This is a genomic window from Corynebacterium sp. (assembly GCF_030538285.1).
Lineage (GTDB): Bacteria > Actinomycetota > Actinomycetes > Mycobacteriales > Mycobacteriaceae > Corynebacterium.
Genome location: NZ_JAUNUG010000025.1, coordinates 1 through 40,710, shown reverse-complemented (window position 1 = coordinate 40,710; position 40,710 = coordinate 1). Strand labels below are relative to the sequence as shown.

Here is a 40,710-nt window from a genome sequence, read left to right as displayed (position 1 = left end):
CGTTTGGCAGACGCTGGGGTCGGTCTGCGCAACGTCAGACGGGCCGGCGCCCTTAGACCCAGAATCCTGGCCCTAAGCGTGGGTGACCGTCTGACGTTCGGCAGACCCGTGGACGAAGGAAGCCCCGCTGCGGGGGCAGCGGGGCGTCGAGAAGCAGGGAGCTAGCCGAGGAACGCCTTGTCGGAGAGCGTGGCGCCCTTGATGTTCGCGAACTCCTGCAGGAGATCACGGACGGTGAGCTTCGCCTTCGTCTCCGCATCGGCTTCGTAGACGATGCGCCCCTCGTGCATCATGATGAGGCGGTTGCCGAGGCGGATGGCCTGCTCCATGTTGTGGGTGACCATGAGAGTGGTCAGCCCACCATCGGCGACGATGCGCTCGGTCAACCCGGTGACCAACTCAGCGCGCTGGGGGTCGAGGGCGGCGGTGTGCTCGTCGAGAAGCATGATCCGGGGGTTGGTGAAACCGGCCATCAGCAGAGACAACGCCTGGCGCTGGCCGCCGGAGAGCAATCCCACCTTCGCGGAGAGGCGGTTCTCCAGGCCCAGTTCCAGGGACTGGAGCTTCTCCACGAACTCCTCGCGCCGCTTCTTAGTCAGACCGCGACCCAGGCCGCGGCCCTTGCCGCGCAGCAACGCCAGCGAGAGGTTCTCCTCGATGGTGAGGTTCGGGGCAGTGCCCGCCAGCGGGTCCTGGAACACGCGGCCGACGAAGCGGGCGCGCTTGTGCTCGGGAAGCTTGTTGACTTTCTTGCCGTCGATGAGCACGGTGCCCGAGTCGACGAACAAACGGCCCGCCACAGCGTTGAGTAGCGTCGACTTGCCGGCACCGTTGGAACCGATGACGGTGATGAAATCGCCTTCGTCGAGTGTGAGGTCGACGCCGTCCAAGGCGACGCGCTCGTTGACGGTCCCGGAGAAGAAGGTCTTGGAGATGTTGTCGATAGTGAGCATCACGCAGCCACCTTCGCCCCGGTCGCAGCCGCCGGTTTCCTGTTGAAACGGGACGTCAGGCCCTTCCAACGTGGCACCAGCAGCGCCACGATGACGAGCAGAGCAGTGATCAGCTTCATGTCGTTGGGGTCGAGGCCGACCTGCAGCGCCAGGAAGATGATGAAGCGGTAGAGCACGGCACCGATGATGACGGCGATGACCGCCAGCCACAGGAAGCGTTGTCCGAAGATCGCCTGGCCCATGATCACGGATGCCAGGCCGACGAGGATGAGACCGATACCCATCGAGATGTCGGCGAAGCCCTGGTATTGGCCGACGAGCGCGCCGCACATGCCGACGAAACCGTTGGACAGTGCCAGGGTGAGGGTCTTGGTGAAGTCGGTGGACACGCCGAAGGAGGTGATCATAGGTCCGTTGTCGCCGGTTGCCCGGATCGACAGGCCCAGGTCGGTGGTGAGGAACCACACGACGACCAAGCCGAGCAGCAGGACAACCGCGAGCAGGATGCCCGCACCGGCCCAGGTTCCCAGGATGCCGGCCTCACGCAGCGGCGTGAACACGGTTTCCTGGCGCAGCATGGGAATGTTCGCGCCACCCATGATGCGCAGGTTGATCGACCACAGGCCGATCATGGTGAGAATACCCGCGAGGAGGCCGTCGATACGGCCCTTCGTGTGGAGCAGTCCGGTAATGACGCCGGCAAGAAAGCCGGTGACAAATCCGGCGAGCGTGGCCAGCAGCGGGGGCCATCCGTTGAGGATGCCCACCGCGGCAGTCGCCGCACCCGTGGTGAAGCTGCCGTCGACCGTCAGATCGGGGAAGTTGAGGACACGGAACGTCAAGAAGACGCCCAGTGCCATCACCCCGTAAATGAGGCCGAGCTCGACGGACCCGATCATACGGTCTCGGCCTCGTCGAGGATCTCCTGCGGGATGGTGACGCCGAGACGCTCCGCGGCGTCCTCGTTGATGACGTAGGTGAACTCGGTGGCCTTCTCCACGGACATGGTGGCCGGATCCTCACCGTCGCGCAGGATGCGCACGGCCATCTCGCCGGTCTGGCGACCGAGCTCGGTGTAGTCGATGCCCAGGGTGGCTACGGCGCCGCCTTCGACGGTGCCGGCTTCGGCGGCGATGACCGGGATCTGCTTCTGCTCGGCGACCTGGACCAGGGAGGCGATGCCGGCGACGACCATGTTGTCGGTCGGGACGTAAATGGCGTCGACGTCGCCGAGGGCCTCGACGGCCTGCTGGATGTCGTTGGCGGTGGTGACGGTCTGGGTGACGATCTCCAGGTCACGCGGGCCCGCGGCCTCCTTCGCCAGGTCGACCTGCACCTGGGAGTTGACCTCACCGGAGGCGTAGACGATGCCCACCTTCTCTGCATCCGGGACGAGCTCCTTGAGCAGGTCCAGCTGGTCCTCGATCGGGGCGACATCGGAGGTGCCGGTGACGTTGGCGCCCGGGGCTTCCTCGGAGTCGACCAGCTCGGCGGAAACCGGGTCGGTGACGGCGGTGAACAGGACCGGGATGTCGGTGATGTTCTGGGCGGTGGCCTGCGCGGCCGGAGTGGCCACGGACAGCACCAGGTCGAGGTCCTTGCCGGCGAACTGCTGGGCGATGGTCAGGGCGGTGGCCTGCTCGCCGTTGGCGTTCTGCTCGTCATAAGAGACCTCGACGCCAGCCTCTTCCAGGGCCTCCTTAAAGCCTGCGGTGGCGGCGTCGAGGGCGGGGTGCTGGACGAGCTGGTTGATGCCGATGGAGTAGGCATCATCACCGGCGGCTGCGGTGGTGCCCGAGTCGGTGGACTCGGTCTCGCTCGTGCAGGCGGTGAGGAAAAGTGCGGCGGCCGCGAAGCCAGCCACTACCTTGGTGCGTGAGAACATGGGGGTTCCTTCCAGGGGCCAAGTGTGACGTGTTACGTGGATAAACTTACTTGTTCACGCCATCACTCGGGCAATTACCCTCCGATCACCCCCGCGCTATCCTCCGAAAGCTTGGGTTCCCGGGCGCGGCTCGCCCGGTTCGGCCGTTGGCGGGGGCACTGGCTCACGCACGACGAGGCAGCCCGGCTCAATGGTGATGGTGAAGGCAGTGACCTTTCCTACTTCGTCGCCGTCGACCTCGAAGGTCTCGGGTGTGGGCACAGAGACCTCGAGGCGGCGGGCGGTGGCGTATTGCAGCTGCTCGATATCGTCGGAGCCACCGGTGATCTGCTCGTCGCGGCGACGCAGTCGGTTGAGCACTTTCCGACCCATCTGGGAGGCCAGGCGACCGACGATGAGTCCCCAGCCGGCCAGGCCCTTGGGACGCATGGCGACGAGGTCGAAGTGGCCGTCGTTGGCCACGGCGTCGGGAAGCAATGGGACGCTGGCGACCAGATCACCGCAGTTGCCCACGATCAGTGAGTGGACGCGGGTGCGGCGGGTGGGCCCGTCGTCGAGGCGCCAGGTCAGATGCAGCCGGCGGCCCCCGGTAAGTGATTTGGCGATGGCCACCCCATAGGCCAGGAAGCCGATCTTCTTCTTCAGGTCGTCGTCGGTATTGACGATCATCTGGGCGTCGAGCCCCACGCCCGCCATGACGACGAAGTCGATCTCCTCGGATTCGCCGTCCGGCCGGGTGAGCAGGGCGGTGCACACGTCGATGTCGGTGTCACGGCCGGCGAAGGCGGTTTCGATCGCCTCCGGGACATCCAGCGGCAGCTTGAGGTTGCGGGCCAGCAGGTTGCCGGTGCCCATGGGGATGATCGCCAGAGTCGAGTCGGTGCCGCGCAGGGCGGCGGCCACGGAACGGACGGTGCCGTCCCCGCCGGCGGCGAAGACCATGTCGTAGCCTTGTTCGGCGGCCTGCTGGGCGGGGGCGAAACCGGGGTCCTCGACGGTGGTTTCCCAGAAGGTCGGCTCCTGCCAGCCGTGACGGTCGGCTGCGTCGATGACCTGCTGCTTCATCTCCTCCGGTTCACCCTTGACGGGGTTGAACACTACCGCGACTCGCCGCGATCCATTGCCACTCATGAATACAACGCTACACGCCGAAGAATGCCCGCACCTCCGCAGTCGCTTCCTCCGGCCAGACGTGTGCGCCGCCGCCGACACGCATGTGTACCAGCGGAAGTTCACATCCCTGCCAGTGTTGGACAATGACGTCCTGGTTGCGGCGGGTCATTGTTGAGCCGTGGCAACCATTGGTTTCCGCGATACGGTCCAACACCGCGGGCACAGATTCATAGCGGGTGCCGTGGCGGGTGCCGCCGTAATAGCTGATGGTCCGGTCATTCGTGCCGTGGACGTCGAGCCGCGCGACCGGTTCTGCAGCGCAGTCAGCGTGGATCTTCTCGTAGTAGGCAGCGCCTACCGGGGCCACCGCCCGAAAAGTCTCCGGCATCCGGCAGCCGAGGTAGGCGGCGAATCCCCCGCCGTTGGAGAAGCCCGTGGCGAAAAGGCGGGTGCGGTCGACGGGGTAGTCATCGTCGATGCGCTCGATGAGCGCGGTAATAAAGGCCAGGTCCTCCTCCGAGCTGGTGGTGGCATAGGGGGCGGGTGCCCAGGCCTGCTCCACCCCGTCGGGGTAGACCACGATGGTCTGCGCCTGGTTGAGCCCGCTGATCTGTTCCATCCGCTCGGCGGATTCGCGCCAGCCGTGGAACGCGAACACCACCGGCCACGGCTTCCCGCGGTGGAACCCGTCCGGGGTGGACACGCGGTAGCTCCGTCCGTTGAGTTCCCCTGTCACCGTTTCCTGATCCGAGCCGATGCTTATCGACGTCCCCGTCACCTCCTCCGGCACCGTACATCCGGCCAGCAGCAGAGTCAGTGCGATGACAAGCGCTCTCATGCGCGCCCCCGCGACCAGGCGGCCCACAGGTCGGTGTAGCGCCCGCCGTGTTCGACGAGTTCCTCGTGGCTACCGCATTCGATGACCCGGCCTTCCTCCATGACCAGCACCTGGTCAGCTCGGGCCGCCTGGTCGAGTCGATGGGCAACGACGAGCGCGGCACGGTCTCGGGTGACCACCTCGGCGGCGGCCTCGAGGTCCCCGGCTCCGGCGGAACCGGATTCGGCGGTGGCCTCATCCATGACCACGACCTTCGGGTCAAGCAGGAGGATCCGCGCCAGAGCCAGTTGCTGCGCCTCCACTGGGTCGAGCTGGTGTCCGCGGGAACCGATCTCGGTGTCCAGGCCATCGGCCAGCTGGTGGAACCAGTCGGCATGGACCTGGTCGAGGGCGTCGAGAAGCTCGGCGTCGCTCGCCTCCGGGCGTGCCAGGGTGAGGTCCTCGCGCAACGTGCCGGAAAAAACATGGACATCCTGGGACACCATCGCCAGCCGGGCCACACGCTCGGCGTCGGAGAGGGAGGAGACCTCGGTGTCGTCGACAAGCACGGAACCCTCGTCGGGGACGCGCAAACCGGCCAATAGCGCGGCGACCGTGGTCTTTCCGGCGCCGGATGCGCCGACGAGCGCCACGGTCTCACCGGGGCGGATCGAAAGGGAGACGTCGCGGACGGCCCAATCGCCGCCGTAGGAGAAGCTGACGTTGCGCATCTCGACGACGCCTTCCGGGGCCCGTGCGCCGGAGTCGGCGACCGGGGCGGGCGGATCGATGACCACACCGACGATGCGGGTGAGCGAGGCATAGGCGGACTGCACGGTGTCCAGCACGCGCATGAACATCATGAGCGGACCGCGCAGACGGATGAGCATGAGCATCGCTGCGGTGACCGCGCCGATGCTCAAATCCCCGTTGTTCACGGCCCACCAGCCGACGATGAGGCCGCCAGCGAGGATGATGAACTCGCCGACCGACATCCAGACCTGCAGCACGATCATCGTCAGGCGGGCGGAGAACCCGTGGTCTACCACCGCCTGGGAGGTGACCCGGATGCGTTCGTGCATCTCGGACTCCATCCGGTACGCCCGGACGGTGGCCTGCCCGTGGATCGCCTCCAGTAACTTGCGGGCGCGATCGGCCATGGAGGAACGCTCCGCCGCATAACGCCCCGGCGCCACCGCCAGGTAACGGCGCGAGGCCACCCAGTACAGCGGCGCCACGAGCACCAGGATGAGCAGGAAGCGCCAGTTCAGCGTGACCAGGGCTACCGCGGTGGCGACAATGGTGAACAAAGAACTCGACAGGATGGGCACCGTCTCCGTCACCGCTGAGGACAGCACGGCGACATCATCGGTGGAACGCGAGACCAGATCACCCGTGCCGGCATCCTCCACCCGGTGCACGGGCAGACCCAGCGCCGTACCCACCATCTCCTCACGCAGGTGCGCGATGACACGCTCCGTCAGGCGTGAGACGTAGAAGAATCCGGCGGCACTGAGCCCTGCCCCGGACACGGCCGCGGCCACGAGCCAGGCGACTGCCGTCCAGAGGGAACCACCCTCGATGACGATGTCCACGATCCGGCCCAGCTGCCACGGCACCGCGACCGTCGCCGCGGCACCCAGGCTGAGAAGCACCAACGCCAGCAGGCCCTGGGCCGGCGCGCCGGGCACACGCGCGATCTGACGGCCCACTTCACGGCGCACCTGGCCGAGATCGGCGAGCGGGAACCTCATACGATCACCTCATCGGCGACGGCCTTCCACGCCGGTGCGTCGGTGTAGACCACCGTGGTCCGGCCCTGTCGGGCGCGCGCCACGCGCTGACTGATACGGACCTCAGTCACCGAGTCGACTGCCGTCGTCGGGTCCTGCAGGATGAGGATCTCCGGGTCGGCGGCGATCGCCCGCGCCAGGGCCACGCGCTGGCGCTGACCGCCGGAGAGGTTGCGTCCGTTCTCCCCCACCTCCCGGTCGGGTCCACCGGGAATGTCCTCCACTGCGGCGACCTCCAGGGCGCGTCGCGCGAGCTCGGTGTCCGGGTGGACGTTGTCCAGGACGGAGCCGTCGAAAAGATCTGCCGCATGTGGGGCGACAACCACCCTATCCCGCGGGGCAAGGATGAGGTCGTCTGGCGCAGCTCCGGCGATCACGGTGAGCCCGGCAGGATAGTCGGGGGCCTGGAGGCGTTCCTCGCCGAGCAGGGGTGGTGCGCTGAGCACCTCGCGGATCCGCCGCCCGGAGGCCTGTGCTGCCGCCCAGCGCGAGGCGATGTTTTTGCCCAGCATGGTCATCGGCATGATGACGAACTGCGTCAATCCGATGGCGGTGATGAGCTCGCCGATACTCATCTGGCCCTCGAGTGCTAACCACGCCGCGGCGATGGCCACGGCGATGACATAGAGCGCCCCTGTAGCTTCGGTGACGGCGTTGAGGCGCGCCTGTGCGAGGTTGGCGTCGACGGTGCGCTCATAAGCCTCATCGGAAACACGCAGGTAGCGGCCACGCACGGTGTTCACCGCGCCGAGACCTTTGAGGATGCGCAGCCCCTGCACCACATCCGTGGCGGTTGCCGCCGCTCGGGCCAGCGCCGCCTGCCGCTTGCCCGAACGGCGCCGCAACGGGCCCGCCGCCAGCAACGCAATCCACACCAGCAACGGCCCGCCGATGAGGACTGCAATGCCCAGCGGCACGTTGATGTAGAGCATCATGATGCCCACATACAGCACCGAAGCGATCTCGGCGATGGGAAACACCGCCATAAAAACTGCGTCGGCCACACGCTGGGTGTCCGAGGAGGCAATGGACAACAGCTCTCCCGGGGTGCGGCGCCTTCCACCGACACCGCGGGAATCCTGGATGCGGTCGGTGACCTCCATACGCAGGTCATGTCCGATGACCAGGATCGAGCGGTTGAGCAGCCGCCTTCCGAACCAACTGGCGACCATGCCCACGGCGAAGACACCGGCCAGCACCCCGATCCACCAGAAGACACGATCCAGATCATCAATCGCCCGGCCGATGATCACCGGCGACAGCCCATTCGACAGGAAACTGATCGCCATGAAGATGCCCGCCGGTACCGTCCAGCGCCAGCGCGAGAGAACGGTTTTCGGAAGCCACCTAGGATCATCGGCGGCGGGAAGTCGGGACATGATCGGCTATCTTACTTGGCGTGAGTGACTCCCCCGCTTTCCGCCAGGCTTCCACCAAGGACACCCCGGAATTCACCGACGCCGCGCACCGCCGCGAGTCCGCGTGGGCGTTTCGCCAGGGCGCCGACACCTACGACGAGGTGCGCCCCGGCTACCCGCCCGAGGTTGTCTCGCTTCTCGACGACCACCGCATCGTCGCCGATCTCGGCGCCGGCACCGGCAAACTCACTTCCTTGCTTGTCGACGCCGGGCACGACGTCGTGGCCAGCGATCCCTCACCAGACATGGTGCGGGTGCTGCGTTCGCTTTTCGACGTCCCCGTCTGGCGCGCCACCGCCGAAGCCACCGCGCTACGGGCCGGGTCCGTGGATGCCGTGACCTGCGCGCAGACGTGGCACTGGGTCGACGCCGCGGAGGCGTGTGCCGAGCTGGATCGCGTCGTCCGCCCCGGTGGGCGCGTGGTCCTGGTGTGGAACAACCTCGATGTCTCCCACCCGTGGATCCTGCGCCTGGCGCGCATCATGCACTCCGGGGATGTGCAGCGCCCTGGCTTTGTGCCGGAGGTGCACGCACCGTGGCGGGTGTCGCGAGAGCTGCGCACCCGCTGGGTGCAGCACCTGCGGGTGGAGCAGCTTTTCGATCTCATGGCCTCCCGCTCCTACTGGCTGAAATCTTCTACTGCCGTGAGAGAGCGGATGACGGAGAACCTGCGCTGGTATCTTATCGAGCGCCTCGAGTACCAGCCCGGCCAGCTGCTGGCTATCCCCTACCGCACAGACGCGTTCGTGCTGGAGCGTTAAGCCTGCCCCTTCCCCCGCCCCTTCCCCAATGGTCGAGAGACGTTTACCGAGACCCCATTCCTCTCGAACATTGGAAACACCCGATGGACGGACCCTGTCCATCGCCTCTCGAACGTTTCACTCCACACCGAAACCGTCGATGCCGACCCAGAATGTCTCGCCCTCTGGGGTGGTGAACGTCGCCCGCTGACCGTCGTGCGCGAGCGAAAGATCGCCGTAGTGGTAGTTGCCCGGCTCAATTCTTTGGGCAAGGGACGTGGCCAGACCGATGTCCCCGGAACCGGTCCGCTCGACGGCAGGAGTGGGGCCTTCCAGATCGAACGAGACAATGTTGTCGTCGTCGGGGAAGTTGAGGTCGATGGCGTTGCCACAGGTCAGGGAGCCGGTGCAATAGATGGAGCCACCGTTGTCAAAACTCATGTGGAAGTACTCACCGATGATTGCACCCCCTAAGACCTGCTGGTGATCAGCCTGGTCAAAGAGGAGGACCTCGTCACCGCGGATGTCGAAACCCTCGCCCGAGTACATGTCCATACACCCGATGGCATCGGCCGCCGAGGAGAAACAATGGATAGTGCCCATAGGTACTACTCCACCGACCTCCAGCGCCTTACCCGCGGCCATGTGGCCGGGATAGCCGGAATCCCGCTGCTCCAGGAGGAAATGGTCGCGCACGTTGGACAACCAGACGAGCCCCTCGACCCCACCGCCCACGCACCCCCCGGACATGGGCCCGACCCTGCCGTAGGAATGCTGATGATTGAACTGGCATTCCACGGAACCGTCCGGAGACGTCATGTTGAATTGGCCGTCGCCGAATTCCGCGGCGTCGACCCGCGTGTAGTCGACGGCAGGCTCGGAGGCCTGCTCCGTCATCCATGTCGGTTCCTCGATACCCGGCGAACAGGCCGCCAGGGCGAGCGGAACTACGGCGGCAGTGCTCAGGAGTACTCTTCTCATACTTGCAGCCTAGGGGCTGACTGCGGGGCAGTGGTGCACCCCGCCGGAAGAGCCGCTCCCCTACTTCCGGGCGCGGCGCTCGCGGATACGCACCGCGATGCGCACCGGGGCGCCGTGGAAACCGAAGCGCTCGCGGAACTTGCGCTCCAGGTAGCGGCGGTAACCGGCGTCGAGGAAGCCGGTGGTGAACAGCACGATCACCGGCGGGCGGGTCGACGCCTGGGTGGCAAACAGCACGCGCGGCAGACGGCCGGCCTTCATCGGCGGCGGGTTGGCGGCGATGGCCTCGCGCAGCCAGTTGTTGAGCTGACCGGTGGACACACGCTTGTCCCAGCTCTCCAGGGCCTCGATCATGGCGGGTTCGAGGCGCTGGAGGGCGCGACCGGTCTGGGCGGAGATGTTGATGCGCGTCACCCACGGCAGGTGGGTGAGCTGCTGGTCGATCTCACGGTCGAGCAGGTCACGGCGGTCCTCGTCCATGAGGTCCCACTTGTTGAACGCGATGACCAGGGCCTTGCCCGATTCCAGGACCATGGACAGGACGCGCTGGTCCTGCTCGGAGATGGGCTCGGAGGCGTCGATAAGCATGACGCACACCTCGGCGGCGTCGATCGCGGCGCGGGTGCGCAGGGAGGCATAGTACTCGTGGCCCTGCGCGGTATGGACCTTCTTGCGCAAGCCCGCGGTGTCGACGAACTTCCACAATTTCTGTTCCAGCTGCACAAGCGAGTCGACCGGGTCGACGGTGGTGCCAGGCACATTATCGACGACCGAGCGCTCCTCCTTCGACACCTTGTTCAGCAGGGAGGACTTGCCCACATTGGGCTTACCGACGAGCGCAACACGCCGCGGACCCTCCGTGATCGAGGCGGCGCGCGGCTTCTCGGGGAACAGGCGCAGCACCTCGTCGAGGACATCCGCACCACCACGCCCGTGCAGCGCGGAAACCGGCCACGGGTCGCCGAGACCGAGGGCGTAGAACTCCGCCATGTCCGCATAGAGCGAGTCGGAATCGAACTTGTTGGCCACCAGGAGGACCGGGACGTCGGCCTTCTGCAGCATCTTCGCCATGACGGCATCGGTTTCGGTGATGCCGACCTTGGTGTCCACGACCATGACGATGACATCCGCGGTCTGCATCGCCACCTCCGCCTGGCGGGCGATGGCGCCGTGGATGCCCTTGACGTTGGGGTCCCAGCCGCCCGTGTCCTGCACGAAGTAGCGGCGTCCGCCCCACTCGGCGATGTAGGAGATACGGTCGCGGGTGACGCCGGGGAAGTCCTCGACGACTGCTTCTCGACGCCCCAGGAAGCGGTTGACCAGCGTCGATTTACCCACGTTGGGGCGGCCGACGATGGCGACGGTGCACAGCTCCTCCTCGAGGTGTTCGTTGTGCTCGACGCCGAGCTTCTCCTCGAGGGCGGCCCATTCCTCCTCGGTCATGTCCTCGAAGTCGAACTCCTCGAGGTCGGGGCCGTCGTATTCGACCTCCTCGATCTCGTCCTCGCCGGGGAAGACGAACTCCGTCTCCATCTCTTCGTATGAGTTGTCGTCGTTCATCGCTGCGACTCCTTCACAAGGTCGATGAGGGTCTCGAGCACCTGGTTGAGGGTCAACTCGGAGGTGTCGATGAGGTGGGCGTCCTCTGCGGGACGCAGGGGCGAAGTGGTGCGCGAGGAGTCCAGCTCATCGCGGCGGATGACATCGGCTAGCACGGTGGCGAAGTCCGCCTCCCGGCCGGCGGAGCGGTCCTGGTTGTAGCGGCGGCGGGCACGGATTTCCGGGGAGGCGGTGAGGTAGGCCTTGACGGGGGCGTCGGCAAGCACGACGGTGCCGATGTCACGGCCCTCGACGATCGCGCGGTGCGCCTCGGCGGCCAGGCGGCGCTGCAGGGCGACCAGGTTCTCGCGGACCTCCGGCACCGCGGAGACAGCGGAGACGTTCTGGGTGACCTCGCGGCCGCGGATCTCGGCGGCGACGTTCTCGCCGGCGAGAAGCACCTCAGTGGAATCCGGGTCATCGTTGACGGCCAGAGGCAGATCGCGGGTGGCCTCGATGACGGCGGCGGTGTCGGCGGGATCAACACCCGCGCGCAGCACCGCGAGGGTGGCCACACGATACATCGCACCGGTATCGACATACTTGGCGTCCAGACGCTTGGCCAGTGCGCGACACGTGGTGGATTTACCCGTTCCGGAGGGCCCGTCAACGGCGAGAATGAGACCGCCGTCAGGCATGTTGGAGAAGGTCACAGTTGCACCGCCTTGAACAGCGAGGTCAGTTCAGAGGTGTTGAGCGCACGCAGGGTGCCGGGCTTCTGCTCGCCGAGCTGGACGGTGTGGATCTTGGTGCGCACCAGGCGCTGCACCGGGAAACCGGCTGCCTTGAGCATGCGACGCACGATGTGCTTACGCCCCTCATGCAGCTCGATCTTCAGCAGCGACTGGCCCTCATGCGTATCGACGATCTGGACGTAGTCAGCCTTCGCCGGGCCGTCCTCAAGCTCGATGCCCTTCTTCAGGGTGGTGATCAAGCGGCGATCCGCTTCACCCAGCACCGTGGCCAGGTACGTCTTGGACACCTCATACTTTGGGTGCATGAGGCGGTTCGCCAGCTCACCGTCATTGGTGAGCAGGAGCAGACCCTCGGTGTCAGCATCGAGGCGGCCGACGTGGAAGAGACGCTGCCCGGAGACGATCTTCTCCGCGACGAGGTCACCGACGCACAGGCGCCCCTCATCGTCCGACATGGTGGAGAGCATGCCGCGCGGCTTGTTGAGGATGAAATAGTCCAGATCCTCGTTGACGTGGATTCGCACCCCGTCCACGCGGATGACATCCAGGTTCGGGTTGACGCGCACACCTTGCTTAGTGACGATCTTGCCATTGACCTCGACGCGGCCCTTCTCAATGAGGACCTCAGCGTGGCGGCGGGACGCGACACCGGCCTGGGCGAGCACCTTCTGCAGGCGCACCCCCTCCTCAGCGGCGTCATCGTAGAGCCAGTCAGCGCCCAGGCTCTCAGCGACGGAACGGGCGGAAACATTCTGGCGGCGGGCGGGGCGGGCGTTGGACAGCGGAATTTCGGAAGCCTTCAGCTTCTTGGGCTGTTGGTCCTTGTCCGGTGTGCCGTCACGGCGAGCGGGTGGAGTCACGTAGATCGTGTCCTATCTTGGGGTATGCAATTGGTTCCGCTCCACCCTACCGGAGGGCAACCATCAGAGCGGAAATCCACGGGCCCGGGTCCGGTAGAGCCTATGATGGCTCCGACTCCTGCAGAGTGGACAGACTCGGCAGCGCGGAATCCCTGAGAAAGGTCTCATTATGAGAGAGATTGACCGAACCTCATCCACACCGATCTGGTACCAGGTACTTCAAGACCTCAAGCAGCAAATAAACACGGGAAAACTTCCGCCCGGGACGAAGCTGCCCAGCGAGAAAGACCTCGCGGATCGCTACGACATCAGCCGGGTGACCCTGAGACATTCTCTGGGCGCACTGGCAGAAGACGGATTCATCAAACGGGTACACGGAGACGGAACATACGTCACTCAGAAACACCTTCCAGTTCAGCAGGAACTGGCCTTAACCGTTCCCTGGCGGACCAGGCTGGAGGAGGAAGGACGTCGGGTAGACGCAATCGTCACCAGAAATGACTCAACTCCCGCGATCCCCTCGGAAGTTGCCGCCATGTGCACTCAGACAGTTCACGAAACTGAGCTGGCCGGACCATTCATCATCGTTGAGCGGGTTCAACTTATCGACGGCTACCCGGTGGGGATCTCTCAGTCGTGGATACCGGGAAAACGCGTACCGGGTCTAACTTCCGACCACCCACTCATTGAGGGCTCGCTGTCTCGCAAACTCCGCGAGAACTTCCAGCTGGCTTCCCACACGATCGATAATCTGCTTTCAATCCAGTTGACAACTGTATACGAGACAGAACTGCTCCAATGTGACCCGGATGAACCTCTGTTCACCGTCGTTGCGGTGACGAGAGACAAGGACGATAAATTGATCCAACTTTCGCGGACCGTCTGGCTCAGCAGCCGTGTCAGGTTCCGCCAGGTACGCAAGAGCAGCAATGACAACCTCCTTCTCGGACCGTGAAAACACCCCAATACAGGGCAAACCTTCTCATTGCGAGCAAGTGAATTGAAGCTGAATTCAGTCAGCGGCAAGGCACATCCACGTGAACTGCAGGCTAACCGGGATGTCTTAGCAACACCGTCTCTTTGTCTCAAAATGCCACCACAAGGTTCAATTTTCGAGGTATCAACCGGCCACCACTAAGCCATCAAGTTTTCTGCATAACCTCTGGCCAAAGCCCTTTTACGGTTGAGGGGCACTACTTCCACTGCGATACTGATCGGGACTCTTTCACGACAACCCTGAAAGAGTTTGGCCCAGGCTTCGCTCGTCCTTCGAAACATCGGAAGCACGATCGAACCTTTCGCTATCCAGTGCCCGCGATCCGGTTGAGGATCGGGAGGTGCACTGCTCGACTACCTGAGGAGGGATCGGTTGGAGGCTCCACTTGTGGAAGTAAAGATGCCGGCTCGCTCTGGCCCGAGACGGAAACAGCCGCCGCAATTGTGGCCTGTTCTGTTCGTGCTTCCGGTCATCATTGTCTTTCTACTGTTCCAGTATTATCCACTACTTCGGACACTCATTATGTCCATGCAGGGGACGAATATCTTCGGTCAACCAACGGGCTTCGTGGGTTTCGAGAACTTCAGACTGATGTTCACTGACCCGCGTTTCCTCAGAGAGCTGTTCATTACGCTTGTGTACACCGTGGGATCCGTCGTCGGGAAGATTGTAGTTGGTCTGGCAATCGCCATCCCCCTTTCGGCTCGGCTGAAAGGAACTGTTTTTCTACGAAGCTTCGTGCTCATTCCCATGGCAATGTCTGTCGCCGCAACCGCTGTCGCTTTTAGGTCCATTCTGCAGCCGGTCAGTGGTCCTCTCGATCGGTTCCTGGCTTTTGTGGGAATCGATCAGCCGCCACGATGGCTAACTGATGAGACATGGGCACTGTTCAGCGTCACCACCGTCGAAGTGTGGTTCAGTATCGGATACGTCACGCTACTTCTGTTGGCCGCCTTGGACGGTGTCCCTGACGATGTGATGGAGGCCGGCTCAATGGATGGGGCCTCTGAGCTCAGGAAAATGTGGTCGATACAGCTACCGCTGATTTCACCCACTATCTTCTTCCTGATCATCACGTTGACGATCTTTGCTCTCCGTCAGTTCGCCATCATCAGCGTCCTGACCGGTGGTGGCCCGGGTGGAGCGACCACCACTCTGGTCATCGGAATCTACAACTCGGCCTTCGGAACAGGAACAGCAGATTACGGAGCATCTGCAGCTCGCGGCGTCATCCTCATGCTCATCGTCCTCGTGATCACCGCCATTCAGTTCCGTTTCATTGAGAGGCGGGTGCATTACTCGTGACCACCACCGTGAAATCCAGCCGTCGTAGTCCACAGAAGCGGGCCTTTCAGACCGGCCTCGTCGTCTACCTGTGGTTGATGACCTTCGTCATTTTGTTCCCGGTTCTCTTCGGCCTGTTGGGAGCATTCCAAACCCCAGCGGCATTGTCTCAGGGTGTCGTGGGATTCTTGACAAATCCCCCTACCTTCGACAACTTCGCCAGGGCCTTCCGAGCCGCGCCTCTGTTCGACCAGCTCATCAACACCGTGATCGTGACGATTGCGGAAACGGTCCTCGTTCTGGTGACGTCCATCTTGTTCGCTTACGCACTCGTGTTCAGCAAGATGCGGGGGAAGACGTGGTTGTTCATTTTTGTGATGATCACCCTCATGATTCCCGCCGAGGGAATCATCGTGGCAAATTACCTAACGATCACTCAGATGGGACTGTTCGACACGATCGTCGCGATCTTCCTACCCATGATCGCGTCGGGAACCGCAATCTTTCTCTTCCGGCAGGCGTTTCTGACCTTTCCCCGGCAGATCCATGAATCCGCCACCCTCGACGGAGTTGGGCCACTTCGGTTCATGTGGTCCTTCCTCATCCCTCTCAACCTCCCGACGGTCTTTGCCGTGACCGTCACCACTGCAATCGGCGCATGGAACAACTACATGTGGCCGCTGCTCATCACCAAATCCCCTGAAAACCGGACAGTCCAAGTAGGCCTGACCCAGCTGGCAGACGAGTCTGCCACTGATACCGGCGCCGTACTGGCCGGGCTGTTTGTAGTCACCATTCCCATGATTCTGCTCGTTCTGAGCAGCCGGAAGTTCCTTGCCAAGGGACTCACACAAGGATCGGAGAAATAGTCATGATCAAGTTTCACAAGAATTCAACCGCAGTCGCCGGTTTCTCGCTCGCCACGGCGCTGTTCCTTACCGCCTGTTCAGACAGCGGTGACACCGACGCCAACAACACCGACGCTTCGAATGGTGCACCGGCCGAAGCCGTGACCATCGAATTCTGGCATTCCGCCTCGGGCGCCTCGGCCGACATCATCCGCCAGCTCGTGGAGGAATTCAACGCTGAGAACGACGTCAACGCCACGGTCAACGAGATCTACCAGGGTTCATACCAGGACGCCATCGCCAGCCTGACCAACGCCGTCGGCACCGTGGACCTGCCCGATGTCATGCAGGTCACCGACACAAGCACCGGGTTCATGTACGACTCAGGCCTGGTCACCCCAATCGCCGATCTGGCTGAGGGTGAGATGGCCGATAACATCGAGGACCTGGTTCCGATCATCGACCAGTACTACACCTACGATGACAAGCTTCAGGCGATGCCTTTCCAGGTGTCCATGCCGGTCATCTACGCCAACGATTCCCTACTCGAGGAAGCCGGGCTGAGCACCGACAACGGCCCTGAAACCGTAGAAGAGCTCACCGAGTGGGCACAGACCATCAAGGATTCGACAGGTACCGCTGGCCTCACGCTGGGACTGAACTCCTACTGGCTTGAGGTCATGACCTCCTCGGCCGGAGAGCTGTATTGCACGCCTGACAACGGGTTGGGTGGAGAGCCGGCCGATGCAGTCAACTACTCCTCTGATGCTCAGATCTCGCAGTGGACGAACATGCAGGAGATCATTGAGTCTGAGGCCCTTCTCAATGTCGGTCAGCAGGGCTCAGAGGCGCAGAACGCCTTCGGCAGCGAAACCGCAGGCATGCTTATGGCTTCCTCCGGAAACCTCGGAAACGTCTCGTCCATGCTGCCCGACGGATTCACCGTGTACCCCTGCCCGATTGATCATGGGGACGGTGGTCTGGCCCCGAGCGGTAACGCCCTGTGGGTCATCGGACAGGACAAGGATGATACCCAGCAGTCGGCAGCGGCCGCTTTCGTCCAGTTCATGGGCAGCCCTGAGTCCCAGGCCAAGATCTTTGCAGCAACCGGCTACCTGCCGAACAGCACCGCTGCCATCGAACTCGCTCGCCCCGAGGCTTCTCCGCAGGCAACCGTGATCCTCGACCAGCTTGAGTCGGCAGAAGGGTCGTTCATCACCGGAGGTTGCCACAGCGGTGCCATGGCATCTCTGCGATCTGACGCTGCTCAGCCGGCCATTGACGCTATCGCAGCCGGAAACGATGTGAAGGCCACTCTCGAGAGCGCTGAAGCCGAAGGTTCCGAGGTCATCGCCCGCTACAACGAACGCGCGGGTCTTTAAACCTCATGGTCAGCTCTGAATGGAGAATCGCGCAGTTCACCGATCTCCACCTCTCAAATTTCGACCAGCCGGATGGTGATTTCGCCATCCTGCGCGAGGGGTTCCGGGTCGCCGTAGAGAAATGGGGTGTGCAAGCCATTCTCGTCACCGGTGATCTGGTTCAACGTGGATCAAACCATGGATACTCGATGTTGAGGGCGCTTTTCGCCGCTTGCCCGGTGCCGGTGATCCCGGCCCTGGGCAACCACGACGACCGGCAGGCCTTCATGCAGAGCATTCAGCCCCTTCCACAGCAGCCACCAGAAGAGGGTGGAGTGCAGCCGTTCGCGGGGGTAGTCAGCTCCTACGACCTCGACATCATCGTGTTGGATTCCAACGTCAACGACGACGGCAATGGTCGGCTGTCCGATTCGCAACTGAGCTGGCTCAGTGACCGGCTTGTTCATTCGACTTCCTCCGTCAGTGTTCTTGTCGTGCATCATCCGATCTTCACTTCTCCGTTGCAGAGCCTGCACAGACCTCTCATGGAGGGAGCCGAGCGGCTTTCGGAGGTCATCAGCAATTCGAAAGTTCGCTGTGTGCTCTCCGGCCACTATCACCACGCTGGCGCAGTGGTGTCGGGGCACACATTGGGCTGGTCGTCCCCTGCCTTCTGTTGGGAGACCGATCTGTCCAGCGACGCTGCTCCGGTGCGGCTGAATCATCGCCACTGGAGTCTGGTCCGGATCAGCCACGATCACGTTTCCTGCGTACCGATTCGAATCTAGGAGTTCTGCATGACCAAATTGATCGTCTGCGATTTGGACGGCACACTGATCGGTAGAGACGAAATTCTCTCCGAGTCAGCGCTCAAGGTGGCTACTGTCGCACGAGACAAGGGGGTGGCTTTCACTATCGCCACGGGCCGGACCAACGAACTCGCTTCTACCTTTGCAGAGCACCTCGACATCTCCGTTCCCTACATCGTGAGCAACGGTGCCAAGGTCATCGAGAACGGGCGTGTCCTATGGCAGAGAATGATTCCCTTACGGGGGCTGCGGGAACTCCTGGGCGTCGCCGATCACATGGGGCTGTCGATCATCTATACGATTGATAGCACCGAGTACGTGCACCGGGAAACGACGTGGATCCTACGACAACGCGAGCAGTTCGACCGCTACCACAAAGTCAGGCCGATTGATGGATCAGACTGGCACATTCTCTATGTTGAGAAAGTCACGGTGATGGACGACATTCGAGACGGCAGAATCGACCGAATCGAAGATTGGTGCAGCCAGCTCGGAGATGGCTACGGGTACACCAAGTACACCGACAAGGCTGTCGAACTGGTCCATGAGGAGGCGACAAAGGCTAACGCACTCCAGTGGATCCTCAGGTATCTGAACATCTCGACTGCTGAGGTGGTCGCGTTCGGGGATCATCAGAATGACATCGACATGCTCACTCTGGCGGGTACGGGCGTCGCCGTTTCCAATGCCATCGATGACGCGAAGCTGGCGGCTGATGTCGTCACAGAGGCTCCCGAAGCCGAAGGCGTACTCGCCTTCGTTCGGGAGATTTTGAAGGACTGAGTCGATGGCTAAGGGCGGTGGTTGCAACTGTGCAGCCACCGCCCTTCGTCACGGCCGCTGTCGACAGCACCTCATCCGTAGTGAAGGCGTTGACGAGCCCGCATCGCATCGGAGCCCGCTATTGTGAACTCACACAGTGCCTGAGCCCCATCGGTTCCCAATGAGGGCAGCTAAAGCCCCCGGGGGAGTATCTTGCTCGCAGTGGCGAGCCAGGATGACATGAGTATTCTTCCGACATCGATGTGCCTTGGACATCTCCGCGGAAGTGAACGTGTCCTCAGCGACACGACTACCAAAGTAGTTGGTCGCCAAGATCTCAGTAGCTGATGGTGATGTGAGAAGCATCCATGTTTACCGCCCCTCCCCTGAACGGCGGACGTCCCCACATGGTCGACGCTTCGTCGACCACCAGGGCACCAATCACTGCCACGACGATTTCCCTCAGTAGGTCATCGACGTCACTTTCTCCTGGGACCGCTGAGTTGGCATCAAATCTCACTCGGGTCATGCCATTTCTTCCTAGCGCACGCCCCAGATCCTCGAATCTATCCTGACCGCGTCGGCCCAGAATCTCGACAACCAAGTGGGGCTGGGGCCCTATGAAGTAGTCGACATGCCCCGATTCCTCAAGGGGCACGTCACGGGCTGCGATGCCGCACCCCTCGATAAGCTTCAGTGTCCAGAAATTGGCACCTGACCGGGTATCCGGCAGGGAAAGCACAGTGGCGGCATGAGGCAACGTCGCCGGCAGTTGCCTCATAACCTCATCAACCATTGCCCGGCCGTCACTCTCCAGAATCCTTGCCAACCGCGACGGAGCGCCTTCTGTATCGATCCCACATGCAGCCGCGACGCCCAGAGCGAGCATGACGTGTCCGGCAACGGGCACGCGCTCCTGCACATCCAGCCTCGGAACAAGTTGCTGAAACTCTGCCGCCTGCCCCAAAGGCGTAGTGGCCGAGGAGGTGATTGCCACAGTCTTCCATCCAGCTTTACGTGCTCTCTGCAGTGCCCGTATAGGGGCTCCGGATGTACCGGAAAGTGAGATACCGGCAATGGTCCCTGCGTAGCGGGGAAGCTCCCCCATCCATTCGATATCTCCCGCTGATAGTGACCGGTAGCCTCGCCTTTCCGCGACGAGCGCCGAGGCAAGTGAATCCCCGCACCCGGTGAACACCGCGGCAGACATGTCTTTCAGTGGGAAAGGATCAATGTCCGGTGCTGACTTCAGGGCCGCTGTTAGCTGGCCCAATGTATCATCTGGCATTTCGAACTCCCGCTTCAATATTCACTGTGTCAATAGCGCTAGAAACTTGCTTCTGCAACCATGACCGTGCGCTTTCGGGGACCATCGAGTTCTAGAAGGTAAACGCCTTGGCTCTCACTGATGGCAAGCTTTCCGCTTCGCACTGGAAGAGTTAGCGAGTTCACTCCGAAAAGCGATCGTACATGTGCAGCGGCATCCTGCGGTCCGTCATGGAGGTGAACGAAGGGCCCGCTGGTGGGAACCTGGTTTTCGATGAAGCACCGAATGTCGTGCAAAGTCGTCCCATCAAACCCTGAGTTCATGATCAACGTGCATGTTGTGTGTGGTACGAAAACGTGCAGGAGACCATCGTTCCTTCCTTCGACAGAAGCCTGCAAATTTCTGGTTATGTCGAAGAAATAGACCGGGTTGGCAAACCCCTCTTCTGGCTTGGTTTCGACTTCAAATTCGTGCCATTCTCCGGTCACGGAGACCACTTCCTTTTCATCACTCGTGTACGGCAAAGCGGGTAACAATCATTTCGAGAAATCTCTTATAGTCGACCTGGGTAGCCACTTGGATGAGGGGCAAGTCATCCCACACATGGTGCTGCCTGGCGTCCAGAACCGTCATTCCGCGGGTGAGAGGATCCTCTGTCGAAATACCAACGCGACCAGGTGAATAGTCAATCAGATCCGGTGAGACGATTGCAGCAACAGCTAAGGCATCGATCACAGCGCAATAGGAACCGTAACCACGACTTCTGACGAAGTCGATCGCTTGCGCGAGAAATGCAGCAGCCCCTCCCCGGGCGTTGTCGAGCGCCTCTAGCTGCTCCTCGGAAAAATCAATACTGAAGTTCGTGGCTACATCAAGCCCGATGGCTTTGATGTCAAGAGGAGACTCGTACACGATTTTCGCTGCTTCGGGGTCGACATACACATTCCATTCAGATACGGGATTGTCCCCGGTAGCACTCTTCCAGGCGTCGACCGTGACCCCGAAAAGTCCTGAAATGGCGGTAACTCCCCGGATCCCCCGGATGAGCTCAGGTCTGTCATTAACGAGCGTTGCAATATTCCCCATGGGACCGAGGCAGATTATCTCTACCTCGCCCCAGTTCTTCTCGATCAGATCAGCCATCAAGGTCACCGCGTTGACTGGCTCGGCTGTCTTCTGCGGAGTAGGAAGATGGTTCTCTGCCTGCCCGTCTGCACCATGGCTGAAAGGATCAACTGGGCGTCCTCCGCGAAGCGCTTCCTCCGCCCCTTGTGCCACCGGCACGTCAGCGCGCTGTGCTAGATCGATGATTTTGAGAGCGTTTGTTGTAGCGAGACTGACCTCTACGTTGCCATGAGTCGTGGTGATGCCGAGCACATCCAGCTCAGGTGAAGCTAGTGCAAGGAGCAAAGCGACTGAATCGTCCATCCCTGGATCACAGTCGATGACTACTTTTCGTGTCGTATTCAACTACAGGGTCACCACCCCAGATATTCTTTGCTTCGTCTGTTTGTCGAATACATGGACCTTGGTGGGATCCACGGTGAGCACGACAATGTCGCCCGCAGCCGGAATTTGCCGGGTCTGAACCCGAGCGGTGATTGAAGATTCCGCACTGGAAGGCTGCTCAGATGTATGGAGTTCGCCGTAGAAATAGGAGTCCGCACCAGTTTGTTCGACGACATTGATGCGCGTCGCAATCCCGTCCTCGCCGTCGGCAAGGTCAAATGCCTCGGGTCGGATTCCGATGACCACGGTAGCGCCGGTCGCCCGATCGAGAACTTCGCGCGCAACCGGAATATGATGACCTGCTACTGTCACTCCTCCATCGACTATCTCAGCGTCGAATAGGCTCATTGAAGGTGACCCGATGAAGTTCGCCACGAACAAGTTGGCGGGTGCATCATAAAGCGCAAGAGGTGAGTCTACCTGCTGGAGTACCCCTCGGTTCATGACGGCGACCCGATCCCCCATTGTCATGGCCTCGACCTGGTCGTGGGTGACATATACGGTGGAAACCCCGAGCCTGTTCTGGAGCGCAGCGATTTGGGTCCTAGTCTGGACACGCAGCTTGGCATCGAGGTTGGACAGCGGCTCATCCATCAGAAATACCGACGGATTTCGCACGATTGCACGCCCCATCGCGACTCGCTGCCGCTGTCCCCCGGACAAGTTCTTTGGCTTGCGGTCCAAGAAGTCTTCGAGGCCGAGCATTTTCGCGGCTTCCTGAATCCGCTTACTGCGGTCCTCTTTACCTACGCCACTGATCTTCAATGCGAATGACATATTGTCAGCGACGGTCATATGCGGATAGAGCGCATAGTTCTGGAAGACCATCGCAATATCGCGATCTTTTGCCGGTACGTGAGTTACTTCCCTGTCCCCAATCCAGACCTCACCACTGTTGACTTCCTCGAGCCCTGCCAGCATTCGGAGCGAGGTCGATTTTCCACAGCCAGATGGTCCGACGAACACCATAAACTCGCCGTCCCCGATTTCTAGGTTGAGGGAGTCAACGGCAGGTACTGTGCTGCCCTCATAAACCCGAGTGGCCTCTCGAAAACTGACTGTAGCCATTCCGCAGTTCCTTTCCATGAGCAGACGGATGCTCTCCGACTGGAAGTAATCAACCGTTGAACCTTCAGCGTCGTTTCCGAGGATCCCACATTTGCATGCACAGCCGCAGAATGGCGAACTTCGGTCCCACCCCCTAATACCTGTGCCGAGAAACCGGGATCACCGGAGAAGGTTTCAGACAGCAGCGGGGATGTGGCAGGCGCAACTTTGCGTTAACTTTGGACACATTTACCCCATACCCCCTACCCAGACCCCGTTTCGTGCACTCGACGTTCCTGACCCTAGAACTCCTCGTCGATGGAGTCGACCTCCGGTAGTAGAGGTGCCAGGTCCGGCAGCCGCTCGAGAGAGTCGATGCCCAGCAACTCGAGGAAGAGCTCGGTGGTCTCATAGCGGTGAGCACCCGTGGTGGGTTCCACTTCGACCTCACGGATCAGTCCGCGCAGCTGCAGGGTACGCATGACACCGTCGACGTTGACGCCGCGCACCGCCGAGATCTGCGAACGCGTCGCCGGCTGACGGTAGGCAACGACGGCGAGCGTCTCCAGAGCGGCACGGGACAGTCTGGTTTGTGAACCGTCGAGCAGAAACTGCTCCACCACCGGGGCATTCTCCTGGCGAGTGTACAGGCGCCAGCCCTCCTGGGTCTCCCGGAGATCAAAACCGGAGCCACGTTCATCGAACTCAGCGGCCGTGGCGCGTAGCAGGCTCTCCACTGTCGCTTCCTCCGCGTCCAATACCCGGGCCAGAGTAGCCACCGATGCCGGGGTATCGATCACCAGGAGCACCGACTCCAGCTGGGATCGCAGCTGGCTGATCATTCCCGGCATCATTGCGCCCCCCATTCAGACCACGACCCTTCGTAGACGGCGAGGTCCTCATATCCGGCGACGGTGGCGGCAAGGGCGTTAACGCAGGCGGTGACGCCTGATCCGCAGGAGAAGGTGAGATCACGGCGTACGCCGGCCACCTCGGCGAACAAGACTTGCAGTTCCTCGGGTGTGCGCAGGTAACCGTTGTCATAAACCCGTGTGTACGGCAGGTTGACGGAGCCCGGGATGTGTCCGGGTCGTAGGCCCGGGCGGGGCTCGGGTTCGGTCCCCGCGAAGCGACCCGCAGAGCGTGCGTCGACGACGAGTCGACCGTCGGTGGCGACCTGCTCCCGGTTGCGTAGAAGTTCGGGGCGCACGGTTGAGCTCAGTCGACCGCCGCCGGGCGGAGGGCTGAGCTCACAGACCTCTCCCCCGGCATCCCGCCAGGCTCTCAGGCCCCCGTCGAGAACACGAGCGTTGATACCGGCGACCTTCGCCAACCACCACACGCGGGGTGCCGTGGCGCCCTCCGCGTCGTCGTAGACCACCACGGGAGTTCCGTCAGAGACTCCATACGTCTCGAAGAGTCCCTGTACGTCAGCAGGTGCGGTATGAGGCAGAGGGTTGTCCGGGTCGGAGAAGTCGCCTTCCAGATCGGCCAGATGGGAACCCGGTATGCCGTGAGTCGGGGGGTTGGGACCCATCGAGGCGCACAGCACGACCGCGTCGCCCAGATCTGCCAGTTCTTCAGCGGTGATCATCATGTGCTCAGTGTAGTCCGGAGAAATCTTCGCCACATTCACATAAAGTTCGCCAAATCACTGCGAATGTTGTTTGTGATGTGTGTAACATTTCCCCATGGCTACCATCACAAGAACAGAACGACTCATCCTCATGCCGCTCAGCGCGAAGCACGATGAGGAGGCCTACAAGGTCTACAGCGACAAACGCATCTGGGAGCACCGCCCGCAGGCCCGCCACGAGTCCGTCAAGGAGACCCACCAGATCATCGGCCGCACCCAGGCTTCCTGGGCCGCGAAAGACCTCGGCCCCTGGGGTGTCTACCTGCGCGATCAGCCGAGCGAGTTCATCGGCGTCGGCGGCATCGAGCTTGTCGACGGCCGCGTCTGGGACCTCAAGTACCGTTTCCGTCCGGAAAAGTGGGGCAACGGTTTTGCCACCGAGGTCTCTGAGGCCGCCCTCAAGGCCGCCAAGCGTCTCGACCCGGATACCCCGATCACCGCGCGCATCACCACCAACCACCCGGCCTCGGCCCGCGTCCTGGCGAAGGTCGGCTTGACCCCGGTGTGGGAGGGCCGCCGTGTCGGCACCGGCGATGACCCGTCCGAGCCGGACGTGCGTATCTACGCCGACCGTGAGCTGCCGGATACTCTCCTCGAGTTCCTCAAGGCCCGCCCTTAATCCCAGTTGGTCGCTGCGACCACGGCTGGATCCACGTCCAGCCCGGTCCAGCTGACGGACAGCTCTCCCAGTGGCTCCTCCTGGGAGGTCTCCACGGCCTGCGCCTTGTACAGTTCCAGCAGCGCGAGGAAACGGCCGACAACCTCCATGGACACCGTGCAGTCACGGGTGAGTGCCTGGAAGGTGAGCCAGTGTCCGGAGCCCATGAGCTTGAGTGTGTCCAGGATCCGTCCGGCTTGCTGCGGCACCGACACCGCCACCTGGTGAATGTGCCCGATGCCCACTTCCTCCGGTGGACGCGGCCGGAAGACACCGGCCGCCATCTCCGCGAACTGCGCGGGATTGAGTCCGAGTGTCACCGGGGGCAGAAGATCCGCGAACTGCGCTTCCATTGACACTGCTCGCGGATAGCGGCGCTGCGCCTTCTTCTGCCACTCCGCGAACAGGTCCGCGACCTGCTTGTAGGCGCGGTACTGGAGGAGTCGGGCGAAAAGCAGATCGCGCATCTCCAGCAGGGCGAGGTCCTCCAGGTCATCGATCTCCCCGCGAGGCAGGAGCCGCGCAGCCTTGAGATCGAGAAGAGTGGCCGCCACGACGAGGAATTCGGTCGTCTCATCCAGGTCCGCCGTCTCCCCGAGAGCACGGGTATAGGCGATGAACTCATCCGTCACCTCTGAGAGCGCCACCTCTGTGACGTCGAGTTTCTTTGCGCCGATGAGCTGCAGGAGCAGGTCAAAGGGTCCCTCGAAATTCGCCAGCGCCACCCGGAAGCCCGGGATCTCGAGCTGCTCCCCGATCACCGCTTGGCGGTCCGCTCCAGCACCTCGAGCGCGAGGTTGCGGTACTGCTCAGCGCCCTGGGAGGACGGCGCCCAGCTGATGATCGGCTCACCGGCCACCGAGGTCTCCGGGAATCGCACCGTGCGGGTGATCACGGAATCGAAGACCTTGTCACCGAAGACCTCAACCACCCGCGACATGACTTCGCGGGCGTGGGAGGTGCGTCGGTCAAACATGGTGACCAGGATGCCCAGGATCTCCAGGTCGAAGTTAAGGCGATCACCGACCTTCTCGACCGTGTCGGTCAGCAGCGCGAGACCGCGCAAGGAGAAGTACTCGCACTCCATGGGGATGATCACGCCGTGCGAGCACGCCAGGGCGTTGACGGTGAGCAGTCCCAGCGAGGGCTGACAGTCGAGGATGATGAAGTCATATTCCTTCATCACCGGTCGCAGCGCCCGGGCTAGGGTCTGCTCACGGCCGACCTCGTTAACCAGCTGGATTTCGGCGGCGGAAAGGTCGATGTTCGCAGGGACCAGATCCATGCCGTTGACTGTGGTCTGGTGGATGGCCGAGTGGATGGACGTCCGATTGTCGAGTAGCAGGTCGTAGACGGTGATGTCGAGCTCATCGTGTGCCACCCCGAGCCCAGCCGACAGCGCACCCTGCGGATCGAGGTCGACGAGCAGGACCTTGCGACCGAGTTCCGCGAGGCAGGCACCCAGGTTGATGGTCGAGGTCGTCTTACCTACGCCGCCCTTCTGGTTACACATCGAGATGATCGTGGCAGGTCCGTGGTGGTCCAGGGGTGCCGGCTGCGGGAGCTCACGGACCGGCCGACCCGTCAGACCGAGCTCGACGCCGGGATCGTCGAACAGTCCCTCTCGGCTCACAGTCATACCCTCTTCCTTGACCAAGCTGCTTACATCGTTGTTGTTTTACAGGGTACATCGTCACCGGCACCGGCTGTGGCGACACGTCGCCCCGAAGTAGGGTCTACCCTCTAGCCTTGACATTGCGAATCGTTCCCGCCTTAACCTAGGCTCATGCCTATGCATCTGTACTTCCTGTAGGAACATTCCCCGCACGCCCGCCGGTTCATTGACCGTGCCGTAGGCGTGCTTTCGCATGTTCCCCATACATTTTCAGTACAGAAAGCACTCTCATGACTACCCGTCGTGCCCAACTTGTGGCCGAGGACCTGTCTGTGGTCCGCGGCACCCGCACTATATTCCGCGGTCTTAACCTCGCCTTGTCCGCCGGCAACCGAGTGTTCGTGGTCGGTGACAACGGTCGCGGAAAGACCACTCTCCTCAACACGCTCATCGGTGACATCCTCCCCGATGCTGGGCGCCTTCACGTCCACGGTTCCGTGGCCCTCGCTGCGCAGCAGATGAGCGCGCTCGGCACCGTCGGAGAGGCCGTCCGCGACACGATTCGCCCCGCCGAGCAGGCGCTGGCGCGTCTCGATACAGCGCTCCACACCATTGAGTCCGACCCCGACAAGTATGCCCTGGCACTCGCCGAGGCCGAGCGCCTCGACGCCTGGGACGCCCACCGCCGGGTCCGCACCGCGCTGGCCGCTCTCGACGCCGTGTTCCCCGACGACATGGAACTCAACTCGCTGTCGGTCGGACAGCGTTATCGTGTCCGCTTGGCTTGTCTGCTCGCTGGTCACCATGACCATTTGCTACTCGACGAGCCCACCAACCACCTCGACCACACCGGTCTCGGATTCCTCACCGAGCAGCTTCGCCAGCGGCAAGGGTCCGTGCTGGTCGTCTCCCATGACCGGGCTCTACTGGCCGACCTGGCCACCACCATCCTCGATCTTGATCCCACACCCGATGGCCTGCCCCGCGTGTGGGGTACCGGCCACGAAGGTTATCGAGCGGGGCGTAGTGCCCTGGAGCAGGCGTGGGCAGATGAATATGCTGCTCAAACGGCCCGCCAAGCACAGTTGCAGTCCGATCTTCAGCAGGCGCAGTCGCGTCTGAGCACCGGCTGGCGGCCCCCGAAAGGCACGGGCAAGCACGCCCGCCAATCCCGGGCACCAGGTGTGGTGCAGGCGGTCAAGCGTCGGCAGGAAGCTATCGACGCCGCGAAGGTCACCGTGCCCCCGCCACCACCGGTTCTGACGTTTCCGCGTCTCCACGCGAAAACCACCCGCACCTATCTTCGCGCGGAGGAGGTTTCCCTGGGTGCTCGCCTCGCCGGCCCCGTCAGTTTGACGATCCGGGGCGGCGACCGACTCGTTATCACCGGGCCCAACGGCGCCGGCAAGTCGACACTCCTAGATATGCTCGCCGGGCGGCTGGCACCTGCTACCGGCACGGTGACGGTCCCCGATCCCGCGGCGATCGGTTACCTGCGCCAAGAATCCGCAGATGCGGACGACCCGCTATCGATGGGCCAGTTACGTCGGCGTGACATCGCTCGTCTCTTGCGCGAAGACCCCTCTGTCCTGCTTCTCGACGAACCGACCAACCACCTCTCTATCCCCGCCGTCACCCAACTGACCCAGGCTTTAGAGGAGACTCAAGCGGCCGTCATCCTGGTCACCCACGACCGTCAGATGCTCGCGGACACGGTGCATTGGCCGCGGCTCGAGATCACGCCCGTGTAGCGCCCAGCCAGAACTAGGGTGGAAAGTAGTTGTAAGGCACGGTGAGAAAGGACAATACCCTGACTTCCTCTGCTTCCCGCCGGTGGGCGGTCCACGGGCTCACCACCATCAACGCCATCCTGGCCGAAGAAGAATGCTGCGGGATTTATGTCCTCGAGTTCGACAACGGTGAGTTCTACGTCGGTCAGGCACGCGATGTTCGCAAACGCTTCGCTAATCACTGTTGGGACACCTCGCACCACCCTGCGTGGACCGACATCACTCACGTCTCGTTCACGCCCTATCCTCGAGACGAACTTCACGTGAAAGAGGCTGCACTCATCCGTCAGTTTCAAAGAGACGATAAGAAGCTCCGAAACAGGAGCCTCAATCTTTACCATGACCAACCGTCACCATTGGATGCGTTCATCCCGCCGCAGGATCAGTTCCATTGGGCGGACTCCGAGTTCCTCGATCGGGAAACCACGCTAGTATCTGCCGACGAGCTCGACCGCACCATCGCAAAGCTACCTCCTGGGTCGTCGAGAATGACCCAGCTCCCGGCCTACGAACCCTGCCTGCGCGACATAGCTACTTTCGTTGATCTGGTGATTCCCGATCCGCTGAGCACCGTCGAGAAATATTGGACAATCTCCGATACACCCTCCACTAATGGCGGCCGCTACTACACGATCAATGTGGGAGTGCTGGAAATGCTGCGCTGCCTGCAAGATGTCGAGGTATGCAGTGTGCTCAACACATTTCCCTGGCCGGAATTGGAGAACTCTGAATCCGGCGATGTCTATGAATGGGCCTACGACGGCCCAGATAGCTTGACCGTCCACACCTGGAACTTCACGTACCCCAAAGCCGAGGTGACTTTCGTGGAGTACGAGACTGGCCGTCTCCGCGACGTCCTGGAAACCGATCCTCAGGTGCTCCAATCGGCCCGCGCCCTTGCGGTGGCACTTATGCGCACGGGCACCGCGGGCATATTCCGTCGCTGGCACTCCCAGGAGCTTACTCGCGAGGCCCTCACCAAGCTGTGGGAGGAACGCACAGCAAAAGAATGATCACGCCCGTGGGTGCGCCTCCCGCCACACCTGACGCAGGTTCTCGGCGGTGACGTGGGTGTAGATCTGGGTGGTGGTCACCGAGGAGTGTCCAAGGAGTTCCTGGACGACGCGGACGTCGGCGCCGCCTTCGAGCAGGTGGGTGGCGTAGGAGTGGCGAAGTGTGTGCGGGGAGATGTCTTTGTCCAGGCCCGCGCGGGCCGCGGAGTTCTTGAGGATGCCCCAAGCGCTTTGCCGCGACAGCGCTCCCCCTCGGGTGTTGAGCAGCAGGGCGTGGGACTTTCCGCGCGCGAGTGCGGGGCGCCCGCGGACGAGGTAAGCGTCGACCGCCTCCAGGGCTTTCGATCCGACAGGCACGATGCGCTGTTTGTTGCCTTTGCCGGTGATGCGGAGGATGCCCTCGCAGTCGCTGAGATCGTCAACGGCCAGCGACAGTACCTCGCTGATACGGGCCCCGGTGCCGTAAAGCATTTCGAGCAGCGCTTTATCGCGCAGGTCAAGGGGATCGGTGGTGGGGATGGCGTCGAGAAGCTGGGTGACCTCGTCGATGCTCAAGGTGTCGGGTAGGTGCCGGCCGGTGGATGGCGGGGAGACATCGGCCGCGACGTCCACTCCCACCGCCCCCTCCTGGACGGCGAATTTGTGCAGGCCGCGGGCGACGACGAGGGCGCGTCCCGCGGAGCTGGCCGCCAGGCCGGAGCGTCGCAGATCGGCGACGTAGGCCTCCACGTCGGCGGTGGCCACCTCTCCCAGTGAACTCCGTCCGGCATCCTCCAGCCAGTCGAGGTAGCGGTCCAGGTCGCGTCGATAGTTGCTCAATGTGTTGGCGGACAGGCCACGTTCCACTGCCAGGTGGTCGAGCCAGGTCTGGGCGAAATCCCTCACGTCATCTTCTTCAGATCCGGGCCCTCACGGCGCGTGGCGAGTGACGTCGGTCGCCACGGGAAGGGAGCGTCGACGCTGCGGGGTTCCGCCCGCCCGGCGAGCACCTCGGAGGCAGACAACAACCCGGAGATGGCGATGGAGTTGATGATCTCACCTCGCAGGATCATCGCGCGCGCCTCCTCAAGCGGGAACCACGACAGGGTCATGTCGGCCTCTTCGTGTTCGACTTCCCCCCGGTCGACGTCGGAAAGCTCGCGGGCTAAGAACACGCGGACGGTTTCCTCGCAGAAGCCGGGTGAGGTGACCAGGTCGCAGAGCACCTCCCACCGCTTCGCCGCCAGCCCCGCCTCCTCGGCGAGTTCGCGCTGGGCGGTGGTGATCTCGGCTTCCCCGGCGGCGTCGAGAAGCCCGGCCGGCAGCTCCCACAACCTGGCTTTCACGCTGTGCCGGTACTGGCGCACGAGCGCGACCTGGCCCTCGCGGACGGCGACGACAGCGACGGCGCCGAAGTGCTCGACGATCTCCCGGCGACCGGTCCCACCGCCGGGCATGGCCAGGGTGTCGCGGCGCACGGCGATAATCGGTGACTCGAGCAACAGCTCGGAGTGGAGGATGTCGAATTCGTGGATTCCAGGCTCGCTCATGTCCCCTAATCTAGCGCCGCAGCCACCAATCCGATGAACAGTGGGTGGGCGCGCGTGGGCCGGGAGGCGTACTCGGGGTGCGCCTGGGTGGCCACGAGAAAACGGTGCTCCGGATACTCGACGAATTCGACCAGTTGCCCATCCGGCGAGGTCCCGGAAAAGACCAGGCCGGAACCCACGGTGATGGCATCGCGGTAGGCGTTGTTAACTTCGTAACGGTGGCGGTGGCGTTCGCTGATGTCAGTCGTTCCATAGAGCTTCTCGACGACCGACCCCGCCGCCAGCCGCGCCGGATACGCGCCGAGGCGCATCGTGCCGCCCAGCTCGGCGATGTCCTTTTGATCTTCCATGACGGCGATGACCGGGGTGTCGGTGTCCGGGTCTACTTCCGTCGAGTTGGCTCCCGTCAACCCGGCGGTACGGGCGGCCTCAATGACCACGGCCTGCAAGCCCAGGCAGATGCCCAGCAGCGGGATATCGTTTTCCCGGCAGTGGCGGACGGTGTCGATCTTGCCCTCGACACCGCGGGACCCGAAGCCGCCGGGGATGATGACGGCGTCGATGCCCTCCAGGTCCGGGTTCTCGGCAGAGATCCACTTGATGCGTGTGGCTACTCGATGATGGAATCCTGCGGCATGCACAGCCTCGACGACAGAGAGGTAGGCGTCCGGCAGGTCGGTGTACTTGCCGACGATGCCCACCGTGACCTCGCCTTCCGGGTTGCGCACGCGTGTGAGCAGGTCATCCCAGGTGCGGGAATCAGGTTCGGCTGCGGGCAGGCCGAGGAGGTCGATGAGGAAAGAATCCAGGCCCTGCTCGTGCAGGACACCCGGGATGTCGTAGATGCTGGGTGCGTCTGCGCAGGAAATCACGCCCTGCTTCTCGACGTCGCACATCAGGGCAATCTTCCCCTTCAGCCCGGCCGGGACCTCCCGGTCACAGCGCAAGACGATGGAGTCCGGCTGGATGCCGATGGAGCGCAGCGTGGCCACCGAATGCTGGGTGGGCTTGGTCTTCAGCTCACCCGAAGGTGCCAGCCAGGGCACCAGCGAGACGTGGATGAAGGCGATGTTGCGACGGCCGACGACGTGCCGCAGCTGGCGGGCGGCCTCGAGGAAAGGCAGGGACTCGATATCACCGACGGTGCCGCCGATCTCGGTGATGACCACGTCGATGTCGTCCCCGCCGGCATCCACGATCCGGTCGCGGATCTCATCGGTGATGTGCGGAATGACCTGGACCGTTTTGCCCAGGTAGCCGCCCTGTCGTTCGCGGGCGATGACCTCGGAGTACACCGCGCCAGTGGTGACATTCGCCATGCGGCTAAGGTTCCGGTCCAGGAAACGTTCGTAGTGGCCGAGGTCGAGGTCCGTCTCGGCTCCGTCCTCGGTGACGAAGACCTCGCCATGCTCAAAGGGGTTCATGGTGCCGGGGTCGACGTTGAGGTAGGGGTCGAGCTTCTGCATGGTGACCCGCAACCCCCGGTCCGTGAGCAGGCGTCCCAGGCTGGCGGCGGTCAGCCCCTTACCGAGAGAGGAGACGACTCCTCCGGTGACAATGATGTGTTGGCTCATGGACCACCAGAATATCCTATCTATCGACAGATAGGAATCAACTGGCCCGCCACAGGCATATCACCCAATGGATAGGTCGAGTAGACCCCGCCCCGGACAGGCGGCCTACTCGACCTATCTATGAGGAGATATAGCTTAGGGCGCCGGGCTGGCTGCCTCTGCGGACTCGGCGGAGCCGTAGGCCCCCACCTCGCCCTCAAGCTGCTCGCGGACTGCCAGGACCGTCGCCATGCGGCCTACGGCCCGGTCGACGGAATCGACGGTGGACACACCCGTCTCCCCCGCGCGCAGCAGACCGACCGCGCCGGTGTCGGCGGCGGTGTGGATGCGCCCGGCGAGGACCGTGCCGTTGCCGCGGCCATCGAGGGCCTCGACGAAATCAGCCAGGGTGCGCGAGGACAAGCCTTCGGAAGCGTCGCCGGTGACCACCACGATGACCTGGGCGGGGAGGATCGTGCCGTCCTCGTAGTCGAGAAGCTCGGCCTCCCGCAGCGCACGCAGCAGCAGACCGCGCTCCTCGGAGGTGGCCTGCTCCTCGCCGCTCTCCGCATTCAGCAGCAGCACGGAGCCGAGCGCCTCCCCGGCGTGGACACCGGGATCGAGGCGGTCCTCGGAGAGCTGCGCGCCGGCGGGCAGGGTGTTCGCCACGATGGATTTGAGCTGGTCGGCGCCCTCGGCACCCAGGAAGGACTCGTGCAAGGTGATGGTGCCAGCGTCGATGGCGGCGGCGTCGGCAAGCAGGGACTGCACGCCTGCCACGTCTTCCTCAACGGCGTCCGCGGTGCGGATCACCAGGACGGGGCGATCTGCGAGGGTGTCAGCAACGGCAGAGCTCGACAGCTCCGCGATGACACTGTCAGCGGATGCCGCCTGCGCCTCCGCGATCTCGGCGCGTTCATTGGTTTCGGGCTCCGCCGGAGCGGAATCCGGGCCATCAGGCATGTTCGGGGCGATGACGAGCGTGCCTAGGGCCACACCCGCGGCCACGCCAAAGCCGAGGCCGCCGATGAGCCAGCCGGCCCGTCCGGAAGAGTTACGTCGTGCCATGTGTGTCACTCCCCTACTGGAACCAGCCCTGGAAGGTCAGCGCGATGCTGTTCCAGGTGTTGATGAGGTTATCGGTGAAGCTGCCGCCGCCGGTCAACCCGACGATGAGGACGATGGCGGCGATCGCCACCAGGATGCCGAGGATCGCCCACAGCCACGCCAGGCCCTTCCCGGAGCTCACGGTGTAGAGATCGGTGATGGCTCCGGCGTCGACGAGGCGACGGCCGAGCTTGGCCCGCGTGAGCATCGCGGTCGGGGTGGCCTCGGGTTCGTTGGAGAACACGCCATCCAGGTCGAAATGGCTGCCAGCGCTGACGATGATCTGCGCGCCGTGGAAGTCGGCGAGCAGCAGCGCCAGGTCGGTGGCCGAATCCGTGGCAGACGGGAAAGTCATCGCGCCGACGCCGAGGTCCTGGATGCGCTCCAGGCCGGCGGCGTGGCCGTCGGGATCGGCGGGCAGGACGACGCGCGCGCCGCTGCGCAGGGTGTCCGCCCCGATGCCGGCCGGGTTGCCGACGATGAGATCCGGCTTATAGCCCAACTCCAGGAGTGTGTCGGCGGCGGCGTCGACACCGATGATGACCGGGTCGTATTCGCGGATGAAGTTGCGCAACAGCTTCACCTCATTGCGGTGGTCTGGCCCGGGGCTGACGACGAGCGCCTTACGCCCCGCGATCTCGGCGCCGGTGTCGGGGATCCCGAGGCCGTCGATAAGCAGCGGCCCCTCGGAGTGGATGAACTGGATGGTATTGCCGAAGAACGCCTCCATGTGGTCGACCAGCGACTGCTGCGCATCAGCGAAGGTGGCCTCCACGTCAGCAGCGCTAACCACCTGCCCCGCACCGATCTTGCGTTCCCCGAGGTGGATGACACCGTCGTCGGTAATACGGGCCTTCTTGCCGTCCTTGAGGGCGGCGCCGAGTTCGGGGCCGGTGTCCTCGATGAGCAGGACCTCGGATTCCAGCAGCATGTGCGGGCCGAAGTTCGGGACCGCGCCGGTGGAGAAGCGGGACATGTTGATGACGGCGGCGGGGCGGGCGTCGATAAGCGCCTGTGCTTCGCGACGCGAAATGTCGGCAGTATCAATCACGGCGATGTCACCGGCGCGCAGGCGACGTGCGCCTTTGCCCCCGGCAGTGCAGTCGCGGAGGGCGCCCTGCAGACCGGGCAGGTCGGCGGTGCGGGAGAACAGACTCATGTGGCCATTGTGACGGCCGGGGCCCGTCAGGTGGTGAAGGCGCGCCGTTCCTGCGCGGCCCGTTCCAGCAGCTCGGCCGCATGCGCCCGACCGGTGTCCGTGTCGTCCAGTCCGGCGAGCATCCGCGCCAGCTCCTCGACGCGTTCCTGCGGGCTCAAGGTGAGCACGCCCGAGGTCACCGTGTCGTCGCCGACATTCTTCGCGACGTGCAGGTGTGTGTCAGCGTAGGCCGCCACCTGCGGCAGATGCGTCACGACGATGACCTGGTTGTCCAGAGCCAATCGAGCCAGGCGCCGCCCGATCTCCACGGCAGCGCGCCCGCCCACCCCGGCGTCGACTTCATCGAAGACCAGCGTCGCACCCTGCGTCCCAGCGGAGAGAATGACCTCCAGCGCCAGCATGACGCGAGAGAGCTCACCACCGGAAGCGCTGGAAGCCAGGGGGCGTGGTTCGGTACCCGAGTTGGGGGCGAGCATGAGTTCCACCTCATCGGCACCTTCCCGCCCCGGCTCAATGCTGCGGACATCGACTGCCAACCGGGCTTTGGCCATGGCCAGACCCTGCAGCTCGGCGGTGACCTGCTCGGCCAGGGTCGCGGCCGCAGTGCGGCGGGCGGCGCTGAGCTTCTTCGCAGCAGCCTTCATTTTCTTTTCGGCCGCGGCGACCTGCTTCTTCAGCTCGTCGAGGGCCTCGGAGGAGATGTCGATCCGCGCGAGGCGCTTGCGGGCCTTGTCGCGCCAGGCCAGCACACCGTCGATGTCCGGGGCATATTTGCGGGTGAGCATTTTGAGCTGTTGCTGGCGCTGTAGCGACTCCTCCAGCAGAGAGGGATCGGCGGGCAGATCGGAGAGGAAACCGCCCAACTCCGCGGCGATGTCACCGAGCTGGCTGGTGATGGCGGCCAGTCGCTCCCCCAGCTCGCGCAGGTCGGTGTCCTCGGAAGCGCTGAGGGCGGCTTCAGCGCGGCCCAGCAACGTAGAGGCCGGGTCCTCCTCCGCGTAGCCACCCAGGGCCTCCGGGCCGTCGATGGCGGCCAGCGCGGTGGTGGCCTCTTCGCGGAGTGTGTCCACGTCCTGAAGGCGACGGATCGAGGTGAGTAGCTCCGCATCCTCGCCGGGTTCTGGTTCGACCGCGTCGATCTCATCGAGGGCGAACTGCAGGCGGTCGATCTCCTGGGCGAGTTCGCGGCGGGACTCGGTACGCGCGCGCAGGTCCTTGGCCAGATCGCGCCAGGCCCGCCACGCCTGCCGGTAGGTGTCCAACAGCGGCGCGATGGCCGGGTCAAAGCGGTCTAGTGCCGCCAGCTGCTGCTCGGGCGCGAGCAGGCGCAGCTGATCGTTTTGGCCGTGAATCGTCAGCAGGGGTGCCGTGAATTCCGCGAGCGTTGCCGCCGGGACGGAGCGTCCCCCCAGATGCGCGCGGGAACGCCCAGCCGCGGAGACCGTACGGGAGGCGATAAACTCGCCGTTCTCATCGGGAGTGCCGCCGGCGGCGTCGACAAGCTCGGCGACCTGGGAGGCCGTATCAGTGGGCAGCGCGGAGGTCACAAAACGTCCCTCGACGACGGCCTGCTGCGCCCCGGAGCGCACCCGGGAGGCGTCGGCGCGCCCGCCGGCCAGCAGACGCAGGCCGGTGACCACCATGGTCTTTCCGGCACCGGTCTCACCGGTGAGCACGGTCAACCCCTCAGACAGTTCCGCGGAGGCCGAGGGGATGACACCGAGGTTCTCGATGGCGATATCAGCGAGCATGAAACCTATTTCTGCTGGGTACGCGGGCCGCGCCACCCGGAGACCGGCAGGCGCAGCTTGGTCACCAGGCGGTCGGTGAAGGTGGAGTCATCCAGACGCACCCAGCGCACCGGGCGGGCACCGCGGACCACCTCGACCCGCGAACCGGGAGGCATGGGGATGGGGCGGAACCCATCCATGACGGCCATCGCCGGGGAGGCATCGGGGTTGGATTCCACCGCGACCGTCGAATGCGGTGACACCACCAGCGGCTTGGTAAACAGGGCATGAGCGTTATTCGGCACCACCAGGATGGCATCGAGCTCCGGCCACAGCACCGGCCCGCCCGCTGAGAAAGCGTAGGCGGTGGACCCGGTCGGAGTGGAGATGAGTACGCCGTCGCATCCGAAGGAGGAGACGGGCCGACCGTCGACCTCGAGGATGGCATCCAGCACGCCGCGGCGGTTGAGGTTCTCTACGCTGACCTCGTTGAGCGCCCAGCCGCGGCCGATGACCTCCAGGTCATTGTCCAACACCGTGACGTCGACGGTCATGCGGTCCTCGACGCGGTAGGTGCGGTCGATGACGCGCTGGATCGCGGCGTCGAGGGACTCGGCCTCCCACTCGGCGAGGAAGCCGACGTGGCCCAGGTTGATGCCGAGCACCGGCACGTCGACGGCATGTGCCAGATCGGCGGCACGCAGGAAAGTACCATCGCCACCGAGGACGAGCACCAGCTCACAGCCCTCCGCGGCGTCGGCAGTATGGGTGACGCGCTGCAGCGGCGAGAGGATCGCGCTGCCCTCCAGCGGGCGGCCATCCTGGTGGACGAGGACGCGGACGGTGATGCCCGCGGCGTCGAGAAGCTCGGCGGTCCGCTCGGCGGCCGAAAGATTCTTACTGCGCCCGGTGTGCGGGACCAGCAGCACCTCACGTTGCTCAGTCACTGCGGACCCTCCTGCACTGCCTCGACGATCATGTTCTCCAGCTGATCGGGATCCGGGGCGCTGGCGCCACCGTCCTTGATCAGCCACAGAAAGTATTCTACGTTCCCGCTCGGGCCCGGCAGCGGAGAGGCCACCACCCCGCGGCAACTCAAGCCTAAGGTGGCGGCGAACTCGGCGACCTCGCGGGTAACTTCAGTCCGCAGCTGCGGACTGCGCACCACCCCACCCGAGCCGAGCCGGTCCTTGCCCACCTCGAACTGCGGCTTGACCATGGGCAGCAGATCAGCGCCCTCGCGCAGGCAATCGACGATCGCGGGCAGGGTCAGCCGCAGGGAAATGAAAGATAGGTCGCCGACCATCATGTCGCAAAGGCCGCCGGTCTGCTCGGGCGTGATAGTGCGGACATTGGTGCGGTCGAGCACGCGGACGCGCGGATCATTCTGCAGCCGCCAGATGAGCTGGCCGTAGCCGACGTCGGCGGCGACGACCTCGGCGGCGTCCCGGCGCAACAGCACGTCCGTGAAACCGCCGGTCGAGGCGCCGGCATCGAGGACCTTCTTGCCGGCCACGGCAAGGCCCTGCGGCTCGAAGGCCTCCAGCGCGCCCAAGAGCTTGTGGGCCCCGCGCGAGGCCCAGTCCTCCTCGGCGGCCTCCTCGACGCGGATGGAGACCTCCGGTTCGACGACCGTGGCCGGTTTGAGCGCCGGGAACCCTCCGACGTGCACCCGGCCTGCCTTGATCATGTCCACCGCCTGTTCGCGGGAGCGGGCGATCTTGCGGCGGACCAGCTCAGCGTCCAGCCGCCTGCGCGAAGGCGCCATCAGTGTCCCTCCTGGAGAGCGCGCTGCAGCACGGAATGCGCGCGGGTGAGTTGATCCGCCTCCTCGGGCAGACTTGCGGGGGTTTCAGCGAGGATGTCGGCCAATTGCTTCTCGACGTCCTCCGGTCGCGCCCGCACCAGATCGCCGGGGGTGATCACCGCAGGTCACCACCATTGGGCGACGACGCGGGCGGCGTCCTCACTGATCGGGCGAATAAGGTCTGCGGGGCGTTTCATCGACCACGCCACCTCGAGCACCGTGCGCAGCGCCTGAATGGAGGTGGAATCCGGGTTACCGCGCTCGAGCAGGATGTCATTGCCGTCGACACGGGCGGTGAAACCGCCTTGGGCGCCGGGGCGCAAGGTGGCGGGATCCTCGTTGAGGGCGCGCATATCCTCGGCGATATATGTCGGGCGCTGCTCCTTCACGGCCTCCAGAAGGGCGATGTGCCCGGACACACCGGTGAGAACATGCAGGGAAGGCATGCCGGCGGCATTGGCGCCCTCGATGTCGGTGTCGAGGCGATCGCCGACGGTCAAAGGCGCCTGCGCGCCGACCCGCTGCGCCGCGGTGACAAACATCGCGCCCTGCGGCTTACCGGCCGAGAGCGGGGTCACTCCGGTAGCAGAAACCACGGCCGCGACCATGGAACCATTGCCCACGAGCAGACCGCGCGGGTCCGGGAGGGTAGTGTCCAGATTGGAGGCAACGTAGGTGGAGCCAGCCCGAATGGCCAGAGCAGCCTCGGAGAGCACCGCCCAGGTCGCCTCCGGGTCCAGGCCCTGCAGCACCGCCTTGGGGTGCTCGTCCGCCGAATCGACGACACGGTAGCCAGCCGCGCTGGCCAGCTCCTTGAAGGACGGAGTACCCACCACGTAGACCGGGTCGCCCGGCTGCAGGTGCTCCGCAGCCAGGTCGATGGCGGCCTGAGCGGCGGTGACCACATCAGTGTCGCTGGCGTTGAGACCAATCGCCTGCAGCTTCTCGGCGACGACCTGCGGGGCACGCATGGCGTTGTTGGTGATGTAGACGGCCGGCAGTCCGGCGGCAGTGATGGTGTCCACCGCGCCGTCAATGGCGCGTCCCCCTTCCCAGACGGTGCCGTCGAGATCTAAGAGCAGGGCATCGTGGGCGCGCAGAAGACTCATGGTGCCCAAGCTTACAGCGCCTGCAGACGCTCGGCGGCGTCGAGCAGGTCCTCCTCGTCGATCTTGTCCGCGTGAGCGAACCACTCCTTCGCCTCATCGACCCGGCCCGCCGCGGCCAGCGCATCGGCGTAGGCGTAGGACAGGCGGGCGTTGATGCTGCCAGAAGAGGAAAGATCAGGGTTGAGACGCTGCAGAGTCACCACAGCGCTCTCGGGCTGGTTCATATCCAGCCGCGCACCGGCGATGACGATACCCAGCTCCACCGCTCCCTCGCGATCCAGCTGACGGGCCTCCTCGGAGCGCCCCATCTCCACGGCCTTCTCCGGGCGGCCGAGGCCACGCTCACAGTCCGCCATGACGGCCATGAAGCCGGGTCCCCCGGACATACGGCGGGCGGCCCGCAACTCGGACAGAGCCTCACGCCACTCACCGGCACGGTAGGCGGCGATGCCGTTGGTTTCACGGGCGACAGCCACGCGGCCCGCCCGATCCTTCGCAGCGCGAGCGTGACGCAGCGCCAACTTCGGATCATCTTCCATCAGCGTGGCCGCCATAAACATATGCTTGGCCACCGCGTCAGCGTTGTCCTTGCTCAGGACCTTCAGGTCCTGGAGCACCAGCGGATCCAGATCGTGGATGTCAATGTCATCCGGCAGGTCCGGTTCCGTCATCCGCTTGTTGAGGCGTTCCTCGCGGAAGCCCGAGCGTTGCGGGGCGGAACGGTTGTGGGAGGACCGCTCGGCGCCGGCGCGCTGTGCGTGTCGACGCTCCCCTCCCGGACGTCCCCGTCGCTCCTCCCGGTTGCCTGCTTCTCGACGATCGCGCCACTCACCGTCGCGTCCCCCTCCCCGCTCATCACGGCGGCGCGGGCCGCCGCGCTGCGGGCGGCCCCCACGGGGATTGTTCTGGTGGTCACGGTTCGGGCGATCAGACATGAAGCCATTTTCCACCATCGGAGGCAATAAGAACAATCCGAGGCTAAAAAGGAACTGCGAGGTGGGGCGACTTGCGGGCGTGGTACGGCGCAAATCGCTCAAGTAACTACCTTCGGGAACAGACAAGGAAAAAGTCACTAGCAGGATACAATCCCTATCCCCAATTGCACTACGACATCTTCGACAGCTGGTGAAGTAACCGGACAATACCTGCATTGACAGGTGCCAGTAGTCGGCGATTCTAAGATGCTGCCAGGACTTCGATCGGGCAATGTCTGGAATCGGGAATGCGAGCGCCCCAGTGCGACGGTGTGTCGTTCTGGGGCGCTCG

39 protein-coding genes and 1 pseudogene are annotated in these 40,710 nt (G+C 63.7%); 10 read left to right on the top strand and 30 right to left on the bottom strand.

Annotated elements, in window-relative coordinates:
- Positions 1-161: 161 nt before the first annotated feature.
- From Q4G50_RS09390 to Q4G50_RS09360, 7 genes are all read right to left on the bottom strand, one after another.
- Positions 162-953 carry an ABC transporter ATP-binding protein gene (locus Q4G50_RS09390; RefSeq protein ID WP_303377401.1) on the bottom strand — a complete coding sequence of 264 codons (792 nt, stop codon included), beginning with the start codon at positions 951-953 and terminating at the stop codon, positions 162-164.
- Positions 953-1,852, bottom strand: a complete 900-nt coding sequence (locus Q4G50_RS09385) for an ABC transporter permease (protein WP_303377398.1) — start codon at positions 1,850-1,852, stop codon at positions 953-955. Before Q4G50_RS09385 ends, Q4G50_RS09390 begins: the two co-directional genes overlap by 1 nt.
- Complete coding sequence (locus Q4G50_RS09380) at positions 1,849-2,838, bottom strand: ABC transporter substrate-binding protein (protein ID WP_303377397.1); 990 nt, start codon at positions 2,836-2,838, stop codon at positions 1,849-1,851. The genes Q4G50_RS09385 and Q4G50_RS09380 overlap by 4 nt, the downstream gene beginning before the upstream one ends.
- Positions 2,839-2,934: 96 nt before the next feature.
- Positions 2,935-3,969 carry a diacylglycerol kinase family protein gene (locus Q4G50_RS09375; RefSeq protein WP_303377396.1) on the bottom strand — a complete coding sequence of 345 codons (1,035 nt, stop codon included), beginning with the start codon at positions 3,967-3,969 and terminating at the stop codon, positions 2,935-2,937.
- A 10-nt stretch (positions 3,970-3,979) separates the two neighbouring features.
- Positions 3,980-4,789: a PHB depolymerase family esterase gene (locus Q4G50_RS09370; protein WP_303377395.1), complete on the bottom strand. Its 810-nt coding sequence runs from the start codon at positions 4,787-4,789 to the stop codon at positions 3,980-3,982.
- A complete protein-coding gene (locus Q4G50_RS09365; RefSeq protein ID WP_303377394.1) occupies positions 4,786-6,522 on the bottom strand; it encodes an ABC transporter ATP-binding protein in 1,737 nt (578 codons plus the stop codon). The genes Q4G50_RS09370 and Q4G50_RS09365 overlap by 4 nt, the downstream gene beginning before the upstream one ends.
- Positions 6,519-7,940, bottom strand: a complete 1,422-nt coding sequence (locus Q4G50_RS09360) for an ABC transporter ATP-binding protein (protein ID WP_303377393.1) — start codon at positions 7,938-7,940, stop codon at positions 6,519-6,521. The genes Q4G50_RS09365 and Q4G50_RS09360 overlap by 4 nt, the downstream gene beginning before the upstream one ends.
- A gap of 20 nt (positions 7,941-7,960) precedes the next feature.
- Between Q4G50_RS09360 and Q4G50_RS09355 the strand changes: the two genes are divergently transcribed.
- Positions 7,961-8,740: a class I SAM-dependent methyltransferase gene (locus Q4G50_RS09355; protein ID WP_303377392.1), complete on the top strand. Its 780-nt coding sequence runs from the start codon at positions 7,961-7,963 to the stop codon at positions 8,738-8,740.
- 117 nt (positions 8,741-8,857) lie between these two features.
- On the opposite strand, the gene Q4G50_RS09350 is transcribed toward Q4G50_RS09355, so the two are convergent.
- Genes Q4G50_RS09350 through Q4G50_RS09335 form a run of 4 tightly spaced genes read right to left on the bottom strand, consistent with a single transcriptional unit; the run spans position 8,858 to position 12,854 of the window.
- On the bottom strand, positions 8,858-9,700 hold the full coding sequence (locus tag Q4G50_RS09350) for a hypothetical protein (RefSeq protein WP_303377391.1): 843 nt from the start codon (positions 9,698-9,700) through the stop codon (positions 8,858-8,860).
- 60 nt (positions 9,701-9,760) lie between these two features.
- Complete coding sequence (gene der, locus Q4G50_RS09345) at positions 9,761-11,260, bottom strand: ribosome biogenesis GTPase Der (RefSeq protein WP_303377390.1); 1,500 nt, start codon at positions 11,258-11,260, stop codon at positions 9,761-9,763.
- A complete protein-coding gene (gene cmk / locus Q4G50_RS09340) occupies positions 11,257-11,937 on the bottom strand; it encodes a (d)CMP kinase (RefSeq protein WP_303377400.1) in 681 nt (226 codons plus the stop codon). Before cmk ends, der begins: the two co-directional genes overlap by 4 nt.
- 11 nt (positions 11,938-11,948) lie before the next feature.
- On the bottom strand, positions 11,949-12,854 hold the full coding sequence (locus Q4G50_RS09335; RefSeq protein WP_303377389.1) for a pseudouridine synthase: 906 nt from the start codon (positions 12,852-12,854) through the stop codon (positions 11,949-11,951).
- A 169-nt stretch (positions 12,855-13,023) separates the two neighbouring features.
- Here Q4G50_RS09335 and Q4G50_RS09330 point away from each other — a divergent pair, with 169 nt between their 5' ends.
- From Q4G50_RS09330 to Q4G50_RS09305, 6 genes are all read left to right on the top strand, one after another.
- A complete protein-coding gene (locus Q4G50_RS09330) occupies positions 13,024-13,809 on the top strand; it encodes a GntR family transcriptional regulator (RefSeq protein WP_303377388.1) in 786 nt (261 codons plus the stop codon).
- Positions 13,810-14,310: 501 nt separating this feature from the next.
- Positions 14,311-15,156, top strand: a complete 846-nt coding sequence (locus Q4G50_RS09325; RefSeq protein WP_303377387.1) for a carbohydrate ABC transporter permease — start codon at positions 14,311-14,313, stop codon at positions 15,154-15,156.
- A complete protein-coding gene (locus tag Q4G50_RS09320; protein ID WP_303377386.1) occupies positions 15,153-16,004 on the top strand; it encodes a carbohydrate ABC transporter permease in 852 nt (283 codons plus the stop codon). The genes Q4G50_RS09325 and Q4G50_RS09320 overlap by 4 nt, the downstream gene beginning before the upstream one ends.
- 2 nt (positions 16,005-16,006) lie before the next feature.
- The gene (locus Q4G50_RS09315) at positions 16,007-17,365 is read left to right on the top strand and encodes an extracellular solute-binding protein (protein ID WP_303377385.1); all 1,359 of its coding nucleotides are present in this window, start codon (positions 16,007-16,009) and stop codon (positions 17,363-17,365) included.
- A 5-nt stretch (positions 17,366-17,370) separates the two neighbouring features.
- Positions 17,371-18,132, top strand: coding sequence for a metallophosphoesterase (locus tag Q4G50_RS09310; protein WP_303377384.1), 762 nt, complete (start codon positions 17,371-17,373; stop codon positions 18,130-18,132).
- 9 nt (positions 18,133-18,141) lie between these two features.
- On the top strand, positions 18,142-18,936 hold the full coding sequence (locus tag Q4G50_RS09305; RefSeq protein ID WP_303377383.1) for an HAD family hydrolase: 795 nt from the start codon (positions 18,142-18,144) through the stop codon (positions 18,934-18,936).
- Between the two features lie 316 nt (positions 18,937-19,252).
- On the opposite strand, the gene Q4G50_RS09300 is transcribed toward Q4G50_RS09305, so the two are convergent.
- The 6 genes from Q4G50_RS09300 to Q4G50_RS09275 all read right to left on the bottom strand — a co-directional run bounded on the left by Q4G50_RS09300 (position 19,253) and on the right by Q4G50_RS09275 (position 24,335).
- Entirely contained in the window at positions 19,253-20,221 is a 969-nt protein-coding gene (locus Q4G50_RS09300; RefSeq protein WP_303377382.1) for a hypothetical protein, read from the bottom strand.
- Between the two features lie 20 nt (positions 20,222-20,241).
- Entirely contained in the window at positions 20,242-20,670 is a 429-nt protein-coding gene (locus Q4G50_RS09295; RefSeq protein ID WP_303377381.1) for a secondary thiamine-phosphate synthase enzyme YjbQ, read from the bottom strand.
- A 19-nt stretch (positions 20,671-20,689) separates the two neighbouring features.
- Positions 20,690-21,652: a nucleoside hydrolase gene (locus tag Q4G50_RS09290; RefSeq protein ID WP_303377380.1), complete on the bottom strand. Its 963-nt coding sequence runs from the start codon at positions 21,650-21,652 to the stop codon at positions 20,690-20,692.
- On the bottom strand, positions 21,653-22,759 hold the full coding sequence (locus Q4G50_RS09285; RefSeq protein ID WP_303377379.1) for an ABC transporter ATP-binding protein: 1,107 nt from the start codon (positions 22,757-22,759) through the stop codon (positions 21,653-21,655).
- Between the two features lie 281 nt (positions 22,760-23,040).
- Positions 23,041-23,580, bottom strand: a complete 540-nt coding sequence (gene scpB / locus Q4G50_RS09280; protein ID WP_303377378.1) for an SMC-Scp complex subunit ScpB — start codon at positions 23,578-23,580, stop codon at positions 23,041-23,043.
- An 8-nt stretch (positions 23,581-23,588) separates the two neighbouring features.
- Positions 23,589-24,335, bottom strand: a complete 747-nt coding sequence (locus tag Q4G50_RS09275) for a sulfurtransferase (protein ID WP_303377377.1) — start codon at positions 24,333-24,335, stop codon at positions 23,589-23,591.
- Positions 24,336-24,429: 94 nt separating this feature from the next.
- On the opposite strand from Q4G50_RS09275, the gene Q4G50_RS09270 reads away from it, so the two are divergent.
- Entirely contained in the window at positions 24,430-24,993 is a 564-nt protein-coding gene (locus Q4G50_RS09270; RefSeq protein WP_303377376.1) for a GNAT family N-acetyltransferase, read from the top strand.
- Here Q4G50_RS09270 and Q4G50_RS09265 read toward each other — a convergent pair.
- Both Q4G50_RS09265 and Q4G50_RS09260 read right to left on the bottom strand, forming a co-directional pair.
- Positions 24,990-25,793, bottom strand: a complete 804-nt coding sequence (locus Q4G50_RS09265; RefSeq protein WP_303377375.1) for a ScpA family protein — start codon at positions 25,791-25,793, stop codon at positions 24,990-24,992. The two genes, Q4G50_RS09270 and Q4G50_RS09265, sit on opposite strands and share 4 nt — an antisense overlap.
- Positions 25,790-26,665 carry a ParA family protein gene (locus tag Q4G50_RS09260; RefSeq protein ID WP_303377399.1) on the bottom strand — a complete coding sequence of 292 codons (876 nt, stop codon included), beginning with the start codon at positions 26,663-26,665 and terminating at the stop codon, positions 25,790-25,792. The genes Q4G50_RS09265 and Q4G50_RS09260 overlap by 4 nt, the downstream gene beginning before the upstream one ends.
- 272 nt (positions 26,666-26,937) lie before the next feature.
- On the opposite strand from Q4G50_RS09260, the gene Q4G50_RS09255 reads away from it, so the two are divergent.
- Together Q4G50_RS09255 and Q4G50_RS09250 are read left to right on the top strand one after the other, a co-directional pair.
- Entirely contained in the window at positions 26,938-28,398 is a 1,461-nt protein-coding gene (locus Q4G50_RS09255) for an ABC-F family ATP-binding cassette domain-containing protein (protein ID WP_303377374.1), read from the top strand.
- 41 nt (positions 28,399-28,439) lie between these two features.
- Positions 28,440-29,450 (top strand): GIY-YIG nuclease family protein, encoded by a 1,011-nt coding sequence (locus tag Q4G50_RS09250; protein ID WP_303377373.1) that lies wholly within the window; start codon positions 28,440-28,442, stop codon positions 29,448-29,450.
- On the opposite strand, the gene xerD is transcribed toward Q4G50_RS09250, so the two are convergent.
- The 11 genes and pseudogenes from xerD to Q4G50_RS09195 form a co-directional block, all read right to left on the bottom strand.
- Positions 29,451-30,335 (bottom strand): site-specific tyrosine recombinase XerD, encoded by an 885-nt coding sequence (gene xerD, locus Q4G50_RS09245; RefSeq protein WP_303377372.1) that lies wholly within the window; start codon positions 30,333-30,335, stop codon positions 29,451-29,453.
- Entirely contained in the window at positions 30,332-30,979 is a 648-nt protein-coding gene (locus Q4G50_RS09240) for an NUDIX hydrolase (RefSeq protein ID WP_303377371.1), read from the bottom strand. Before Q4G50_RS09240 ends, xerD begins: the two co-directional genes overlap by 4 nt.
- A 5-nt stretch (positions 30,980-30,984) precedes the next feature.
- A complete protein-coding gene (locus tag Q4G50_RS09235; RefSeq protein ID WP_303377370.1) occupies positions 30,985-32,553 on the bottom strand; it encodes a CTP synthase in 1,569 nt (522 codons plus the stop codon).
- A 135-nt stretch (positions 32,554-32,688) separates the two neighbouring features.
- The gene (locus Q4G50_RS09230) at positions 32,689-33,600 is read right to left on the bottom strand and encodes a copper transporter (RefSeq protein WP_303377369.1); all 912 of its coding nucleotides are present in this window, start codon (positions 33,598-33,600) and stop codon (positions 32,689-32,691) included.
- A gap of 13 nt (positions 33,601-33,613) precedes the next feature.
- Positions 33,614-34,798 (bottom strand): putative cytokinetic ring protein SteA, encoded by a 1,185-nt coding sequence (gene steA / locus Q4G50_RS09225; RefSeq protein WP_303377368.1) that lies wholly within the window; start codon positions 34,796-34,798, stop codon positions 33,614-33,616.
- Between the two features lie 26 nt (positions 34,799-34,824).
- Complete coding sequence (recN, locus tag Q4G50_RS09220) at positions 34,825-36,549, bottom strand: DNA repair protein RecN (RefSeq protein WP_303377367.1); 1,725 nt, start codon at positions 36,547-36,549, stop codon at positions 34,825-34,827.
- A 5-nt stretch (positions 36,550-36,554) separates the two neighbouring features.
- Positions 36,555-37,475 carry an NAD kinase gene (locus Q4G50_RS09215; protein ID WP_303377366.1) on the bottom strand — a complete coding sequence of 307 codons (921 nt, stop codon included), beginning with the start codon at positions 37,473-37,475 and terminating at the stop codon, positions 36,555-36,557.
- Entirely contained in the window at positions 37,472-38,296 is an 825-nt protein-coding gene (locus Q4G50_RS09210; protein WP_303377365.1) for a TlyA family RNA methyltransferase, read from the bottom strand. The genes Q4G50_RS09215 and Q4G50_RS09210 overlap by 4 nt, the downstream gene beginning before the upstream one ends.
- Positions 38,296-38,454, bottom strand: coding sequence for a hypothetical protein (locus Q4G50_RS09205; protein WP_303377364.1), 159 nt, complete (start codon positions 38,452-38,454; stop codon positions 38,296-38,298). Before Q4G50_RS09205 ends, Q4G50_RS09210 begins: the two co-directional genes overlap by 1 nt.
- Positions 38,455-38,460: 6 nt before the next feature.
- Entirely contained in the window at positions 38,461-39,444 is a 984-nt protein-coding gene (locus tag Q4G50_RS09200) for an HAD-IIA family hydrolase (protein WP_303377363.1), read from the bottom strand.
- Between the two features lie 11 nt (positions 39,445-39,455).
- Positions 39,456-40,265, bottom strand: a pseudogene (locus Q4G50_RS09195) (hypothetical protein); the annotation flags it as partial.
- Positions 40,266-40,710: the final 445 nt, after the last annotated feature.

Excerpts from the sequence above, each read along its gene's own strand:
- Q4G50_RS09390 (WP_303377401.1), bottom strand. The coding sequence starts at position 953 with ATGCTCACTATCGACAACATCTCCAAGACCTTCTTCTCCGGGACCGTC.
- Q4G50_RS09385 (WP_303377398.1), bottom strand. The coding sequence starts at position 1,852 with ATGATCGGGTCCGTCGAGCTCGGCCTCATTTACGGGGTGATGGCACTG.
- Q4G50_RS09380 (WP_303377397.1), bottom strand. The coding sequence starts at position 2,838 with ATGTTCTCACGCACCAAGGTAGTGGCTGGCTTCGCGGCCGCCGCACTT.
- Q4G50_RS09375 (WP_303377396.1), bottom strand. The coding sequence starts at position 3,969 with ATGAGTGGCAATGGATCGCGGCGAGTCGCGGTAGTGTTCAACCCCGTC.
- Q4G50_RS09370 (WP_303377395.1), bottom strand. The coding sequence starts at position 4,789 with ATGAGAGCGCTTGTCATCGCACTGACTCTGCTGCTGGCCGGATGTACG.
- Q4G50_RS09365 (WP_303377394.1), bottom strand. The coding sequence starts at position 6,522 with ATGAGGTTCCCGCTCGCCGATCTCGGCCAGGTGCGCCGTGAAGTGGGC.
- Q4G50_RS09360 (WP_303377393.1), bottom strand. The coding sequence starts at position 7,940 with ATGTCCCGACTTCCCGCCGCCGATGATCCTAGGTGGCTTCCGAAAACC.
- Q4G50_RS09350 (WP_303377391.1), bottom strand. The coding sequence starts at position 9,700 with ATGAGAAGAGTACTCCTGAGCACTGCCGCCGTAGTTCCGCTCGCCCTG.
- der (WP_303377390.1), bottom strand. The coding sequence starts at position 11,260 with ATGAACGACGACAACTCATACGAAGAGATGGAGACGGAGTTCGTCTTC.
- cmk (WP_303377400.1), bottom strand. The coding sequence starts at position 11,937 with ATGCCTGACGGCGGTCTCATTCTCGCCGTTGACGGGCCCTCCGGAACG.
- Q4G50_RS09330 (WP_303377388.1), top strand. The coding sequence starts at position 13,024 with ATGAGAGAGATTGACCGAACCTCATCCACACCGATCTGGTACCAGGTA.
- Q4G50_RS09315 (WP_303377385.1), top strand. The coding sequence starts at position 16,007 with ATGATCAAGTTTCACAAGAATTCAACCGCAGTCGCCGGTTTCTCGCTC.
- Q4G50_RS09310 (WP_303377384.1), top strand. The coding sequence starts at position 17,371 with ATGGTCAGCTCTGAATGGAGAATCGCGCAGTTCACCGATCTCCACCTC.
- Q4G50_RS09305 (WP_303377383.1), top strand. The coding sequence starts at position 18,142 with ATGACCAAATTGATCGTCTGCGATTTGGACGGCACACTGATCGGTAGA.
- Q4G50_RS09285 (WP_303377379.1), bottom strand. The coding sequence starts at position 22,759 with ATGGCTACAGTCAGTTTTCGAGAGGCCACTCGGGTTTATGAGGGCAGC.
- scpB (WP_303377378.1), bottom strand. The coding sequence starts at position 23,580 with ATGATCAGCCAGCTGCGATCCCAGCTGGAGTCGGTGCTCCTGGTGATC.
- Q4G50_RS09275 (WP_303377377.1), bottom strand. The coding sequence starts at position 24,335 with ATGATGATCACCGCTGAAGAACTGGCAGATCTGGGCGACGCGGTCGTG.
- Q4G50_RS09270 (WP_303377376.1), top strand. The coding sequence starts at position 24,430 with ATGGCTACCATCACAAGAACAGAACGACTCATCCTCATGCCGCTCAGC.
- Q4G50_RS09255 (WP_303377374.1), top strand. The coding sequence starts at position 26,938 with ATGACTACCCGTCGTGCCCAACTTGTGGCCGAGGACCTGTCTGTGGTC.
- Q4G50_RS09240 (WP_303377371.1), bottom strand. The coding sequence starts at position 30,979 with ATGAGCGAGCCTGGAATCCACGAATTCGACATCCTCCACTCCGAGCTG.
- Q4G50_RS09235 (WP_303377370.1), bottom strand. The coding sequence starts at position 32,553 with ATGAGCCAACACATCATTGTCACCGGAGGAGTCGTCTCCTCTCTCGGT.
- Q4G50_RS09230 (WP_303377369.1), bottom strand. The coding sequence starts at position 33,600 with ATGGCACGACGTAACTCTTCCGGACGGGCCGGCTGGCTCATCGGCGGC.
- steA (WP_303377368.1), bottom strand. The coding sequence starts at position 34,798 with ATGAGTCTGTTCTCCCGCACCGCCGACCTGCCCGGTCTGCAGGGCGCC.
- recN (WP_303377367.1), bottom strand. The coding sequence starts at position 36,549 with ATGCTCGCTGATATCGCCATCGAGAACCTCGGTGTCATCCCCTCGGCC.
- Q4G50_RS09210 (WP_303377365.1), bottom strand. The coding sequence starts at position 38,296 with ATGGCGCCTTCGCGCAGGCGGCTGGACGCTGAGCTGGTCCGCCGCAAG.
- Q4G50_RS09200 (WP_303377363.1), bottom strand. The coding sequence starts at position 39,444 with ATGAGTCTTCTGCGCGCCCACGATGCCCTGCTCTTAGATCTCGACGGC.